Annotated in this window: 40 protein-coding genes (1 of these 40 running past the window's edge); 21 read left to right on the forward strand and 19 right to left on the reverse strand. The window is 69.4% G+C overall.

The window, feature by feature from the left end; translation table 11 throughout:
- From ACTIGN_RS18165 to ACTIGN_RS18180, 4 genes are all read right to left on the reverse strand, one after another.
- Nucleotides 1-765 carry the 5' portion of a WD40 repeat domain-containing protein gene (locus ACTIGN_RS18165; RefSeq protein ID WP_439626362.1) on the reverse strand. 249 nt of this gene lie to the left of the window's left edge, so only the first 765 of its 1,014 coding nucleotides appear in the window; its start codon is at nt 763-765; its stop codon lies off the left edge, out of view.
- A 17-nt stretch (nt 766-782) separates the two neighbouring features.
- Nucleotides 783-1,685 (reverse strand): WD40 repeat domain-containing protein, encoded by a 903-nt coding sequence (locus ACTIGN_RS18170; protein WP_439626364.1) that lies wholly within the window; start codon nt 1,683-1,685, stop codon nt 783-785.
- 17 nt (nt 1,686-1,702) lie between these two features.
- On the reverse strand, nt 1,703-2,593 hold the full coding sequence (locus ACTIGN_RS18175) for an alpha/beta hydrolase (protein ID WP_439626366.1): 891 nt from the start codon (nt 2,591-2,593) through the stop codon (nt 1,703-1,705).
- A gap of 166 nt (nt 2,594-2,759) precedes the next feature.
- Entirely contained in the window at nt 2,760-2,963 is a 204-nt protein-coding gene (locus tag ACTIGN_RS18180) for a hypothetical protein (protein ID WP_144944232.1), read from the reverse strand.
- Nucleotides 2,964-3,673: 710 nt separating this feature from the next.
- Between ACTIGN_RS18180 and ACTIGN_RS18185 the strand changes: the two genes are divergently transcribed.
- A complete protein-coding gene (locus ACTIGN_RS18185) occupies nt 3,674-8,617 on the forward strand; it encodes a hypothetical protein (RefSeq protein WP_439626368.1) in 4,944 nt (1,647 codons plus the stop codon).
- Between the two features lie 756 nt (nt 8,618-9,373).
- Here the strand turns inward: ACTIGN_RS18185 and ACTIGN_RS18190 are convergent.
- On the reverse strand, nt 9,374-10,396 hold the full coding sequence (locus ACTIGN_RS18190; protein ID WP_439626370.1) for a WD40 repeat domain-containing protein: 1,023 nt from the start codon (nt 10,394-10,396) through the stop codon (nt 9,374-9,376).
- A 343-nt stretch (nt 10,397-10,739) separates the two neighbouring features.
- Here ACTIGN_RS18190 and ACTIGN_RS18195 point away from each other — a divergent pair, with 343 nt between their 5' ends.
- From ACTIGN_RS18195 to ACTIGN_RS18225, 7 genes are all read left to right on the forward strand, one after another.
- Nucleotides 10,740-11,588 carry an alpha/beta fold hydrolase gene (locus ACTIGN_RS18195; RefSeq protein WP_439626372.1) on the forward strand — a complete coding sequence of 283 codons (849 nt, stop codon included), beginning with the start codon at nt 10,740-10,742 and terminating at the stop codon, nt 11,586-11,588.
- Nucleotides 11,585-12,274, forward strand: coding sequence for a class I SAM-dependent methyltransferase (locus ACTIGN_RS18200; protein ID WP_439626374.1), 690 nt, complete (start codon nt 11,585-11,587; stop codon nt 12,272-12,274). The genes ACTIGN_RS18195 and ACTIGN_RS18200 overlap by 4 nt, the downstream gene beginning before the upstream one ends.
- Before the next feature lie 155 nt (nt 12,275-12,429).
- Complete coding sequence (locus ACTIGN_RS18205) at nt 12,430-12,804, forward strand: hypothetical protein (protein WP_439626376.1); 375 nt, start codon at nt 12,430-12,432, stop codon at nt 12,802-12,804.
- Between the two features lie 157 nt (nt 12,805-12,961).
- Entirely contained in the window at nt 12,962-13,234 is a 273-nt protein-coding gene (locus ACTIGN_RS18210) for a type II toxin-antitoxin system HicB family antitoxin (RefSeq protein ID WP_439626377.1), read from the forward strand.
- Nucleotides 13,235-13,293: 59 nt separating this feature from the next.
- Entirely contained in the window at nt 13,294-13,530 is a 237-nt protein-coding gene (locus tag ACTIGN_RS18215) for an AbrB/MazE/SpoVT family DNA-binding domain-containing protein (RefSeq protein ID WP_439626379.1), read from the forward strand.
- On the forward strand, nt 13,527-13,910 hold the full coding sequence (gene mazF / locus ACTIGN_RS18220) for an endoribonuclease MazF (RefSeq protein WP_439626381.1): 384 nt from the start codon (nt 13,527-13,529) through the stop codon (nt 13,908-13,910). Before ACTIGN_RS18215 ends, mazF begins: the two co-directional genes overlap by 4 nt.
- Before the next feature lie 45 nt (nt 13,911-13,955).
- On the forward strand, nt 13,956-15,527 hold the full coding sequence (locus tag ACTIGN_RS18225) for a GH3 family domain-containing protein (RefSeq protein WP_439626383.1): 1,572 nt from the start codon (nt 13,956-13,958) through the stop codon (nt 15,525-15,527).
- Nucleotides 15,528-15,531: 4 nt separating this feature from the next.
- On the opposite strand, the gene ACTIGN_RS18230 is transcribed toward ACTIGN_RS18225, so the two are convergent.
- The 5 genes from ACTIGN_RS18230 to ACTIGN_RS18250 form a co-directional block, all read right to left on the reverse strand.
- Entirely contained in the window at nt 15,532-16,464 is a 933-nt protein-coding gene (locus ACTIGN_RS18230; protein WP_439626385.1) for a beta-ribofuranosylaminobenzene 5'-phosphate synthase family protein, read from the reverse strand.
- Nucleotides 16,464-17,012 (reverse strand): DUF447 domain-containing protein, encoded by a 549-nt coding sequence (locus tag ACTIGN_RS18235; protein ID WP_439626387.1) that lies wholly within the window; start codon nt 17,010-17,012, stop codon nt 16,464-16,466. The genes ACTIGN_RS18230 and ACTIGN_RS18235 overlap by 1 nt, the downstream gene beginning before the upstream one ends.
- A 43-nt stretch (nt 17,013-17,055) precedes the next feature.
- Nucleotides 17,056-18,534: an aminodeoxychorismate synthase component I gene (pabB, locus tag ACTIGN_RS18240; RefSeq protein ID WP_439626389.1), complete on the reverse strand. Its 1,479-nt coding sequence runs from the start codon at nt 18,532-18,534 to the stop codon at nt 17,056-17,058.
- Between the two features lie 155 nt (nt 18,535-18,689).
- Complete coding sequence (locus tag ACTIGN_RS18245) at nt 18,690-19,820, reverse strand: TlpA family protein disulfide reductase (protein ID WP_439626391.1); 1,131 nt, start codon at nt 19,818-19,820, stop codon at nt 18,690-18,692.
- A 77-nt stretch (nt 19,821-19,897) separates the two neighbouring features.
- On the reverse strand, nt 19,898-21,031 hold the full coding sequence (locus ACTIGN_RS18250) for a TlpA family protein disulfide reductase (RefSeq protein WP_439626393.1): 1,134 nt from the start codon (nt 21,029-21,031) through the stop codon (nt 19,898-19,900).
- A 218-nt stretch (nt 21,032-21,249) separates the two neighbouring features.
- Between ACTIGN_RS18250 and ACTIGN_RS18255 the strand changes: the two genes are divergently transcribed.
- The 4 genes from ACTIGN_RS18255 to ACTIGN_RS18270 all read left to right on the forward strand — a co-directional run bounded on the left by ACTIGN_RS18255 (nt 21,250) and on the right by ACTIGN_RS18270 (nt 24,749).
- Nucleotides 21,250-21,441 (forward strand): hypothetical protein, encoded by a 192-nt coding sequence (locus ACTIGN_RS18255; protein WP_439626395.1) that lies wholly within the window; start codon nt 21,250-21,252, stop codon nt 21,439-21,441.
- A gap of 163 nt (nt 21,442-21,604) precedes the next feature.
- Nucleotides 21,605-22,723: a CobW family GTP-binding protein gene (locus ACTIGN_RS18260; protein WP_439626397.1), complete on the forward strand. Its 1,119-nt coding sequence runs from the start codon at nt 21,605-21,607 to the stop codon at nt 22,721-22,723.
- 153 nt (nt 22,724-22,876) lie between these two features.
- Nucleotides 22,877-23,935 (forward strand): WD40 repeat domain-containing protein, encoded by a 1,059-nt coding sequence (locus ACTIGN_RS18265; protein WP_439626399.1) that lies wholly within the window; start codon nt 22,877-22,879, stop codon nt 23,933-23,935.
- A 34-nt stretch (nt 23,936-23,969) separates the two neighbouring features.
- A complete protein-coding gene (locus ACTIGN_RS18270) occupies nt 23,970-24,749 on the forward strand; it encodes a hypothetical protein (protein ID WP_439626401.1) in 780 nt (259 codons plus the stop codon).
- Nucleotides 24,750-24,767: 18 nt separating this feature from the next.
- Here ACTIGN_RS18270 and ACTIGN_RS18275 read toward each other — a convergent pair whose 3' ends face one another.
- A complete protein-coding gene (locus ACTIGN_RS18275; RefSeq protein WP_439626403.1) occupies nt 24,768-25,859 on the reverse strand; it encodes a tetratricopeptide repeat protein in 1,092 nt (363 codons plus the stop codon).
- Nucleotides 25,860-26,054: 195 nt separating this feature from the next.
- Between ACTIGN_RS18275 and ACTIGN_RS18280 the strand changes: the two genes are divergently transcribed.
- Both ACTIGN_RS18280 and ACTIGN_RS18285 read left to right on the forward strand, forming a co-directional pair.
- Complete coding sequence (locus tag ACTIGN_RS18280; RefSeq protein ID WP_439626405.1) at nt 26,055-27,386, forward strand: DUF1501 domain-containing protein; 1,332 nt, start codon at nt 26,055-26,057, stop codon at nt 27,384-27,386.
- Nucleotides 27,387-27,500: 114 nt separating this feature from the next.
- The gene (locus ACTIGN_RS18285; protein ID WP_439626406.1) at nt 27,501-28,304 is read left to right on the forward strand and encodes a TolB family protein; all 804 of its coding nucleotides are present in this window, start codon (nt 27,501-27,503) and stop codon (nt 28,302-28,304) included.
- 168 nt (nt 28,305-28,472) lie between these two features.
- Here ACTIGN_RS18285 and ACTIGN_RS18290 read toward each other — a convergent pair whose 3' ends face one another.
- Nucleotides 28,473-31,952 carry a WD40 repeat domain-containing serine/threonine protein kinase gene (locus ACTIGN_RS18290; protein ID WP_439626408.1) on the reverse strand — a complete coding sequence of 1,160 codons (3,480 nt, stop codon included), beginning with the start codon at nt 31,950-31,952 and terminating at the stop codon, nt 28,473-28,475.
- A gap of 197 nt (nt 31,953-32,149) precedes the next feature.
- On the opposite strand from ACTIGN_RS18290, the gene priA reads away from it, so the two are divergent.
- The 3 genes from priA to ACTIGN_RS18305 all read left to right on the forward strand — a co-directional run bounded on the left by priA (nt 32,150) and on the right by ACTIGN_RS18305 (nt 37,377).
- Nucleotides 32,150-34,495, forward strand: coding sequence for a replication restart helicase PriA (gene priA, locus ACTIGN_RS18295; protein WP_439626410.1), 2,346 nt, complete (start codon nt 32,150-32,152; stop codon nt 34,493-34,495).
- Between the two features lie 68 nt (nt 34,496-34,563).
- Nucleotides 34,564-35,235: a peroxiredoxin family protein gene (locus ACTIGN_RS18300; RefSeq protein WP_439626412.1), complete on the forward strand. Its 672-nt coding sequence runs from the start codon at nt 34,564-34,566 to the stop codon at nt 35,233-35,235.
- 105 nt (nt 35,236-35,340) lie between these two features.
- Nucleotides 35,341-37,377: a protein kinase domain-containing protein gene (locus ACTIGN_RS18305; protein WP_439626414.1), complete on the forward strand. Its 2,037-nt coding sequence runs from the start codon at nt 35,341-35,343 to the stop codon at nt 37,375-37,377.
- 958 nt (nt 37,378-38,335) lie between these two features.
- On the opposite strand, the gene ACTIGN_RS18310 is transcribed toward ACTIGN_RS18305, so the two are convergent.
- The 3 genes from ACTIGN_RS18310 to ACTIGN_RS18320 all read right to left on the reverse strand — a co-directional run bounded on the left by ACTIGN_RS18310 (nt 38,336) and on the right by ACTIGN_RS18320 (nt 45,533).
- Nucleotides 38,336-39,736, reverse strand: a complete 1,401-nt coding sequence (locus ACTIGN_RS18310) for a Calx-beta domain-containing protein (protein WP_439626416.1) — start codon at nt 39,734-39,736, stop codon at nt 38,336-38,338.
- 896 nt (nt 39,737-40,632) lie between these two features.
- Entirely contained in the window at nt 40,633-42,033 is a 1,401-nt protein-coding gene (locus ACTIGN_RS18315) for a DUF1501 domain-containing protein (RefSeq protein ID WP_439626418.1), read from the reverse strand.
- 833 nt (nt 42,034-42,866) lie between these two features.
- A complete protein-coding gene (locus ACTIGN_RS18320; protein ID WP_439626420.1) occupies nt 42,867-45,533 on the reverse strand; it encodes a putative Ig domain-containing protein in 2,667 nt (888 codons plus the stop codon).
- Between the two features lie 494 nt (nt 45,534-46,027).
- Here ACTIGN_RS18320 and pilM point away from each other — a divergent pair, with 494 nt between their 5' ends.
- The 4 genes from pilM (at nt 46,028) to cysK (ending at nt 54,133) form a co-directional block, all read left to right on the forward strand.
- Nucleotides 46,028-48,559 carry a type IV pilus assembly protein PilM gene (gene pilM, locus ACTIGN_RS18325; protein ID WP_439626422.1) on the forward strand — a complete coding sequence of 844 codons (2,532 nt, stop codon included), beginning with the start codon at nt 46,028-46,030 and terminating at the stop codon, nt 48,557-48,559.
- A gap of 93 nt (nt 48,560-48,652) precedes the next feature.
- Nucleotides 48,653-50,659 carry a hypothetical protein gene (locus tag ACTIGN_RS18330; protein WP_439626424.1) on the forward strand — a complete coding sequence of 669 codons (2,007 nt, stop codon included), beginning with the start codon at nt 48,653-48,655 and terminating at the stop codon, nt 50,657-50,659.
- Nucleotides 50,660-50,768: 109 nt separating this feature from the next.
- The gene (locus ACTIGN_RS18335; RefSeq protein ID WP_439626426.1) at nt 50,769-53,009 is read left to right on the forward strand and encodes a hypothetical protein; all 2,241 of its coding nucleotides are present in this window, start codon (nt 50,769-50,771) and stop codon (nt 53,007-53,009) included.
- Nucleotides 53,010-53,140: 131 nt separating this feature from the next.
- Nucleotides 53,141-54,133, forward strand: coding sequence for a cysteine synthase A (gene cysK / locus ACTIGN_RS18340; RefSeq protein ID WP_439626428.1), 993 nt, complete (start codon nt 53,141-53,143; stop codon nt 54,131-54,133).
- A gap of 86 nt (nt 54,134-54,219) precedes the next feature.
- On the opposite strand, the gene ACTIGN_RS18345 is transcribed toward cysK, so the two are convergent.
- The 4 genes from ACTIGN_RS18345 to trpC form a co-directional block, all read right to left on the reverse strand.
- On the reverse strand, nt 54,220-54,648 hold the full coding sequence (locus ACTIGN_RS18345) for a hypothetical protein (RefSeq protein ID WP_439626430.1): 429 nt from the start codon (nt 54,646-54,648) through the stop codon (nt 54,220-54,222).
- A gap of 81 nt (nt 54,649-54,729) precedes the next feature.
- Nucleotides 54,730-55,413 (reverse strand): endonuclease III domain-containing protein, encoded by a 684-nt coding sequence (locus ACTIGN_RS18350; RefSeq protein WP_439626431.1) that lies wholly within the window; start codon nt 55,411-55,413, stop codon nt 54,730-54,732.
- A gap of 4 nt (nt 55,414-55,417) precedes the next feature.
- A complete protein-coding gene (locus tag ACTIGN_RS18355; protein ID WP_439626433.1) occupies nt 55,418-56,113 on the reverse strand; it encodes a hypothetical protein in 696 nt (231 codons plus the stop codon).
- A gap of 146 nt (nt 56,114-56,259) precedes the next feature.
- Nucleotides 56,260-57,042: an indole-3-glycerol phosphate synthase TrpC gene (gene trpC / locus ACTIGN_RS18360; protein ID WP_439626435.1), complete on the reverse strand. Its 783-nt coding sequence runs from the start codon at nt 57,040-57,042 to the stop codon at nt 56,260-56,262.
- Nucleotides 57,043-57,183 lie beyond the last annotated feature (141 nt).

The raw sequence follows: 57,183 nt of genomic DNA on the forward strand, positions 1-57,183 counted from the left end.
CGCCTTCGTGGGGTCGGCCAGGCGGCGGAGGGACACGGAGAACAATGTCAGGGACGCGAACCACTCCCCGTCGGCGGAAATGTCGAGAGTACCGGCAGGTCCGTCGTCGCCCACGAAGCGGGTCTCGTCCAGCAGCTCGCCGTCGGCGACCGACCGCGTGCGGAGATAGGTCTCCTCCGGGCTGATGAGGCTGGTGTGGTTCGAGTCGGCGTACCGGGCCGACAGGTACTCGACCGTCGCGAACCGCTTCCCGCCGGGTAGGAACGCCAGCCCGCCGATTCCGCCCTGGCCCGAGTAGCTGGTTTTGCCGCTCCACGGCGTCTGCTCCCACCGCACAGGGCCGAGGCCCGTTGCCGTTAATTCGAGGGCGACCCGGCGACTCGGCGCGGTGGTGACGGTGGAGTCGTGAACCACCACGCAATCCCCGCCGGGTGCGACCGCGATCACGCCGATCACGCGGTTCTGGCCGAACGCCGTGGGCTCGGCCGCCGCCCCCGTTCGAGTGTCCACCGCGAGGAGCCCCCCGTACCCGCCGTTGACCAGCATCCAGCGGCCGCTTGGGTCGAACTGCACCTGCTTCGCGGTCGCGCCGGGCAGGGGCGGGCCGCAAGTGGCAAGGGCTCCCGTGGACACGTCGAGCAACTGCACGACCGAGTCCACCCGCTCGCGGGAAACTTTGACCGTCTTGACGAGCGCCAGCCGCGTGCCGTCGGGGGTGAACGTCAGCACCTCAACTGGCTTCTTCTGCGTGCTGAAGACTCGCACGGGCGGCCTCCGGTCCCTTACTCGTCCACGTCCCAGAGCACGACCTGACCCTTCTCGCCGCCGGCCGCGGCGACGTTCCCGTCCGGGCTGAACGCGACCGACTTCAGCCCGCGGACCTGCCAGTCGAAGGTCCTGGCGACCGCCCAGTTCGCGTCGCGGTCGTGGAACCGCACCGTGGTGTCGCCGCTCGCCACCGCGAGGAACCGGCCCGCCGGGTGGAACGCGATGCCGGTGACCGGCTTCTTGCTCGCGTTCGGAACCTTCACGAACCGCGTGACGTCGGCACCCTCGTGGACGATCACGAACTTCTCGGCCGCGTACGCGACCCACGCTCCGTCCGGCGAAACACTGGGTTGGTTCCCGACTTCGCCGGTGGACGGTGCCGAGTGCAACACGAGGCCGCTCTCGGCGGCCCGCACCCGCACCAGGACCTGCCACTCGTTCCGCGTCCCCCTCACAAAGTGTCGCTCGATCGTGACGAACCGCTTGCCGTCGGGGTAGAAGTCCAGTCCTTCGAGAATGTCGGGGCTCAGCGACTTCGTCCACTTCCGGGGGCCGAGTCCCTTCGCGGTGAGGTCGAACGCACCGATCCGGCCGCCGGCCGCCAGCACCAGCCCGGTCGGTGAGACGGCCACGAGATTGGAGTCGAACTTGGCGGTCTCCTGGAAGCCCCAGGTCCGGGCGTTGAAGACCCGAACGCCGCCGTTGTACCCGACGCCGAGCAGCAGGTGCCGCCCCTTTGGGTCGAACCGCAGGCTGCCTGGCAGGGCGGCCCAGTAGACCATCTCCGCCGAATCGACGGTGCCGGCGGCCACGTCCCACAGGTCGAGGCGGAGGTACGTGCCCGCTGCCAGCGTCCTGCCGTCGGGGCTGAACGCCAGTACCGTGACCCGCCCGCTCTTGCCCTTGAGAAGTCGCACGGCCGCTCTCCGGTGCGTTACTTCTTCGCGTCGAGCAGGCCGCGGGCCTTCATCCACTCGCCGAGGCGGTCGGGCCACGACGCGACCGACGTCTCGCCGCCGGTCCACATTGGGTCGCGGCCCAGGCCGACGCCGTGCTTGCCCTTCTCGTAGATGTGCATCTCGATCGGCACGCCGGCCTTCTTGCACGCCAGGTAGAACCGCACCGCGTTCTCGGGCACGACGGCGGTGTCGGCGCTCGTGTGGAAGATGAACGTCGGCGGCGTCTCCTTCGTCACCTGCTTCTCGTTCGAGTACAGCTCGACCTGCTTTTCGTCGGGCTTCTCGCCGAGCAGGTTCTTCCGCGAGCCGCCGTGGGTGACGCCCGGCTCCATCGTCACGACCGGGTACGCGAGGATCAAGAAGTCGGGCCGGCAGCTCGTCTTGTCGATCGCGTCGCCCTCGGCGAGTCCCGCGTCGAAGTGCGTGCCGGCCGTGCTCGCGAGGTGCCCGCCGGCCGAGAAGCCCCAGATGCCGACGCGCTTCGGGTCGACGCCGTAGTCCGCGGCCCTCGCCCGCACGGTGCGGATCGCCCGATGCGCGTCGGCGAGCGGGGCGGCCAGCAGCGGGCCGGGGCGGTCCTTGCCGGTGATGCGGTACTTCAGCACGAAGGCGTGGACGCCGAGCCCGTTGAGGAACTCCGCGACCTGCTTGCCTTCGTGGTCCATCGCCAGGAACCCGTACCCGCCGCCGGGACAGATCACGACCCCGGCCCCGGTCGCCTTGTCCTTCGGCACGAGGTACGGCGTCAGGGTCGGCTTGTCGGTCTCGGCGTCGCCGACGGCGTGCGGGGCCTTGCCGTCCCAGAGCGGGAACGGTTGCGGAGCGGCACCGGCGGCGGCGACCGCCAGGAGGAGGGAAACGAACATCGGTGGACCCACGGTGTGCGGGGGAGGGGAGGTGCTGTGCGGATAGGGTATGCGAAGGCGCGGGGAAGTGAACAGAGGCGGAAGTGCCGACGCGGGCGCTGGGCCGGCGGTCGGGTCGGGGGCACAGCACGAGAGCCGTGCCCGCGGAGGCAGGTGCGGTCGGAGGTCAGGCGCGGCCGGCGGAAGCGGGCTGGGCCGCGAGGAGCTCACCGATGAACCGGCGGAGCATCTGGCCGGTGGTCATCCCGCGGCGGCTGGCGGCCGCTTCGAGTTCCATCGCCTGCCAGCGGGGCAGCAGCAGGGGCAGCTCGACGACTTCCTGGTCGATGCGGGCCACGTCGGATGAGATGCCGTCGAATAGAGGTTGCACGATAACACCTGCCGTGGATTGCGGGAACGGCAACGATTGGGGCGTCGCCGAAGGTCGCGGGCCGACATTGTCCTGCGAGTCACCCTGCCGGGGGCAGGGTACGTCAGCCCCGTGCGCCCGGCATCCTACCCCGTTTCATAGCCGGCAACAAGCACCGGGGTACGGATCGGATAAAACTCGGAGCCGTCAAACGATCACAAGGCCGGGCACGGCTTGGTCGGCCTTTATTCCGCACCCGTGATCGAGCAGCCGTGCTCGGGGATCGGGAGGGGGACCGCACGGGAATCGCAAGACGGGAAAAGTGATTGCAACGCGAGTGCCGACCAAAATAATGCACGTTCTTTTGCGGTAAGTTGCTATGATCATGAGACTTGCGATGAGACGGCAGCAGACCGTGAGATTGTGACAGAAGAATCTTGCCCAAAGAGGAAGCACGTCCTGTTCCGGATCAAGCATTCGACCAGCCATTTAGCTCGTTCGGCCGCCCCCTGGGGCCGTCCCGGGTCGGGTCGGGACCGCCGTGCCGGTTGTCCGGAACGCCCGGGTTGAGCGGGCTGATTCCGTCGGTTCGACGCGCCCTTCAAGAAATGCACGAAAGATCTTGACGCGCCGTCGCGAAGGGGGGCAAAGGCGGTTACCATTTCTGAATATACGAGTCCTCACGCCCCACCCGTGAACGGTGCTTTCCCGCGACGCGCGGAGCGGACATCATGGCGAACAACCCGAACGAGAACGACCCGAAGCCGGTGGACCCGCGGGACGAGGCGGACCTCCCGCCGCTCCCGGAGGACGACCCCGCGGACGAGGTGCGGATCGAGAACCTGCCCGACCTCGGGCCCGTCGACCTGGCCGAGCTGTCCGGCGACCTCCCGCCCGACGAACTGGGCCAGGAGGGCGAGGTGTGGTCCGAGCGGGCCCCGCACCTCGACCCCACCCACGCTGCGCTGCCGGACTTCGACGCCGGCCCCGACCTCGCGCCGTCCCTCAAGGACCCGTCCTCGTTCACCGAGGCCGGGCTGGTGGACCTGCCGGAACTCCCGGACGCGGTCGAGAACGACTCCGCGAACCTGTTCCGGCCGCCGGCCAACCCCGTCCCCCCGCCCGTCGAGGTCGATGCGGCCCGCGGGCCGGACAGCGGGGCCGGCACGGCCCCGGTCGCCCCCGCGTCGGGGTGGTTCGACGCCAACGAGTTGAACCGGCTCCCGGACCCGAGGCTGAACGCGGACGCCGGCCTGAGCGACTCCGACCTGTTCGGGAGCCCGCCGGACAAGGCGAACAGGGCCGGCGAGTTGCTGAACTTCATCGAGGGGTCCGACATCTTCTCGGGCGGCCCGGTCCCCGACGCCGACCTCGCCGCGACGTCCGACGTGCTCCTCGGCGCGGCCCTCGACTACGCGGCCGACAACAACCTGCCCCTGCCCCCGGAACACGCGGCCCCCGCCGGGTCGCCCTCCGAACTGACCCTGGGCGTGATGCCCGCGCCGGAGTCGGAGCCCGTGCTCGAGGTCGTGCCGCCCGAGCTGCGCTCCGGGGATGAGCCGGTGTTCGAGGACGACAGCCTGTTCGACGGCCTGGACAGCGACGCGCCGGTCCCGACGGACCACTTCTCCAGCGGCGACGCGCTGGCCCCGCTCCCGCCCGACACTGGGTCGCCCGAGGCCGAGGCCCACTCCCCGACCCAGCCCCAGAGGATCAAGCCCCTCCGGCCCGACGACACGGACCTCCGCGAACTCGGCCTGACCCCCGACTTCGGGGCCACGCCGCGGGCTACCCCGGACGCCTCCAGCATCCTCGCCGACCTGTCGAGCATGGGGGGCGACCGGTACGACGGCGCGTCCGAGGTGCGGCTCGACGCCCCCGGGTTCGAGCGGACCGTGGGCGGCGAGAACGACGGCAGCGAGTTCGGCCTCGAACTGCCGCCCGAGATGCGCGACGGGCCGCAGGCCCCGGACTCGGCGTCGATCGTGTGGAGCGTCCACCCCGGGGACGTCGGGGCCGAGGGCGAGGTCTCGCACGACGCCGGGACCGTCCCCGAGGTCAGCCTGGAGGACGACGACGGCGACCTGATGGCCCCGCCCCCGAAGAAGCCGCTCGACCCGACCGAGCCGGTCCGCCCCCTGCCCGCCGCGGTCGACGAGGGCGACTCGTCGGTCGAGTTCTCCGACTTCCCGTCGGCCGAGGACGAGTCCACCGCGTCGCAGTTCTTCGGCAAGCTCGCGTCGGACCGGTCCAAGCTGCCGGTGACCGAGGAGCACGCGGTGCCGTCCGTGGACGACCTCATGCCCGCGGAGTGGACCACCTCGACCAGTTCCGCCGAGATCGACCTCCCGGAGTTGGACGACGTGCCCCCCGCCCGGGGCTCCAAGCCGACCATCGCCGGGCTCGCCGGCACCCAGATCCGGCGGCCCACGCCGGGGCCGGGCGAGTTGCCCCCGGTCGGGGGGACCGGCCCGATCCCGTCGCTCCCGAAGCCCGGCGCGAAGGCCCCGTCCAAGTCCGGCGAGCCGTCCACCGCGTCGGTCGAACTGGACTGGGTGTCCGGGTCGATGCCGCAGATGCCGGTGTCGGCGACCGGGTCGGCGGTCGGCCCCGTGGCGGTCGCGAACTGGGAGTCCGAGTCGATGGTGCAGCGGGGGCCGGCCGCGGCCCCGGCCGAACCCGAGCCCGAGGAGTACGCCGAGCCGGCCCGCGGCGACTCCGATGACGGCCTGTACACGAAGCGGACCAAGCCCGACTTGTCGGTGCGGCCCGAGCCGCGCCGCGGCGGCAAGGGCGGGTGGGTCGGCGGCACGCTAGTCGGGGCGGTGCTCGCGGGCGGCGGGTTCGCCGGTGCGTACTTCGGTGGCTTCCTCCCGCCGCCCGACAGGGGCGCGCAGGTGGCCCCCCCCGGAAAGAAGGGCGGCGACGCCGGCGACACGGACCCCGACCCGAAGGCGCCCGGCCACGCCGCCGTCGCGGCCGCGGTCCGCTCCGGCGACGCCGCGGCGGCGAAGAAACTCGCCGCCGCCATCAAGGACCCCTCGCCGGTCGCGAAGGCCGCGCAGGGCGAGGCCGAGCTGTTCGCGGTCGTCCAGGAAAATAAGGACTCGGCTGCGATGACGATCGCCCCGAACAGCCCCGGGATGCAGGCCGCCGCGAACAAGCTCCAGGCCGCCATCAGCGACCTCGAGAAGGTCAACACCCCCGAGGCCGAGCGGGCCGCGGTCAAGGCGACCCTCCACCTCGGCATCGTGTACCAGCTCGGCGGCGAAGAGAAGAAGGCCGAGCGGTTGTACCAGAACGCCAAGGGGAACTACCCGAGGTACGCCAGCACGTTCGACGCGGCCCTCGACCGGCTCGACGAGTCCCGGCCGCCCGCGCCCCCGGCGGTGCCCGACGGCAACTCCCGGCGCGTGCCCCCGACCGACGCCCGCGAACTGCTCCTCGCCGCGGTCGTGCTGCTCCAGGACGAGCCGCCCGCGAAGGAGAAGGAAGAGGACGTCGAGGCCGGCGTCTACTTCTGGAAGGCCGTGCGGCTCGCGCGGAACGAGAAGTACACCGAGGCGATCGAGGTGATCGCGAAGGCCCGGGCCACGCACATCAAGCAGGCGCGGGCCGCGGCCGGCCGCGGGCTCAACCCGCTGTCCGACCCGCTGGAGCAGATCTTCACCCGCAGTTGCGACGACCTGAAGGCGTTCTGGGAGTTGCAGGCCGCCATCGCCGAGAACGCGACCGTCGCCGAGGCGTTCAAGAAGGACGGTGCCCTCAAGGCGCTCGGCGAACTGGAGAAGAAGGCCGCCGGGGCGGTCAAGCTGATGACCGACCTCAAGGACGCGAGCGAGAAGCTCACCGTCGCCTCCAAGGAACTCAAGGACGCGGCCGAGAAGGTCGAGAAGCTCACCAAGGACGCGAAGGAGGCCGAGGAGGCGAAAGTCGCCGTCGAGAAGAAGCTGGAGGCCGAGGAGAAGGGCCGCAAGGGGGCCGAGGAAGTGGTAATGGGGGTCGTGAAGGAGCTCCAGGCCGCCAAGCTGCTCCCCGAAAAGTACGACACGGCCGAGTTGCTCGCGGCGCAGAAGCGGGCGCTCGACCGGGCCACCGGGCCGGCGCTCAGCAGCCTGCTCTCGTCCGAGATGATGGCCGTCGCCGGGTTCGGCCTCACGGCCGGGCAACTCGTGGACCTCGCCGACCGCCTCACGAGGGCCGAGCGGACCGCGAAGACCGCCACCGACAAGCTCGCGACCGAGGTGAAAAAGCTCACGGCCGAGCACGGCGAGGCGATGAAGAAGCTCGCCGACGAGCACGCGACCGCCGTCTCGAAGCTCAAGGACGACCAGACCGCGGACCTCAAGAAGGCCGCCGACACCTACGCGGCCGACGCGAAGAAGCTGACCGACGGGTTCGAGGCGAAGGTCAAGGCGCTCGACGCCGCGGTCGCCGCCGAGAAGAAGCGGACCGACGAGGTCGCCGCGAAGTTCAAGGCCGACCTGGGCAACGCGGTCACGCCGGCGCAGGCCATCGACCTGTGGCTCCCGCTGCTCGTCGAACTCCGCCGCCCGGCCGACTCCGAGGGCGCGCTGGCCGCGGCCGCGAAGTCGCTGACCACGTCGGCCCCGGACTCGGAGGACGTGGGCAAGGCCCGCACGGTCGCCGGCCTCGCGCTGCTGTTCCAGAACAAGCTCGCCGAGGCGAAGGCCCAGTTCCAGGCGGCGATCACGAACCCGAACTACGAGGCGGCGCTCGCGGCGAAGAAGCAGTGGGCGACCGCGGCCGAGGTCGGGCTGCAATCGGTGACCGACCCGCTGGCCGCGTACCGCCGGGCGCCCGTGCTGCCGGCCCGCAACCCGGCGGCCGCGGCCCGCTCGCTCGACGCCGGCATCGCGGCCTTCAAGACCGGCCGGCTCAAGGACGCGGTCGCTTCGCTAACCGACGCCACCAAGGCCGACGCGACCGACGCCGTATCGTGGTACTTCCTGGGCGCGGCGAAGCTGTCGCTGGGACAGCTCGACCAGGGGAAGGACGACATCCGCCAGGGGGCGGCCCGCGAGGCGGTGTCGAACGTGCCGACGCACCTGATCAACGCCGCCCTGTCCCCGATCCAGGGACCGGCCCGCGACGCGATCACCGCCTCCCGGCCGGAGCCCGCTGACTTGGCGCGCGGGGGGCGTGAGCCCCCCGAGTCTTTGGTTCCGACAACCACTCGGGGGGCTCACGCCCCCCGCTCGCCGTTCTATTCCAGGTCCCAGAGCATCAACTGCCCCTTCGCGCCGGCGGCCGCGGCCAGCAGGCCGTTCGCCGACACTGCCAGCGCCTGCACCCGCGGCAGCCCCCACTTCCACACGGTCAGCACCTCGCCGCTCGCCACGTCCCGCAGTTCGACGCGGCTCTTTTCGCCACGCACGAGCATCCGCCGGCCGCACGGCAGCAGGGCGAACGGCGGGGTCTCGGTGTCCGGTTGCGGGGTGGTCGGAATGACGATCGCCCACGGTTCGAGCATCGGTACGGGTCGCGGGGCGAGCGTCCCGGCCCCGCGAGCCTTCCGCGACCGCGGCTCGGTGCGGAACACCCTGCGAACGAACCGCCCGATCGCGTCCCGCTCCTGCTTGGGTGCGGCGGCCGGCACGGGGGCCGGTTCCTCGATCGCGGCCGGTGCCGGGATCGCGGTCGCAAGGTCGTAGACGCTGACGCCCCGCATGTCCGCGATCACGAGTTGACCCGCGGTGAACGTCGCGTGGAACGAGATCCCGAGCCCGCGAGCGTTCGGGAACCGGCCGACCGCGGCTTCGCTCGCGAGGTCGTAGAGGGCGATCCGCTCGTCGTGGTGCGACCAGGACCGCCCCACGGCGTACCGGTGATCGCCCGACAGGGCGCACGGCGATGCCAGGACCCAGTAGTTCGACCCGCGCGACGTGAGCGTCAGGGCCGACTGCGCCCCGACCGCGTCCACCGGGACCGGGGCCACCGCGTCCGGCGGGTGGTTCCGCCGCCACCCTTTGCGCCACCCCGGCTGGAAGTGGAACTCGGTCACGCCCGCGGCGGTCTCGGCGAACATCGCGTCCTGTTCTCTCACCACCAGCGCGTACCGGCCCGTCGGCGAGACGAGGGTTCGGTTGCGCACACGACTCGGCGCGTCGGTAAGGTGTCGCAACTCGCTCCCGCTCATCGCCTCGATGACGCGGACCCCGTGGCCGAGTTGCCCGACGGCGACGCGGGTGCCGTCCGGCGACAGCGCCAGTCGGGTGATCGCGTGCCGCGGCTTCAGTTGCAAGAGTCGCACGGCCGGTCCTCGTCTCTCATCCGCTGCGTTTGTGTTGGTCCGAGCCCGAGCGCCGAGCGAGGGGTGAGCGTGATCCCTCGCGGGGCGCTGGGGCTGGGACCGGACCGGACCGGACCGCAACTCGTCACACACAATCGCGGAGCAATCCGCCCTGCGATCACTCCAGGTCCCACACGACGACGCGCCCGTGGCGAGCGCCGGCAACGGCCGTGAGGCCGTCGGGGGCGATCGCCAGGCACGTCACGCTGTCGAGCCGCCAACTCCACTCGCCGAGCTGCGTGCCCGTCGCCACGTCCCATAGTTGGACGCGGTTCCGCGGGCGGCGAACGAGCAACCCGCGGCCGTCGGGCGTGAACGCGAGCGGCGGTCGCCAGAGATCCGTCGCGGCCACGCCCGACGGGCGGTTCAGCGTGAACACCGGCTCGACGATCGCCCGCGGTTTCGGGGCCGTCGCGGTCGCCGCCCGCTGGACAAGCGAGGGACCGGGTTCGTCGTCGGGTTCGGCATCGGGCTCGGGCGAGTTGTTGGGCGTGTCGAACACGGTCACGTTGATGCCGTCACAGATCGCGAACCGGTCGCCGGTCGTTGCGAACGTGACCCCGGGTGACCCGAAGCGCGAGCCCTCGGTGCGGTACGGGTGGTCGAGCGCCAGCACGACGCGGCGCGTCCCGATGTCGATGAGCGAGGGCTTCACGCGCTCGTAGACGCCGACTGCCCATCGGCCCCCTGGCGACACCGCGACGAGCGCCGCGCTGCTCTGGAGTGAGTGGGTTCTCTCCGTTAGCACCGGGTAGATGTGACCGCCGACACCGAGCACTGTTCCGAGGGACAAGGTCCGGAGGCCGCTGGGCGTCGCCGCGATCAGGCCGCCGGCGCGCTCGGCAAGGACCGCACCCGCGAGCGTGGCCTTGCCGCGCTGCACGAGGATCTCACCGGTGGCCGTGTCGCACACGGTGACGCCGCGGGCCGACGCCGCGACGAGCCGTGCGCCGTTCTCCGCAAAGATGATCGAGGAATACTCGGCGACCCGTGGAACAGGGACCGTGCCGACGACGCTGCCGGTCATCCGGTCCACGAGCGTGAAGCCGGAGTTCGGCTGCGTGACGGCGAACGTGAACCCGTCCGGGTGGAACAGGACGTGCGAGACGGGGTGCGGCGACGCGGTCGTCAGCGTGAACATGGCGTGGCCCCGGTGCAGAGATGGGCGCGGCACCCTCATGATGCCCGGTGCCGCGAGCGGACGCGAGTCCGCACGCGCCCGGTAACAGGGACCGGGGCGGGGCGGGCGGGGTTCGCGGCGCGGGTTCTGGCGGACATTCTCGCGTTCCACATCACCCCTTCACGGCGGGGTGGCAGGCTCGTGTGAAGGCGGGAAAGCTGTGCCGGCGGGTGCGTCGCGGGGCAGCGAATCCGAACGCTCGTAGCGATTTTTCCTGCACTCGCCGTCACGTCACGCTATCCTGACAGTGTCGTTGCCGGCCCCCTCCGACGCACGCACCGCCGGCACCGCGGAGTCTCCGGACATGGCTACCTCGATCAACGGCTTCATCGACCGCCTCCGGCCCAAGCAGTACAGCCGGAAGCAGCCCCTGGTCCTCATCAACGGGCTCGCGGAGCAGGCCGAGACCTGGTACCGCAACCGCAAGTACTGGGGGCGGTTCTTCGAGGTCCACGCGCCGAACATCCTCGCGTTCGAGGGCGAGGCGCTGCACCGCCGCGTCGCCGCGAAGGAGCCGGTCAGCGTCGAGTACCTGGTCCGGCAGTTGCACACGTACCTCGACCAGTTCGTGCAGACCCCGCCGTACCACATCGTGTCGAGCAGCCTGGGCGGGAAGGTGGCCGTCGAGTTCGCGGCCCAGTACCCGCAGCTCGTGTCGCGGCTGATCCTGATCTGCCCGTCGGGGATGGGCGACGAGGAGAAGCTGCCGATCATGGAGGGGGTCGTGGGCCGCGACGCGCTCGCGGTGGTCAAGAGCGTGTTCCAGAAGCCGCGGCTCGCGGACCGCGACATGCTCCGGTACTACAAGTCGAAGTTCGCCAGCCGCCGGTGGAAGACCGGGTTCCTCAAGACGGTCCGCGGGACGCTCGACCACACGGTCCGCGAGCGGCTCAAGGACGTGAAGTGCCCGGCCCTGCTGGTCACCGCCAGCCACGACAAGATCTGCTGCCCGCGGACCGCCGAGGAGGCGTCCAAGGACCTGCCCCACGGGCACTTTCTGAAGATCCAGAACTGCGGCCACGCCCCGCAGATCGAAAAGGCCTCGAAGATCAACCGACTGGTTGTACACTTTCTGAGTTCCCCGACCCCGACCGCCCGCCCGTCCTGGACGCAGTTACTCCTCGTCAAGCCCACGCAAAGGCCCACCGCATGACGACCCACGAGATGCCGGCCGTCGACCCCAAGACCAACCCCAACGTTCCCAGCCGCCTGCCCGACGCGCCGCCGCACCCCGGCGCGCGCGGCCCGGACTGGTGGCTGATGATGAAGGCGTTCCTCACGCAGGGCCGGAAGATCGCGTCGTGCGCGCCCAGCTCCGGGCCGATGGCCCGGAAGATGATCGACGGCATCGACTGGGACAAGGCGCGGTGCATCGTGGAACTCGGGGCCGGCACCGGCCCGGTCACCGCCCAGCTCGTGCAGCGGCTCCGCCCGCACACCCAGGCGCTGGTGATCGAACTCGACCCGATGCTGTGCGCCCGGCTCAAGGCCCGGTTCCACGGCGTCCCGAACCTGCACGTCGTCCAGGGCGACGCGACCAAGTTCGACCAGTACCTCGCCGAGCGGAACCTCCCGCCGGTCGACCACGTCCTGTCCGGCCTGCCGCTCCCGTCGTTCCCCGAGGCGCTCCGCAACGCCGTCCTGGAGACCTCGGCCCGCGCGCTCGGGCCGACCGGCACGTTCCGCCAGCTCACCGTGATGCCGCTCGTCTACTACAAGATGTACGCCCGGTACTTCGACGACGTGAAGTTCCGGTTCGTGCCGTGGAACCTGCCCCCCGGCGGCGTCTACCTCTGCCGCGGCTTCCGCACCATCGCGGCGACAACCCCGGCGAAGTGATCGAGACCAGTGAGTTGCACGCGGGCACCGAAAGGTGCCCGTTCTTGATTGCGTCCGACGAATGTTCGGTAGGGTTTTGAGTTGGCCTGCCGCGCCAAAAATCGGCCACTCGTACACGCCAATTCAGACGTAGGCAGCGAACGCGGAGGGTCGCAGTGGAGATGGAGCGGTGCCATCTGTGGCTTGCGTCGTTCGCCGACCGGGCCGAGGTAGATGATTATTTTGAGGAGGTGGTACCGTACCTCGAAGACCGGCCGATCAACCTATTCGCGGCCGATCAGGGCAAATCCTTCTACGACCACGACTGGGTGTTCACCGAGTTTCACGTAGGTGGCGATCTGGGGGCCATCCTCGATGCCATCCGAGCCCCGGCCACTACCCGCCAAGCGGTGCTCGTCGCCGCGACAAAGATCGAGTTTGAGTTCAACGCGGTTGTTGTTGCGGACGAGGGCGAGTTCCCCAGCCCGGTGAGTGTGGCCGGGCCGCCGCGGCTCGAGTACATCGGCTGTCATACCCTCAGGGGCGAATAGCTTAAACGCCGCACCCCCGGAGCAGACCGTGCCTGCGCTATTATTTCCTGCGGCCTTGTAATTCACTTGGCACCTGCTGAGTTGACTGTTCCTAGCGGCTGGGTTGGCCAGTTGGTCTGTGTGACATTTCAGCCTTTGTACCCTTCGGGGGCAAGCCGTGGCGCCGTACAAGTACGTCACGGGCGGGGTCCACGCGCAGGTGCTGGACTTCCCGGGGGCCATCAGTTGCGGGGCCGACCTGGACGACGCCCGCCGGATGCTCGGGTCGGCGCTAATCGACGCGGCCGAGACGCTGCTCGGTCTGGGCGAGCCGCTGCCGCGTCCGGACCCGTCGGCCGCCGACCCTGAGATGGACCTGGAAGAGCCGATCAATTTGCACCTCTCGGCCAGCTCTGCCGTTGTCGAGGAGCCGGCCGGTGTGGTGCCGTGAAGCGGAGCGGCTGGGCGTAGAAACGTAGACAGAGTTGCACGACCCAGACAGGAGATCCCATGCGAGCGAGCGTCGAGACGCATCCTGGCGGCGTGGCGATTGTGATTCCTGAGTCGATCGCCACCCGTGCCGGGCTGCGTGGTGGCGAGGCGGCCGAGTTGGAGGTCAGCGTGGGCAGGTTGGTTGTGCGGCCGGCCGGTCCGGCGACGTTGACGGAGCTGCTCTCCGGCATCACTCCCGAGAACCTCCACGGCGAGTGGGCTGCCGGGTCGCCCTCCGGGGCGGAACTTCTGTGAGCGATGCCGCGCCCACCTGCCCCGACCGCGGCCACCTGGTCTGGATCAGCCTCGACCCGCAGTCCGGCCACGAGCAAGCCGGGCGGCGGCCGGCGCTGGTGCTGTCGCCTGCCGCGTACAACGGCGCAGTCGGACTGGCACTGTTTTGTCCCGTGACATCGCACGCTAAGGGGTATCCGTTCGAGGTTCCGCTGCCGGCGGGGCTGCCGGTGTCGGGGGTGGTCCTCGCCGATCACGTCAAGTGTCTCGACTGGCGGTCGCGGCGGGCGGAATTCGCGGGCGAGGCACCGGATGCCGTGGTTGCGGAGGTGGTTCGGCGGCTGGGAATGCTGCTCGGAACGGGCGGGTCGGACGTTGCTCCTGATCGCGGCGGTGCGTAGCAATTCTGGTGGTCCTGGCGTTGCACTCGCTGAACAAGGATTGGGATGGCTAGCACTGCGTTCCTGGCCCCGCTGGTGGGGAGTCCGCTGGTCCGCAAGGTGGCGGACGCGGTCCTCGTGCGGTACGCTCACCACCGCACCGTCGCGCTCGACAACATGGACGCCGGCCGCGTCCAGCACGCGACGCTCCTGTCGCTCGTGCGACGGGCGCGGAACACCAGGTTCGGCCGCGACCACGACTTCGCGCGCATCTCCTCCGTCGCCGACTACCAGGCCCGCGTTCCGGTCCGCGAGTACGAGTTCTTCTGGAACTCGTACTGGAAGGACGCGTACCCGCGGCTCGACAACGTCACCTGGCCCGGCAAGGTGCCGTACTACGCGCTCTCGAGCGGCACCACGAGCGGCGCGACCAAGTACATCCCGGTGACGTGGGAGATGGTCGCGTCGAACAAGAAGTCGGCGTTCACCACGATCGCGCTGTTCCGGCACGCGCACCCCGAAGCGAAGCTGTTCAACGGCAAGTTCTTCTTCCTCGGCGGCAGCACCGAACTCCGCCCGCAGCCCGACGGCAGCCTCGCCGGCGACCTCAGCGGCATCTCCGCCCGCGAGCTGCTCGACGTGCTGCGGCCCTACGTCTTCCCGCCGTTCGAGGACACGAAGATCTCGGACTGGAAGGAGAAGATGGACCGGTTCGCGGAGTTGAGCGTCCGCGAGTCGATCACCGCGATCAGCGGCATCCCGGCGTGGATGCAGCGGCTCTTCGACCGCGTCAAGCAGGTCTCCGGCAAGAAGACGCTCAGCGAGGTGTGGCCCCACCTGCGATTGGTCGTCCACGGCGGCACGAAGTTCGACCCGTACCGCGACATGTTCAAGGCGGAGATGGGAAGCGACCTCGTGAAGTTCTGCGAGGTGTACCCGGCGTCTGAGGGGTTCGTCGCCACCGAGGACCCGCGGTACGGCCACATGCGCGTGGTGCCGGACCACGACGTGTTCTTCGAGTTCGTGCCGGTCGGGGACCTCGGTACGGACCGCCCGGCCCGGCACACGCTCGCGAACGTCGAGGTCGGCGTCGAGTACGCGGTGGTCGTAACGTCGTGCGCCGGGCTGTGGTCGTACCTGATCGGCGACACGGTCGCGTTCGAGCGCCGCTCGCCGCCGCTCATCCGGTTCACCGGCCGCACGAAGTACTTCCTGTCGGCGTTCGGCGAGCACCTCATCAGCGAGGAGGTCGAGAGGGCCGTCACGTTCGCGTGCCGCGAGACCGGCGTGTTCCCGCTCGACTTCCACGTCGGCCCGGTGTTCCCGACCGACCCGTCGAAGCCCGGGTTCCACCGCTACCTGATCGAGTTCGCCGACCGCGTTCCCGATCTCAACGTGTTCGCACAGCGGATCGACGAGGAGCTGTCGCGGATCAACGAGGACTACGCCCCGCACCGCGTCGGCGACCTGGCGATGCTGGTGCCCGAGGTGCGGGCGGTGAGGCGGGGCGGGTTCGACGAGTGGATGCGGGCCACGCGGCCGTCGCTCGACATCCAGGCCAAGGTGCCGCGGATGGACAACAGCGGCAAGATCACGCAGAGCCTGACTGCGTGGCTCACCGACCACGGGTACGCGTAGGGGGCTACACGAGCGCGTGTCCCGAGCTGATCCTCGCGACCATCGCGGGGACGCGGCGGCCGAAGCGCAGGACGAGTGACAGTGCGGTGTCGGTGTCGGGCACGATCGCGAACACGGTCGGCCCCCACGAACTCTGACCGACGCCGTGGACACGGGCGTCGCGCAGGTCGGCGATCAACTCCGCGACGGCCGGCGAGGCGTACGGCCCGCCCTGGGCCGCGGCGAACGGCTCGCCCGCCCGGCGGTTGAACTCGTGGACCGCGTCGCCGAACGCGGGGAAGTCGCCGGCCCGCACCGCGGGGATGACGGCGGTTTCCACGAGCCGGCGGAGCGCGTTCGGGTCGCCGCCGCGGGCCGCCGCGAACGCCGCACGCTCGACGTGCCCGTGCCAGCTCCCCGGCACCGGCGACGCGAACACCACCACCCGCCACTCCTTGGGCAGCGCGACGTGCGCCAGTAGCGGCGACACGTCCTCGCCCGGCAGCTTCCCCGCGTCGACCAGCAACCCCCCGTGGTCGAACCCGTGGACGCCGATCGCCGAGCGCTCGCCGCGGCCGACGCGCGCCGCGATGACCTGCGAGGTCACGTCGGTTTCGCCCAGCGCGACCGACAGCGCCTTCCCGACGGCGAGCCCGAGTTGCGTGCCGACGCCGAGGCCGGTGTGCTCCGGCGGGCACCGCTCGACGAGGACCTGGAACGGCCGCCGCTGCTCCTCGGGGATCGCCTGCATGAACCGCATCGCGAACCCCTGGGCGCGGCTCGCGAGCATCCCCTCGAACCGCCACGACCCGGCCGGCTCCGCGGCGACGGCGGTGCTGGGCGTGTCGATCATCAGCCCGACGCCGCCGAACGCCCGCTCGCCGGCGCGGTGGTCGCCCGCGGCGGGAACGTGGAACAGCCCGAAGTGCAACCGGCTCGGTGCGACCACGCGAACCATCAACTGCCCCCCGCGGCTCGGAGCCTGGCTTCGAGCAGGTCCATCGCTTCGTGTTCGGCCGGTCCGCCGGTCTTCCCGACAATCACCCGCAGCTTCGCGAACTCGGCCGCGACCTCACTGTGCGGGATGAGGTGCAATCGCGTGGCGAGGATCGCCGCCTCGACGACCGCGTGCTTGGCCCGGTTGAACCCGAAGAAGTCGCGCGTGCGGCCGGTGTGAACCACCGCGGCCTCGATCGTCACCCGCTCCCGGCTCGCGTCGATCGACTCCACGGTGAACTCGTAGTGCCGGCACGAGTCGGCGAGCACGAACCCGCGGACGCGCGCGGCCGGCGTCACCTGCGGGAACACCTCGACGGCCCCGATCGCGGCCCGCGCGAGCAGCACCGCGTCGTCGGTGACGTGTAGCACCCCCTCGGGGTGCCGGCACAGGTTGCGATAGGTGTTCGAGGTCGGGAACGGGCGCAGGGTGAAGCTCCGGAAGTCGGCCGCCACCCGCGGCCCCATCGGCGCGAGGTGCGGCGACCCGTCGGCGTCCACGGTCGTCACGAGCCCTTCGAGAATCAACGTCGTGTTACCTTCCAAAGTAGAACTAGTTCTTGTCTAAACTCCTGAGCAGGCCCGCGGCCTTGTGCAGCGTCTCCTCGTACTCGCGGGCCGGGTCGCTGTCGGCGACGATGCCGCCGCCCACGGGAAACTGCACCCACCCGCGGCCGGCGGTGAACGTGCGGATCAGGATATTCGTGTCCATCGCCCCGTCGAACCCGATCCACCCCAAGCACCCGCAGTACGGCCCGCGGGCGGTCGGCTCCAGCTCGGCAATGATCTCCATCGCACGCACCTTCGGCGCGCCCGTCACCGAGCCGCCCGGGAACGCGCCCGCGAGCAAATCGAGCGGCCCGACGCCGGGCTTCAACTTGCCGCGGACCTCCGAGACGAGGTGGTGAACGTACCGGAACGACTCCACCTCGCACACCCGCGGGACGCGCACCGAGCCGTACTCGCACGCCTTGCCGATGTCGTTGCGGAGCAGGTCCACGATCATCACGTTCTCGGCCCGGTCCTTCGGGTTCGTGACGAGGTCGCGGACCAGTGCGGCGTCCTCTTCCGGCGTGCGGCCGCGGGGGCGGGTGCCCTTGATCGGCCGCGTCTCGACCTCGCCGCCGGGGTGGACCCGCAGGAACCGTTCCGGCGACGCGCTGAGAATCTGGAAGTCGCCGAGGTCGAAGTACGCCGAGAACGGGGCCGGGTTGAGCGTTCGCAGCCGACTGTACAGTTCGAGCGGGTGCTCGGTGAGCGGCGCGAGCAACCGCTGCGACAGGTTCACCTGGAACGCATCGCCCGCGTGGATGTACTCCACAACGCGCCGCACCGCCGCCTCGTACCCGGCCCGGTCGAAGTTACTCGTGACACCGGGGAACCCGGGCAGGGGGAACTGCGACGCGAGGTCGAGTGGCGGACCACCCGGCGAGCGGGGGGCATCAGTCCTCCGAGTGCGAAGCAACTCGAGTGCGCTCCGAAGGCGTGTGTCTCGCCGTTGTCGGCGCGCTTCGCGGTTCTTCGCGGGTAAGCCCGTCGAAACGACCCAGACCCGTCCGCTGACGTGATCGAAGCTGACAACCCAGTCGTAGATCCCCGCCGAGTAACTCGGCGCACGAAACTCGTCCGCTCGAGGCAGAGCGATGCGTTCAAGCACACGGTTCAAGTCATACCCGAATAAGCCCGCGAGGCCGCCCTGGAATGGCGGAACATCCGGGTTTGTCGGTTGCTCCGTCTCATGAAGGATGCGCTCGAACCCCATCCAAGGGTGCCCGAACCCGTACCGCACCCCGTCGATCAATCGGCCGTCGGGCGAATTGATCCAGTCCACCGGATCAGCACTCACATACGAGTAGCGGCCGCGGTCGGGGTGCGTCTCGGACGAGTCGAGGAACAGCAGGTGCGGGAGGTGCGCGAGGCGGCGGGCGACGGCCCAGGGGTCCGGGGCCGGGATCAGCTCGACCGCCAGCGGGCCGCCGGGCGGCGTCGGCACCGGCACCGCGTCGAACTGGAGTGGCTCGCCCGAATCCATGATGAAAGTATAGGGGGGTGAAACGAAAGACCGCCGGGATAAACCCGGCGGCTCGACGGCATCGTATTTGGCGAGCGGGGGACGTTAGTCCCCCGGTAGAACGCGCAGACTTCAGAACCGGGGGACTAACGTCCCCCGCTCGCCCCTGAACGGGATCAGCCCTTCGGCTTGATCTCCTTGAGCAGCACGTCGATGGCCTCGTCCATCGCCTTCTCGCGGACGTGCTTGAACCGGATCACGCCCTTCTCGTCGAGGACGTACACGGTCGGGAAGAACTGCACCTTGTAGTCGGCGACCGGGCCGCCCTTCGCGCCGCCGTTCCACCAGTGGACCCAGGGCATCGGCTCCTTCTCGATGAACTTCACCAGCGTGTCCTTCTCGTCGTCGGCGCTCAGGCTGATGAACGCGAACGGCTTGTCCTTCAGGTTCTTCACGAGTTCGCGCTCGTGCGGGATCATGGCCCGGCACGGCCCGCACCACGTCGCCCAGATGTCGAGGACGACGACCTTGCCGCGGTAGTCGCTGATCTTCACCTTCTTGCCGTCGAGGTCCTCACAGGCCGAGTCCGGCAGCACCTTGCCGACGGTCAGGTTGTTGAGGAAGAACAGTTGGGCCTCGACGGCCTTGGCCAGCGGCTCTCGGTCGCCGCGGCGGCCGCCGATCTCGACGTCGCCGAACTCCTTCGCGGCCCGCCGGAGCAATCCCTCGGCCTCCTTGAACGCCGCGACCTGCTTGTCGCCCGGCTTGGCCGAGTCGCCCTCCTCCAGGATCCCGGCCCCGAGGTAGTACAGCGCGGCCCCCTGCACGTCCTTGTTCTTGGACTTCTCGGGCAGCACCTTGAGCAGGTTGCGGCCGGCCTCGCTCCCGCCGAGGCTCGGGAGCAGCGCCTTGAGCTTCGGGCTGTCGCCGTGGTGCTCGGCGAGCGCGGCGGCGACCTTGTCGGCCCCGGCCCCGGAGAGACCGAACCCGAACGCCATCTCGGCCGCGTCGGGCAGCGCCGGGTTCTTCGCGTCGTCGGTCGCGAGGGCCACGGCGGCGTCGAGCAGCTTCGGCCGCAGGGCGACGAACTTGGCGCGGAGGTCGGCCCGCTCGTCGTTCGTCTTTGCGGCGCGGAAGTCCTTCTCCAGCGTCTCGAACTCCTTGCGGAGGGCGGCGAACTTCTCGGCCGGGGTTTTCGGCTCGTCCTTCTTCTCTTCGGGCTTCTTGTCTTCGGGCTTCTTGTCGTCGAGCGCGCCGGCAAGGCCGCAGAGGCCGAGCGTTAGGGCGAGCGTGAGCAGCAAACGCATTGTGATCCTCAGGGGGTGCGGGGCGGAAAAACGAACGCGCCCGTCCGGCACGGGCCGGCCGGGCGGGCGTGGGGCACTCAGCCCTTGGCCTTGACGGCCTCTTTCACGAGGTCCTCGACGGCCTTGTCGATCTTGTCGTCACCGGGGTTGCTGACCCACTTCTCGCGGACGATGCCGGAGTGGTCGATCAGGAACAGGCTCGGGAACGCGCGGACCCGGTACTTCTTGAGCACCGGGCTCTCGCCGCCCTCGTCCCACCAGTGGACCCAGGGCATCGGCTCCTTCTCGAGGAACTTCTCGAGGGTTTCCTTCTTGTCGTCGGCGCTGACGCTCACCAGCACGAACGGCTTGCCCGTGTTGCCCTTCACCAGCTCGCGCTCGTGCGGGATCATGGCCCGGCACGGCCCGCACCACGTCGCCCAGATGTCGAGAAGCACGACCTTGCCCTTGTAGTCGGAGAGCTTCACCTTCTTGCCGTCGAGGGTGAGCGACTCGACCTCCGGGGCCGGCTTGCCGATCTCGATGAACACGATCTCCTTGAGCATCTGGGTCTGCTTCTTGGCGAGTTCGGCGATCGTGCTCCCGCTGCGGCCGACCTTGGTGTCCGGCGCCTCCTTGACGGCCCTCTCGAACAGGTCGATCGCCTTCGCGATGCCGGCGGTGAGTTCCTTGTCGTCCTCTTCCTCTTCGGCGTTGCGGGCGGCCTTGAACCCGCGGATGAACAGGGCGGTCCCCTTCGCCTCCTTGTCCGTGGCCTTCTCGCTCACGGCGACGAGGAGCTTGTCGCCGCCGGCCCCGAGCCGCATGGCGGGGGTGAGCAGGTCCTTGACCTTCGGGTTGGCGGCGTGGTGCTCGGCGAGCAGCGCGAGGGCCGCGTCGACCTCGGCGATCCCGTCGGCCCTGGCCTCGCCCGCGGCGGTGACGACGAACTCGGCCGCGGCGAACCCGGTGTCGCCCTTGGGGTCGTCCTTGGCGATCGCGAGCGCCTTGTCGGCGGTCAGCGCGACGAGTTCCCGCATCTCGACCTGGACGCCCCGCTTGTCGGCGGGGTCGCTCGCCTTCTTGAACCGGTCCTTGAGTTCGGCCAGTTCGGTGTCGAACTTCTTCTTGAGCGCGGTCAGCTTCTCGGCCCCCTCGGACTTGCCGTCGCCGGCGTAGACGAGGAGCAGGCCGAGGCCGAGGGACACCGCGGCGGCGCAGAGCAGTCGCATGGGGTGACGTCCTGGGTGGGTAGTGGGTGCGGGCCGATCTCACCAGGGTACGTCGGTAGACGGGCGGGGGGAAGCGGGTATTCGAACCCGCGTCCGCGGGGCCGGCGGGATTCGGCCGGTCCGGCACGCCGGTTGCGGGTTACACTCCCCGTAACCGGGGCCGAGCCGATAATCTCGGTGCAACAACAAACACCCCGACACCCTCACGGAGACCGGTCGTGGCAGACACCATCAAGAAGAAGGTCGAGAAGGCGGGGGCGTCCGTCGGTAAGGTCGTGAAGAAGGCGGGCCGGAAGATCAAGTCCGGGGCCGTGGCCGTTGCCGACGCCGTGTCCGACAAGGCGGGCGACGCCGCGAAGGCCGCGAAGAAGGCGGTCAAGACCACCGCCAAGAAGCTCAAGGGCAAGTGACCACCGGTCCGGCGACCACCGGTCCGACCCGCACGCGGCCCACCCGAAAGGGTGGGCCGCGTGCGTTTCCTCCGCGCCTTCACGCGCAACTCACCTGACCCCCCGGGCGGCTCGGGGTACAATCCCCACACCGCGCAGCCGCGCCACCCCCGGAGGAACTCGAATGCCCGCCACCGCACCCGACCGCGTCCCGGTCACCGTCCTCACCGGCTTCCTCGGCGCGGGGAAGACGACCCTCCTGAACCACATCCTCACCGCCAACCACGGCAAGAAGATCGCCGTCATCGAGAACGAGTTCGGCGAGATCGGCGTGGACCAGGACCTCGTCATCAACGCCGAGGAAGAGATCTTCGAGATGAACAACGGGTGCATCTGCTGCACCGTCCGCGGCGACCTGATCCGCATCCTCGGGAACCTGATGAAGCGGCGCGAGAAGTTCGACTACATCCTCATCGAAACCACCGGCATGGCCGACCCCGGCCCGGTCGCCCAGACGTTCTTCATGGACGACGAGGTCCAGAAGAAGACGATGATCGACGGCATCGTCACCCTCGTCGACGCCAAGCACGTCATGCTCCACTGGGACTCGCACGAGGTCAAGGAGCAGATCGCGTTCGCCGACGTCGTCCTGCTCAACAAGTGCGACCTCGTGACCCCGGGCGAACTCGATTCGCTGGAGCGCCGCATCAAGAAGATGAACGCCGTCGCCCGCGTCCACCGCACCACCAACGCGCAGGTGAACCTCGACCACGTGCTGAACGTGAAGGGGTTCGACCTGGACCGCATCCTCGTCCACGAGCCCGACTTCCTGAAGACCGGCGGCCACGATCACAAGCACGACCACGACCACAAGCACGACCACGACGGAAAGGACCACTCGCACTGCGACCACGAGCACGACCACTGCGAGCACGACCACGACCACAAGACGCACTCGCTCGAAGTTCACGACGCGCACGCGCACCCCGAGCCCGACCACGTCCACGACGAGTCGGTGTCGAGCGTCGGCCTGACGATCGAAGGAGACCTGGACGCGAAGCGGCTGAACAAGTGGATGAGCGAGTTGCTCCAGTCCAAGGGCGGCGACATCTTCCGCATGAAGGGCGTACTGTCGATCAAGGGCGACCCGAACCGGTTCGTGTTCCAGGGCGTTCACATGCTGTTCGACGGCCGCGTCGACAAGCCCTGGGGCAAGACCCCGCGGTCGAACAAGCTGATCTTCATCGGTCGGAACCTCGACCGCGACGAGCTGACCGCGGGGTTCAAGAAGTGCCTCGCTTAGCGGCCCGTTGAAGGTTGGCTGCCGAGCGGCAGGGCGAACCCTGAGCGCCAGCGAGGGGGTGACGCTTACCCCCCTCGCTGGCGCTCAGGGTTCGCCCACGACCAACCACGAACCACTCACCACCAACATCCCACAACCAACCTCCACCCTGCCATGCCCCGCCTGAACCTGTTCGGTAAGTCCGAGAACAAGCTCCGCCCCGCGTGGCAGGCGGCGGTCCCCGACCACACCAACTCGCTGTCGTGGTCGCCGGACGGCAAGCTCCTGGCCGCCGCCGCGGTGAGCGGGCCGGTCACGGTCTTCGACGCGAACACCGGCAAGCCGGTCCACCAGTTGAAGGGCCACGGGTTCGGCACGGCCGCGGTCGCGTGGCAGCCGGGCGGCACGCTGCTCGCGTCGGTCGGCCAGGACAACAGTGTCCGCTTGTGGGACACTTTGAGTGGCCAGGAGGCGAAGACGCTCGAGGCCGGCGGCTCGTGGTCCGAGAAGGCGGTGTGGCACCCGTCGGGGCAGTGGCTCGCGACCGCGGCGGCGAAGAAGGTCCGCGTGTGGACCGCGGGCGGCGAGTTGGTCCGCGAGCTCCCGCCGCAGGCCGGCACGGTGATGGACCTCGCGTGGCGGCCGGGCACGAACCACCTCACGCTGCTCGCCTACGGGGCCGCCTCGACCTACGACCCGCTCGCCGGCACCGAGCCGGTGAAGCTGCTCGCGTGGAAGGGGTCGCCGCTCGCGCTCGCGTGGAGCCCGGACGGCCGCATCTTCGCGCACGGGAACCAGGACTCGACGGTCCACTTCTGGTACTACGACGAGTCGCACGACCTCCAGATGTGGGGCTACCGCACGAAGGTCCGCGAGCTGGCCTGGGACCACACGTCGCGGTACCTCGCGACCGGCGGCGGGCCGGTGGTGTGCATCTGGGACACGAGGGCGAGTTCGAAGGGGCCGGAGGGGTCGAAGCCGCAGATGCTCGACGCCCACGACGCCGAGTCGAGCCTCACGGCGCTCGCGTACCAGGCCCGCGGGTTCCTGCTGGCGTCGGCCTCGACCGACGGGCAGGTGGTGCTGTGGCAGCCGACGAACGCCCGCGGCCCGCAGGTCGGCGGCTTCAAGTTCGCCGAGGGCGAGGCGTCGGTGTTGGCGTGGAGCCCGGACGACAAGTCGCTGGCCGCCGGCAGCGGCACCGGTGCGGTCGCCGTGCTCCGTGCGGGGTGAGCGCGAACCCGCCGCGTGGCCGCGTGTCTGTCGCATGACTCACATCGGAGGCGTCATGCGGGCGGACATGGGGAAGGTGCTGGTCGAGCGGCCGCGGCTCAAGCGCCGCTCCGGCGACAGTCGGCCGGCGAAGGGTTACCGCAAGGAGACCGAGCGGGCGCTGGCCGCCGGCGACCCGCCCAACCGGGAGCGGCTAACGAAGCGGTACGGGCACATACGCAAGTTCTTCAACGAGAACCTCGCCCCGCTCCGTCGGTTCCTCGACGCGAACGTCGGCCGCCCGTGGAACAAGGTCTACTCCGAAATCTGCCAGCACGTTGACCGCAGCAACGTCGTCCAGAAGCACGTCCTCACCCACCTCTTCGACTACGTCGTCAGGGACACAGTCCTCGTCAACGGCGAGCCCTGCCGTGCGGACGGGCGGCGCAGTTGGTATCGCGACGGGCCGTCGCTCCGCACGAGTTCCATCCGCCACCAGTGGTACGTCTGCCCGAAGTCGGGGCTGCTCCGCCGCAGCCGGTACGTCCCGTACCAGCACAAGGCGCCCACTCCGCCCCGGCAGGTGGTGCTCAACAAGGCGCAGCGGTGCGTGCTGCTCAACGGGCAGTGGGAGTTGGTCACGGTCGTGCCGATGGCCGACGCCCAGAATGCGGGCGGGTACGACGTGGTGCGGAAGCGGCACGCCTCGGGCTGGCAGCACGACCGCGCCCTTGCCGCCGCGTTCTACGGCGAGCCGGTCTACGCGGTTTCACGGCGAGTCCTCGCACGGTCTGAACTGCGCAACCTCCCGATCCCGATCGAGTGGTTGCGGTGACGGCGTGAACGTGGTCCGTCACCGCTTCTTCTCGGCGACGGCCCGGGTCGCGGCGGCGACGAGCGCGTCGAGGATGCCCGCGTCGCCCGGCAGGAGCTTGCGGAACGCGGCGAAGTCGAGGTTCGCGTCGGCCGCCCGGCCCTGGAAGAGTCGCGTCAGCCCGCGGCGCGCCAGCGAGATCCCGTCGCTCCGGTCCTTCGCCCGGAACGCCTGGCACTCGGCCAGCACCTGGGTCAGCTTGTGCCGCTGCTGGTCGCGGACCAGCCGCAGGAGCACCCGCGTCGCGGACGGCGGGTCGATCTTGAACGCCTCGCGGTAGTCGGCGGCCGCGGTCGCGTCGCCCAGGTGGTACTTCGCGTTCCCCCGGGCCGCCCACCCCGCGGCGAGTTGCGGGGCCTTCTTCACCACCTCGTTCAGGTCCGCGAGCGCCTCGGCGTACTGCTCCAGTCCGATGCGGACGATGCCGCGGAGGTACAGGATCTCGGGCGAGGTCGGCTCGGCCTCGAGGAGCGCCGTCACGTCCGCGAGCGCCTCGGGGAACTGCTGCTGCATCATCCGGGCGGTGACGCGGTTGATGAGTGCGTCGCGGTTCCGGGGCTCGGCCCGTAGGGCGTCGGCGCAGTCGGCCAGCGCGCCGTCGAAGTCGAGCAGGTGCAGCCGGGCGGTGGCCCGGGCGACGCGGGTGGGGACGTGGCCGGGGTTCCCGTCCAGCACGCGGGAGAAGTCGGCGGCGGCCCCGGCCGCGTCCCCGGTGCGGAGCCGCTCGGCCCCGCGGCTGTTGAGCACCGCGAGGTTGTCCGGGGCCATCTCGAGCGCCTTCGCGAGGTCGGCGTCGGCCCCCGCGTGGTCGCCGAGGGCCCGCCGGGCGACCGAGCGGTTCAGGTACACGTCGACGTTGGTCTGGTCGAGGGCGATGACCGAGTCGAAGTCGGTGATGGCGGCCGGGAAGTTCTTCGCCAGGAAGTGCGCCGACCCGCGGTTGAGCCTGGCCATGAGCCACGTCGGCTCGCGGTTCACGGCCTCGGTGAACGCCCCCGCCGCGGCCGCCGGGTCGCCGGCCCGGGCCAGGTTCATGCCGTTGTCGAAGGCCTGTTTCGCCGCCGGGTCCATCGCTCACTCCTCGCACGCGAACTCATCGGAGAACGGAAATTCTATCCCGCCGGGCGGCCCCCGGCGGATTTTGCGCCTCCCGCGTTTTCGGGTGGCGGGGCGCCGCCGGGTGTGGTGTATAATCACCCTCGTCCGACCGCCCACCCACCCCGGCACGCCCCTCTCGCGCCGCACCCTCCCACGCGGGGACTCGAAATGTTCGAGGTCGGCTCCTTCCGCTCGTCGCTGCACGGCGGCCTCTCGCGCCGGGCGTTCCTCACGGCCGCCGCGTCGGCCCCGCTCGCGTTCGGGCTGGGCACCCGCACGCTCTCCGCGCCGCCGCCGCACGCGAAGGCCAAGAGCGTCATCGTGCTGTGGCTCTGGGGCGCGCCGAGCCACCTCGACACGTTCGACCCGAAGCCGAACGCCCCCGCCGAGATCCGCGGCCCCTTCGGCACGATCCAGACCCGCACCTCCGGCGTCCGCTTCACCGAGCTGTTCCCGAAGACCGCGGCCCGGTCGGACCGGTTCGCCCTCGTGCGCTCGATGGTGAACTTCGACGGCGACCACCTCAAGGCGGGGTCGATCGGGCTGACCGGGATGCTCGAGGGGAAGGACGCGGAGGCGCCGAACTACGGCTCGATCCTGGCCCGGCACCGCGGCGGGAGCGACCTGCCGGCGTTCATGGCCATCGGCCGCGGGAACCCGCGGGACGTGGTCGGCCCGATGAAGGGGTACGGGGGCGGCGTGTGGGGCCGGAACTACGACCCGTTCCTCGTCGGGTGCTCGGAGCAGGGCGAGACCGACATCCCGGCGTTGAAGCTCCTCGACGGGCTCTCGCCCGCGGCGCTCGACGACCGCCGCACGCTCCTCGGAGACCTCGACCGCCTGAACCGCGCCGCCGACAAGGCCGCGTTCGAGAAGTGGGACGTGACGCAGAAGCGGGCGTACGGCCTGCTCACCAACCCGGACGCCCGCAAGGCGCTCGACCTGACGCAGGAGAAGCAGGCGGTCCGCGACGCCTACGGGCAGACGTCGTTCGGGCAGTCCTGCCTGCTGGCCCGGCGGCTCGCGCAGGCCGGGGTGCCGTACGTCCAGGTGAACTGGAGCCAGTACGTCGAGGCGATCACCCCGAACTGCGACTTCGGGTGGGACACGCACGTGTTCAACTTCGACCTGCTCCCCGACCGGCACGGCCCGGTCTTCGACCGCGTGTACAGCACGCTGCTGGACGACCTCCGCGACCGCGGGATGCTCGACAGCACGCTCGTGGTAGCGATGGGCGAGTTCGGCCGCACGCCGAAGATCAACGCCCAGGCGAGCCGGGACCACTGGCCGCAGTGCTACTTCTCGCTGTGGGCCGGGGCGGGGGTCCGCGGGGGCACCGCGGTCGGGGACAGCGACGCGACCGGCAGCGCCCCGCTCACCGAACCGTTCACCCCGGGGATGGTCGGCGCGACGATCCTCGAACTCGCCGGCATGGACACCCAGGCCCGTGCGGAACTCCGCGTCCTCCCCGGGATGCGGGCGATCCACGAACTCTTTTGACGCGAGCATGATGCGTTTTGGCGAGCGGGGGGCGTCAGCCCCCCGAGTTCTTTGGTTCGCGGTTCACTTGGGGGCTGACGCCCCCCGCTCGCCAAGTTTGCCGAGGAGCCTCCCGTGCCCGACCCCACGCGCCTCACCACCGACGGCACCCTCAAGCAGGACCCGCTGTTCCTCAAGGGCGGCGACCTCGTCTACACGCTCCTCGAATCGCCCGTGCTCATGCGGCTCATGCGGCTCAAGCCCGGCGAGAAGACGCCGGCCAAGCTCCACCCGGACGCGACCACCAACGAGTTCGAGGCGACGTTCACCGCCGACGCGGGCACCTACGCCTTCGTGCAGAGCCGCGGGAACCTGAACATGCGGCTGGTGATCCGCGACGCGGCCACGGGGAAGGACGCGACCTTCGAGCCCGGCGGCGGGTTCGCCGGCATCCGCCGGCCCGCGATCCACCCGAAGGGGGACCGGGTGTGCTTCGCGTTCCCGACCGCGAACGGCCAGGAGATCGTGTCGGTCGGCCGCGACGGCAAGGACCGCAAGACGCTCGCCAGCGGCGGCATCAACAACTGGCCCGCGTACTCGCCCGACGGCTCCCGGGTCGCGTTCTGCTCCAGCCGCGACGGCGAGTTCGACCTGTACACGATGGCGGCCGACGGGTCCGACGTGAAGCGCGTCGCGAAGCTGGACGGCATGCAGATGCGGCCGTGCTGGTCCCCCGACGGCACCCGTCTCGCGTTCACCTGGAACCGCGACGGCAACTACGACGTGTACGCGGTCAACCTCGACGGCACGAACCTCGTGCGGCTCACCGACCACGCCGAGCGCGACGACTACGCCACCTGGCACCCGGACGGCAAGTCGGTCGCGTTCGTCGGCGAGCGGGCCGGCAAGTTCGACCTGTACAGCGTGCCCGTGAGGTGACGGTGAGATGCTTGGTCAGAACCTTTCGCCTCACGCGGGCCGCCACGGAGGGCGGCCCCTACAAACCAAACACGAGCCTTCTGGGAGGGGCCGCCCTCCGTGGCGGCTCGCCAACCGCTTCCGGCGTATCCTCTCAGATTTCGCGTGAACAACCCCGGGCGGCGCGGCTCACCAGCCGATGCCCATTTCCGTCAGCCGCGAGCGGAGCCGCTCGACGTCCCACGCATGGACGCCGGACTCGCCCTCGCGGAGGACCAGCAGGCGGCCGCCCAGCGCGAAGGCGACCTGCTGAACGCCTGACGAGCCGACCGGAACCAGGTTCACGAGCAGTTCGAACCCGTCCCCGGTGCGCCGCCACAGCCGCAACCGCTTGTCCCGGCTCCCCGTCGCGAGGAGCCGGCCGTCGCCGCTGAACGCGATCGACGTGACCCGGTCGGTGTGGGCGCTCAACTCCGCGACGACTGCCCCGTCGGGCACCCGGCGCACCACGACGCGCCCCAGGTGGCTCCCGGCCGCGACGAGCGACTCGTCGCCGCTCAGCGCGACGGCGGTCGCGGCCCCGGCGGGCCCCGTCCACGTCCCGTCGATCACGATCCGCCCCGTCGCGCCGCTCGGCTCGAAGCGCACGAGTCGAACGGTGCCGTCGCGCCCGCCCACGGCCGCGTACCGCTCGCCCGCGTCGACGCACACGAGGCCGCTCAAGCCCGAGGTGAAGTCCGCGAAGTCGTTCCGCCACTCGGCGAGCGGCGTGCGGGCGGGGGCGTCGAACACCGTGAGCCGGTTCTGCCGGGTCATCCACATCCGCCGACCCGTGCGGTCGGGCCGGAAGGCGTACTCGTCGCCCCCCGGGAGCCCGACGCGGATTCCCGGGGTCTGGATCGCCCCGCCGCACTCGAAGTCGACCCATCCGCTCCCGTCGGTGAGGGCCACGCCCCCGGCGAACGGAGCGGCGGCGAACGTCGGCGACACCGGCGGTGAGGTGCGGGTCCAGAGCGTGCGGGGGGCGGTGCCGACTGCGGGCCATTCGAGCGCGATGGTTCCCACCGACCCGTCGGCATTGGCGCGTGGTGCGGCGGCGATCGTGACCACCCGGCCGTCGGGCCGCACGGCGAACGCGCGGACCGGCGACGCCTGGGTGAGCGTGCGGGACTCGGCGCCGCGGCGGACCTCGTAGATGACGGTCCTCCGGTCGGCGGCGACCGCCAGCCGGTGCCCGTCCGGGCTGAACGCCGCGGCGAGCGTCTCCCCGAGGACCACCCGCAGCGCGAGCCGCCCGCGGGGCAGGTCCCACAGCCGCAGCGTGCCGTCGGTGCTCCCCGCGTACGTCGCCGCCAGCGCGCCGCACGGCGTGACGGCCCCGCCCCGCCCGTACCCGCGCTGCGCGCTCTCGCCCAGTTCCGGGTCCGCGAGGTTGCGGCCGCACTGCCGCACCGCTCGGTCCCAGACCGCCAGGCCCGTGGGGCCGTCGGTGAGGAACAGGCTCCCCGTCGGCGTCGCGGCCCGCCACCCGCCCGCCCCGGCGATCCGCTCGTCCGCGAACAGGGCGAGCGATTCGGGCGCGGCCGATTCGAGCCCGTTCCGCTCGAACACCACCCGGCGCGGCTCGCCCGGGAGGACGATCAACCCGCCGGCGGACGGTGTGCCGGTGGGGGCGGGCGGTGCGGCGGCCGCCGGTTCCTTCCCGGTGCCGGTCGTCGCCCACCGCTTCACCGTTCCGTCGGTCGCCGTCGTGTAGAAGAACGCACCGTCGGGATCGAACGCCACGCCGGTGACCTCCTTCCGGTGGCCGGCCCACACCACCGCGGCCGGCTTCTCCTGCGCCAGGTCCCAGCGGCACACCTGCCCGCTGCGGCACCCGACGACGAGCCATCGGCCGTCGGGGCTGAACGCGACCGCCCGCGCGCCGTCCTGGGCGAACCCGCCGCCCGACGCGGCGACCGGGGGGCCGCTGAACGTGAGGGTCCGCAGGGTGTTTCCCGTTGTGGGGTCCACCAGCAGCACGCGGCACCCGAGCCACGCCTTCCCCTCGGCGACGGCCAGCACCTTGCCGTCGGGCCGGAACGCGAGGGCGCGGACGTGGACCCCCCGGGCGGCGACGGCGGCCTCGCGGACGTCCGCTCCGGCGAGGCACATCGCCGCCGCCGAGCGCAGTTCGACGACGTTCCCGCCGGCCCGCTCCGCGTACCCGCCGGCCCGCGCCAGGTCGCGGAGCCCGTCCCACGTCCACCCGGGCTGCGGGTCGGTCGCGGCGTGCTGCACCCGGCCGAGCAGGTTGTGGTACTCCTTGACGGTCGCGGCGGTCCGGGCCTCGGCCTCGGCGCGGCGCGCTTCCGCCTCGGCCCGGGCGCGGGCCTCGGTCAGCTCCTCCGCGGCCGCGAGGCGGGACCGGTAGAGCAGGGCGGCCGGGGGAACGACGAGGAGCGTCGCGGCGGCGAACGCGCCGAGCGCCGCGACCACCGGGTTCCGCCGCACCCACCGGGCCGCACGGGCGACGCGGCCCAGGGGCCGCACGCTGATCGGCCGGCCGACCAGGAACCGCTCCAGGTCGTCGGCCAGTTCGTCCGCGGTGCCGTACCGGCGGGCGGGCTCCTTCTCGAGGCACTTCTGGCAGATGAGTTCGAGTTCCGGGGCCAGCTCGCGGGCGACGCGGCGCACCGGCGTCGGGTCCGAGGTCAGGATCCGCGCGAGCACCTCGCTGGCGGCCGGGGCCGCGAACGGCCGCACCCCGACGAGGCACTCGTACAGGATGACGCCCAGGCTCCACACGTCCGCGGGCGGCCCGACGAACTTGGTCCGCCCGTCGGCCTGCTCGGGGGCCATGTACGCCGGGGTGCCCATGACCGCTTGCGTCTCGGTCAGGTCGGACGCGGCCCACTTGGCGAGCCCGAAGTCGGAGATCTTCGGGAGCCCGTCCGCGTCGAACAGGACGTTCCCCGGCTTCAGGTCGCGGTGGACGACGCCCGCGGCGTGGACCGCGGCCGCGGCGCGGGCGAGCTGCGCGATGAGCCGCGCCGCGGTCATCGGGGCGATCCGCCCGCCGGCCAGCCGCTCGGACAGCGACCCGCCGGACAGGTGCTCGAGCACCAGGAACGGGCTCCCGTCGCACTCGCCGAACTCGAACACCTGGACGACGTGCGGGTGCCGGACCGAGGCCATCGCCTCGGCCTCGATCAGGAACCGGCCGGTCGCGATCGGGTTGGACGCCCGGGACCGGAGCACCATCTTGATGGCGACGGTCCGGTTCAGCCGCACGTGCCGGGCCTCGTAGACGAATCCCATCCCGCCGCGGCCCAGCTCCCCGACGACCTCGTACCCCGGGACGGTGGGGAACCCACTGCGTCCGGCGGGTTCGGGCGGGGGACCGGTGCGGGGCGGGGCGGCGCAGGTGCTGTCCGAGTTGGGCTCGGCGTTGAAGCCCATCTCGGCGAGCAGCGCCTCGACGTCCGGCGTCACGGTCGCCGCGGGGGGCTCGGGGTCCGTCGGCGTCTTGATCAGCGTGACCGTCTCGGTCGCGGCGACCCCGGCCCCGCTCAGTGCGGCCGCCCCGCCGTGCCCGAGGCTCGTGGCGGACCCGTCGCGCGAAACGGCGGCCCCGGACACGGCTTCGGTGCCCTCGGGCGGTCCGGCGATCGGGTCGTCCTTTGACATGGCGTCTCGGCGTGGGCGGTCGACCGGAGGCCCGATCTTACCCGATCCGCCCCGCCTGTCCAAGCTGCGACGGCTCACGTTCGGGGCCGGTTCTGCCGATACTCCGGGGCGGGCTACCGTCATTGTGGCCGCGGCGCGCCCGGTGCTAAACTGGCCGCATGAACACGATCGCGCCGCTCTCAATGGGACCCACGGCGATGACGGCCCCTTCGCTCTTCAACACCGGCACCCGCCGCAGGGCCGAGCCGCCCGCCGCGACCGGCCCGCACTCGGGCCTGTTCGCCAACGTCGTCTTCGACCGGCCCCTCGACACCGAGTACACCTACGCCGTCCCGACCGACCTCGTCGAGACGGTCGGCGTCGGCAAGCGGGTCGAGGCGCCGTTCGGCCGGGGCGGGAAGGTGACCATCGGGTTCTGCGTCCGCGTCACCGACCAGCCGCCGTCGGCCGCGTTCGAGACCAAGGCGCTGCTCCGCGTCCTCGACGGCGACGCCATCATCGACGACCACCTGATGAAGCTCACCCGGTGGATCGCCGACTACTACCTGTGCGGGTGGGGGCAGGTGCTGCACGCGGTCGTGCCCGCGGGGGTCCGGGAGAACGCCGGCACCCGCGTCGCCGCGTTCGTTGAGCCGGTCCCCCGGGAGAGCCTCCCGAACCCGCTGCCGTCGGTCACCCCGCAACAAAAGGCCGCGCTCGACAAGCTCAAGAAGGAGGGCCGGCCGCTCGAAATCACGCAACTCGCCCGCATCGCGAAGTGTACCACCGGGGTCGTCGCGGGGCTGGTCAAGAAGGGGCTGCTGCGGAAGTTCAGCGAGCGGATCGAGACCGAAGCGGGCGGGGCGCGTGGGCTCCCCGGCGAGGGCGAGGAGCTGGCGGCCCCGACCCCGCTCGCCCCTCTTGAGTTGAACGCCGACCAGAAGCGCGTCTGGGAGCAGGTGCGGGCGGCGCTGCACTCCGACGGCGGGTACAAGCCGTTCCTGCTCCACGGCGTCACCGGTAGCGGCAAGACCGAGGTGTACCTGCGGGCCATCGAGGAGGTCGTGAAGCAGGGGAAGGAGGCGATCGTCCTCGTCCCCGAAATCTCGCTCACCCCGCAGACGATCTCGCGGTTCTCGGGCCGGTGCGGGAACGTCGCCGTGCTGCACAGTCACCTCACCGACGCCGAGCGGGGCGGGTACTGGCGGCGGGTCGCGACCGGGCACGTCCAGGTCGTCGTCGGGGCGCGCAGCGCGGTGTTCGCGCCGACCCGCAAGCTCGGCCTCATCGTCATCGACGAGGAGCACGAGAACAGCTTCAAACAGGAGTCCACGCCGCGGTACCACGCGCGCGACGTGGCGGTGATGCGCGCAAGGCTGGAGGGCATCCCGCTGCTGATGGGGTCGGCGACGCCGAGCCTCGAGAGCTGGTCGAACGCGGCCCGCGGGAACTACACCCTCCTGAGCATGCCGAACCGCGTCGAGAGCCGCCCGATGCCGGCCGTGAAGGTCATCGACCTGCGGCACGAGCCGAAGCCGAGCGGGAAGCACTTCGCGATCGGCGCGACGCTCGAAAAGGCGATGCGCGACACCCTGAAATCGAAGGGGCAGATCATCCTGCTCCTGAACCGCCGCGGGTTCAGCACGCACGTCCACTGCCAGGCGTGCGGGCACGTCGCGCAGTGCCAGAACTGCGACCTCGCGCTCACGTTCCACCGCACCAAGGCGGCGCTGGTGTGCCACTTCTGCGGGTACGAGACCGCCCCGTTCCAGAACTGCCCGAGCTGCTCGCAGCCGGGGATGCGGTATCAGGGGCTCGGCACCGAGAAGCTGCACGCCGAAATCGAGGAGAAGTTCCCGGGCAGCGTGTGCCAGCGGATGGACTCGGACACGATGGCCAAGCCCGGGAGCCACCAGCGGGTGCTCGACGCGTTCCGCGACGGGCTCATCCACATCCTGGTCGGCACGCAGATGATCGCGAAGGGGCTCGACTTCCCGAACGTCACGCTCGTCGGCGTGGTGAACGCCGACGTCGGCCTGCACCTGCCGGACTTCCGGAGCGCCGAGCGGACGTTCCAGATCCTCGCGCAGGTGGCGGGCCGGGCCGGCCGCGGGGACAAGGGCGGGCAGGTGCTGGTGCAGACGTTCACTCCCGAGCACCCGTGCATCACGCTCGCCTCGAACCACGACTTCGTGACGTTCGCGGGGCAGGAACTGGCGCACCGCAAGGAGCACCAGTACCCGCCGTTCCACCGCATGGCCCGGCTCATCGTGCGGAGCGAGAAGGAGGAGGCGGCCGGCGCGTTCGCCGACACCCTCGCGGCCGCGTTCGCCGAGGCCACGAAGCGGGCGCAGGCGGGCGGGGCCGCGGTCGCGCAGGTCCGCATCCTCGGCCCGGCCGAGTGCCCGGTGTTCCGGCTGAACAACTACTACCGGTTCCACTTCCAGGTGCAGTCGGCCGACAGCGGGGTGCTGCACACCGTGCTCCGCGACGTCCTCGCGATCGCCAAGCCCCCGAGTGGGGTCGAGTTCCAGGTCGACATCGACCCGTTCAGCATGTTGTGACCCGGCGGCGGGGCGTATGATGAGCGGGTCGGCCTCCGACCCGCTCATTTACGTTCGAGGGTGTCGCCATGACCCGCCCGGCTGCCTGCCTCTGTGCGCTGTTCGGTGCCGCCCTCCTCGCCGGGTGCTCCGAGGACGCCAAGCCCAAGGGGTACCCGAAGGTCGACTACGGGTACGCCTTCGACACGTCCAACCTCCCGTCGATCGCCAAGCAGTTCCTCGACGCCCCGCCCGCTGCGAAGACCCGCACCGTCGCCGCGGACAAGATGCCGCTCACGTTCATCGACCTCGACGGCAAGACGGTCGACCTCGCCGCCTACAGGGGGAGGGCGAACGTCGTTCTCGTCATGACCAAGGGGATGCCGCAGTCGCCCGGCGGGGTGTTCTGCCCGGGGTGCCTGGCGCAGATGAACGCGCTGGTCGCCAACGCCGCGGAGTTCAAGAAGCGCGGGGCCGAGGTGCTGGTGGTGTTCCCGGGGCCGTCCGAGAAGGCCGGCGAGTTCCTCACCACCGCGAAGGCCCGCGAGGGCGACAAGGCCTCGCCGATCCCTCTGCTGCTCGACATGGACATGGCCGCGGTGACGGTGCTGGGCATCACCGGCGACCGGGCCAAGCCCTCGACGTACGTCCTCGACCGCAAGGGGAACGTCGTGTACGCTTACGTGGGCGAGCACACCACCGACCGGCCGTCGATCAAGGCGCTCCTCGGGCAACTCGACAAGCTGGACGAGAAGAAGTGACGGCGGTGGAGATTGGGTGTGGGTGGTGGGGGATCGGAACCTGGGCCGCTCGTCTTCCCTAGCTTCCCATCTCACATCTCCAACCACCCGCCACAAGAGGCACACATGGCCCAGATGTGGTACATCGAGACGGGCGGCCGACCGGAGGGGCCGCTGACGTCCAAGGAGCTGCGGGACCGCGCCGCGAGCGGCAGGTTGCGGCCGACCGACCGCGTCAGCCCCGACGGGACCAAGTGGGCACCGGCCGCGAAGATCAAGGGGCTCGTGTTCGTCGACACCGTCGAGCAGCGACCGAACGCCACCGTCGAGGTGTCGGTCTCGGCGTCGGGGTCGGTGCGGCCCGTCGCGGTGGCCCCGCCCCCCGCTCCCTCCGTTAAGCCGGCAGCCTCGCCGCCGCAGAGGCAACTCCCCGGGTCGCAGGCCGCGGTCGAGACCAGCGAGGGGAAGCTGGATCGCATCCCGGGGTACGAGATCGCCGGCGTGCTGGGCAAGGGGGCGTGCGGGGTCGTGTACCGCGCCCGGCAGGTCAAGCTCGACCGCACCGTCGCGCTGAAGATGGTGCTGTCCGACCGCCGGCCGTCGCAGGCGGCGCTGGCCCGGTTCGAGAAGGAGGCGGTGTCGCTCGCCAAGCTCCGGCACCCGAACATCGTCGGCGTCTACGACTGCGGGCACCACGACGGGCAGGCGTTCTTCGCGATGGAGTTGCTGGAGGGCGAGGACCTCGGCGCGCGGCTCGACCGCACCGGCCGGCTGGACGAGTTCACCGCCTGGCACATCGCCCGGCAGACCGCCGCGGCCCTCGCGCACGCGGCCGAACTCGGCGTGTACCACCGCGACATCAAGCCCGCGAACCTGTTCCTCACCCCGCCGCCGACGGGGTACCCGCTCCCGCCCGGCGTGCCGCTCGTGAAGGTCACCGACTTCGGCCTCGCTCTCACCCGCCAGACCGACGACGCGACCGACCAGCGGCTCACGGCCGCGGGGGTCGTGCTCGGCACCCCGGCGTACATGCCCCCGGAGCAGTTCGCCGGGTCCGACATCGACCACCGGGCCGACATCTACGCGCTCGGCGCGACCGTCTACCACCTGCTCGCCGGCGACGCGCCGTTCGACGGGGCGACCGTGTGGGAGGTGATGATCAACAAGTCCGGCCCGACGCCGCGGCTCGGCGCGGCGGTTTCGCAGGAAACGGACGACCTCGTCGCCGCGATGATGGCCCCGAAGCCCGGGGACCGGATCGGCAACTACCGCGAACTGCTCGACCGCATCGACACCCTTGCGCTGATGCAGGGCACGGCCGGGTCGCTCCCGTCGGTGCGGATGCCGGCGCTGTCGCCGTCGAGGATCTCCAAGGCGGTGCCGCTCCCCCCGGACCCCGACGACGAGGAGCCGGCCGAGGGGGGCGACGAGTACGACGACGCGCCGCGGTCCCGGCGCTTCGCGAAGCCGCGGCCGAAGAGCAAGGCGAAGCTGTACGCCCTCGCGGTCCTGGGCGGGCTCGGCATCGCCGCGGCCGTGGCGATCGGGGCGAAGTTCCTCGGCGGCAAGCCGGACGAGGCGAACAAGCCCCCCGCGAAGGCCGGCGTGTTCGCGACCGGCGACCGCGAGGAGTTGTTCAACCGCGAGACGCTGCTGGGCTGGTCGGGCAAGGGCTGGAGCATCGCCAAGGACGAGGAGGGGACGGCGGTTCTGGCGGGGAAGGGGAGTGCGGTCCGACCGTTCAAGTCGTCGAAGGACTACCGCGTCGTGCTCGGCATCGACCCGCACGAGGCGAGCGTGGTGGAGGTCGTGGTGGCGACCGCCGAGGGGCCGCCCGCGACCGCGAAGCAGTGGTTGGTCCGCATCGACCGCCAGAAGGGCGCGGTGTTCGGCGTCCGCGAGGGCGAGACCGGTGCGTTCCAGCCGCTCGGTGCGTCGGTCCCAGTGCCCACCAAGGCCGAGGTCGACGCGGGGGAGAAGGGGAAGTACAGCGAGGTGCGGTACGAGCGGGCCGGCGGCCGGGTGCGGGCGTACTTCCTGGGCAAGCCGCTCGGCGAGATCGAGTACACCGGCCTCACCAGGGCGACCGAAATCCGCCTCACCGCCGAGGGCGGCACCGTCCACATCGACACCGCCGCCGCCGAGGAGCTCATCGAGAAGTGACGCGGTTGCGTCGCAACCGCGCGTCGCGAACAATCCAAGCCCAGGAGCGTTGATGGAGCCACTTGCGGCAGGTTAGCGGTTTACCTCACGCGGCATAGGGGCGAGGCCAATGATGTGGTCAATAGGGTTGCGGGGGAGTGCGTACTTTTTAGGTAACGGAACTCCTCTCTCTTCAGCATCTTGATAGGCCTGGGCACGCTCGTGAGGTGGGTATTCTAAGTCTGCGGGATAGTGCCCAGGTGGAATTATTCCTCCCGGGCGGCGTCGGATTCCAACTGCAGTGCAGACATCTACCCCAGCAATTCGATCGAAATCAATCCCTATGTAGTCCCCCGGCAGCAAATCTGTGATTTTGTACATACAGGCTGTGGTTCGGTCGCGGGGAAAGCCACCCGATGCAAGAGTTGGCGAAAGTGCAAATCGTCTGGGTTGCCCATTTCGATCTGGCCGAACGATGACTGAATCCTTCGTCACTTCGACAACTGTGCCTGTGCAGTATTGATCCACCGCTTCAGCCTTTTGAGGTGCAGGTAGAGCTTGGATCTCGAAAGGGGTGAATGGTTGAAGATGCGATAAGTATAAAATTATGAACGCACTAAACACAGTTCAAAACTCCGTCAAGGGTGACTAAGGTTGACGCACGGAACTCAACGTTCGGGAGAGAATCGGCGAATCCGAATCGAGCAATACGAGTGCATGTTGCAGATGAGGATTCGCCGTGTTTTTGGGTTGTTGTGATATCAAGTGGTCAGATTAATTGCATTCGCTGGGCTCCCGGCAGTGTTCAAGGTAAATGACTTCGCCGGTGGGCCAGCGGCGTACTGAAGATTCGTCGTCGTGAAAGTTCCAGTATAGGTGTTATTCCTCGACTTGATAATATTCCAGACGCTGTTGGCGACTGTGCCAGCTCCAGCTGGATTGGTCGGAGAGAGAGTCGCAGTTCCTCCTGGAAAAACGTTCACACCAAATTCCCCACCAGACTCCCAGTGGTCACACTTCCCCGCGGTGGTTCCGTCAATTCCGGGTTCGTAGGTGCCACCATCAATATAGCAGTACCCTCAACGTAGAACGTGCCGTAGTGCTTCCCACCCACACCAGGATTGTAGCAGATTGACACCGTGCCTCCGCGAATCGCTAGCGCTCCAGTTAAAGTGGCAGTCTGAGCAGCGACGGTATCCGCAAGATTTGGATTGTACAACGTTCTTAATGTTCCCCCGGCGATCCGGGTTTCCTTGGCGACACGCAGCTCTGATCCTGCTTCAAGTTGTAAGTAGGAGGTGCCGTCTTGGTAATACGATATGCTTGTCTGGATGCCTAAATTTGGAATGGTTACTGATCCACCCAGCTTGACTGTGGTGGAGCCCAGAAATGTGACGACGCCGCTCGAATTATACATCGGGACTCCGCTCGCGTCAAAGGTTCCTGGTCCGCTAACTTGAAATGTGGCGGCTTCTACGTTGATTTGCTTGACACCAATATACTTGACCGTTGTGGTGACCGTAAGCGGCTTTGCCTCCATTTTGGTCCCAGGTTTAACCGTCACTTCGGGAAGATTTTTGAAGTCATAATCTCCTTCAAAGATGACAGCAGTGGCGCTGTTTGTTAGCGTGAGGTTGCTCCCAATGCTCACAGTTCCACCCCCCACGGGTGCAAATGTAGCACTAGCTCCACTAAGTGTCAGTGTCGCGAGGTTGGTGGTATTATTGAGCGTTCCGCCAGTCCACAGCATTGCCACAGTGACGGTGAGGTCGGACCCGAAGGATGTGGCGGGCTTGTTGAGGGTGCCGCTGGTCAGTTCCAGGTTCCGCACGGTTACGTTGTTCGACAGGGTGACGGTCCCGGTGTACCCGCCGACGAGGTGCAGTTCGGCGAATTGGGTTGTGCCCGACCCGCCGCTCGGGATCGTCACGCTCGCGTTTGATTGCGACCCATCGAAGTACAGCGCTGAGGTCGCGGTCGGCACGCCGAGGGACCAGTTCGCCGCGGTGTTCCAATCGCCGGTGCCCCCGAGCCAGTAGTTCGGGGCGGCCTCGTCGTCGAGAATGGTCACCGTCGCCGAGGCCGGGCTGGTGACCCCGTACCCGGTGCCGACCGCCACCGTCACGGACACGGTCTCTCCGGCGTCGGCCGCCACATCGTCGATCGCCCCGACGGATACATCGACGGTCGCGGCCCCGGCCGGGAACGTCACCGTGCCACTCAGGGCGGTGTAGTCGGCCCCGGCGGTGGCCGTGCCGCCGACGGTGTACGCTACGGTCAGCGCCGCACTGGTGATACCGGTGCGGGAGAATCGGAACGTGCCGGCCGCCCCGCCCTCGGCCGCGTCCGCGACCTTCGCCACCGTCACCAGGGGCGACACGGCCTCGACCCGAATGGCGTCGAGCGCCCACGCCCCGACGGGGGCTGTACCCGCCTGCCGTCCCGGGGTACGTCGTCCCGTTGAACGCGGACACGATCCGCACCCGCAGGTTCGGGTTGTCCGCTACCCCCGCGACCGCCGACAAGTACACCGGCCGTCCGTTCAGCCAGCCGTTGGTACCGGGCACGGTTAGCGTCGCAACGTCGATCCACGGACCCACGCCACTTAGGGATACCTGCACCACCTCGCGGCCGGACCCCTGGGGCGTGTTCTTCTGGTCGAAACGCAGCACCACACCCGCGTACCCGGCGGTGCTCACGGCGAGCTGAACCCCGGCCGTCTTGTTCGCCGTGCCCTGGGCGGGGAACCCGGTCAGGTTGAGGGCCGAGTCGTCGGCGGTCGCCGGGTCGGACGACCCGATCCCGGATACGAACGACGTGCTCACGCCGCCGATGGCTGTGAGGGTGCCGGTCCCGAATGATGGGGTGACGCGGCCCGTGGTCACGTTCCCGTCGGGCGGGGCCGAGTTGAAGTCCCACGCCGCGAGTACCGTGGGCATGACGCGGTCCCCGAGCGGTTCCATCTGTGGGCGGAACGGCACCGGGGCCGCCCCGGAGCGCCGCCGCGAGCAACGATCAGACGGGGGGGGGCGAACATCTTGGCGAGCCAGCGGGACACGAGCGGACGAAACATCCGTAACCCCTGAAACGGGCGAGCGAGATGCGAACAACCAAAGTGTTCGCGGATGAGAGGTGTGGCGGATCGGAGTTGGAGAACCCCGAAGAGGAGAGAGGATTGGGTGCGGGGCAGGCACCCGAAGAAACTGTAACGCTGGCCGTTCGGTTCGTCAAGCAAATTCGCGACAAAGAGAACCACGATGTGCGTTGTTCGTGCCGTCACAGCAGTTGCGGGATCGGGTCGGCGTCGTGGCCGAGGAACACGGGGCGGTTGTTCGAGGTGTACAGCGGCTTCGCCCGGTCGATGCCGAGCTTCTCGTAGATGGTCGCGGCGTACGCCTCGGGGGTGAACGGGTCGCTCGCGACGTGCCCGCCGTCCCGGTCCGTCGCGCCGATCACCTGCCCGCCGCGGACCCCGGCCCCCGCGAACGCGATCGAGTAGGCGTTCGTCCAGTGGTCGCGGCCGTGGAACTTGTTCAGCTTCGGGGTGCGGCCGAACTCGGTGACGAAGCACACGAGCGTCTCGGCCAGCAGGCCGCGCTGGTCCATGTCGGCGATGAGCGCCGCGAACGCCCGGTCCGTCGAGCCCATCATCACCCAGTGCCCGATCCCGTACCGCCCCTCGCCGCCGGCCTTGTCGCGGACCGTGCCGCACGACCCCTTCGCGTAGATCTCGTCGTGGTGGTCCCAGTTCAGGTTGAACCCGCCGGGCACCTCGGGGGTGAGCGGCCACCGGGCGTCGACGGTCACGAACCGGACCCCGGCCTCGATCAGCTTGCGGCCCACGAGGTAGCACGCGCCGCGGTGCCCGACGCCGTACCGCTCGCGGACCGACAGCGGCTCGCCCTGGTAGTCGAACGCCTTCGCCACCTTCGGGCTGGTGAGCGTGTCGAACGCCTGCTCGTAGAACCGGTCCATGCCGCCGAACGCCGCCGTGCTGCCCTGCCCGAACCGTGCGTTCATGCCCCCGAGGAGCTGCTCGCGGGCGGCGAGCCGCTCGGCGCTCGTCTCGGGCCGCGGCTCCAGCCCGCCGACCTTCCACTTCGGGTCGGCGAGGTTGGCGCCGCCCGTCTTGTACACCTTGGTGCCGGCCGAGAGGAACCCGGTGCTCGTCTGGCTGGCCTGCTCGTGGTTCCCGGGCACCATGATGTACGGCGGGAGGTACGGGCAAGCGGTCCCGAGCACCTGCGACACGACCGAGCCGATGTCCGGCATGCGGAGCGCGCTGCCGGGGTGCGACCCGGAGAGGGCGTACTGGGTGCCGTCCGGGTGCCCGCTGGCCCCGGCCTTGGTGTGGCACATCGACCGCACCACCGCGAGCTTGTCGGCGACCTTCGCGGTCTCGGGCATCAGGTCGGTGAAGTGGATGCCGGGCACCCGCGTGCGGATCGGCGAATGCGGGCTGCGGTGCTCGGCGACCGCGTCCGGCTTCGGGTCCCAGGTGTCCATGTGCGACAGCCCGCCCTGTTCGAGCACGACGAGGACGTACCTGGCGGCGGCCTTCGAGCCGGACTTCTCGGCGGCGGCGAGGGCGAGGCACTGGGGGAGCGACCAGCCGAGGACGCCGGCGGCCCCGAGGCGGAGCGCGTCGCGGCGGGACGGGAAACGCACGGGCGTCATAACCGGCACTCTCGGAAGGGATTGCGGGCGGGTTCGGCGGGCGGTGCGGGCGGGCTTCACTCAGCAGACACCATCATCCCACACGACCACCCCAAACCGGACAGCGATTCCGAGAGAATTGGGGTGCTAATGGGGCGAGCCGCGTATGCGAAGGGGAACTGCCCTCACCGCCGCGGGTGGCACCGTCCACATCGACACCACAGCCGCCGAGAGACTCATCGAGAAGTGACGGCTGGGTTCAGTCGGTAATCTGGCACTTTTGACCGACGGGCGCACAGAGTAGTTGAAAACTGCGAGGAGCGAAACACGGGGTCTGGCATCATGGTGGCCGGGCCGGCGATCGCTGCTCTTGGGCCACACTACAACTTATCGAAACCCGAATAACCAGTGAACGATTCTGTCCCATACGCTGACGCGAAGAGCTGGAGCAGCACCCCAATAACTTAGGGCGCCGCTGTCTGAATTGTAATACGCGCAAATGATGGCGTGGTCATCTCGCCATTCGTGATAGTGTCCGGGCGGGGGCCACTCCCCCGAAGTCTTGAAAAAGCCATAGGTTTGCTTCCGGGTCGAGTAGTCGCCAGGCGGCCCGTACATAATGAGAATATCATCGAGCGTCCGAAAGCGAGCGTCGCTGAGGTTTGCGCTCTTGTACCCTTTGTCGACCAGCGGCGAACCTCCACGAAACCCGACTACGATGCCGAGGGTGGCAACCACGAGCACCAGGATGGTGCAACGAAGCCCTCGCCGCATTTTACGCTCCTCTAGATTTAATCCGACGCCGCGATCCACCGCGCTAACCAGAGGCTCCGCCCTGGGAATGCGCTCAACACTCACGGTGCGTAGTACCTCACGACGCTGAATGGATTGACCGTGCCGGCCGGATTCCACTCTCCGCTGTCCAGGATGTGTGAGGGATAAGCTCTGTCCCACTCCGCCACCTTGGGCAGCAGTGACCGGAACACAACGAATGAGGCCACCGGAACGCTGGCGGGCAGAACACCTCCGACCGCGACTAGGCGAAGCTGTCGAATGTTCGCTTCCGAAATATTGTAATATGAATTCTTGATAATGTACCTTTTATTGAACGGGAGGTTCTCGATCTTGCGGATTGTGGGCGCGCCGGGGTCATTTACCGTCGCCCCAGTCGAAAAGTCTACCGGCGTCAGAGCCGTGTTGATGTACGTAAACATCTGCACGCTCCTGGTATTGTATGCGACCGACCGGGGGGTCACTGGGCCGGAATGATTCTCGGCAAACATAGAGAGGGTCGCGGCGGCCCCATTGCGGCCAGCCAGCGTATTGAGCCACTCGGCGGGCGAGGCCCCTCCGTTCGTGTCATCCATCAATTGGGGGCCGGGCAGGTTCGCCTGTAACTTCTCGGCGGTGGTGCGCTGCTGGAATAGAACCCGATTCGTCGTGCCCCTCAATTCCAACAGGTCGCCTTCGGGAATCGTTCCCTCGGTCGTCAGCCGTGCGAGCCACTCGCCCGTGTAGTTCGAGTTGAAGACTTCTGCCTCGCCGTCGTACACGATGCCAAGGTAGGTCTTCACGCCGAACGACCACGACCCGAGTTGTTCGCCCTGAGCGTTCATTGCACCAGGCACCGCCCCCCATGTACCGGGGTTGGGATCGATCCGTTCTACCCGAACTGCGATTGGGATCGTCGCTACCGCGAATCGGCTGCTCGCTGGCCCGTCGATCTGGAACTGCCCCGGGTTTGTGACTGAGGGGATGAGCCAGAGCCCGTCCACGTTGCTGGCCTTATAGTCCTGCTTCCCCTGCGCGTCGACGCCCGGCAGCGTCGGGGACGATCCGAACACGCTGACGCGAATCGTCCCCGTGCCCGCACCCGCGAAGTTTGCATCGACCCGTTGAATCCGCACGTCGCCGTACTTCGGGTCCGCTTGGTTGCGGCCGAACACCACCGTGCCCTGGGGAAGGCCGGGGGTGGTAATGAAGTGGGTGCTGAATCCGTTGCCCCCGAGCGGAATCCGGGCGGCCATGGGAACGGGGAACTGCGGGGTGTTCGCCGCGTTGATGGGGTTGGCCCACTTTCCCGTCACGTTCGTGATCTGGATTTGGGCGGTGATCGTCTGGACCTGCGTGACCGGAATCACCGTCGCAAGCGTTACGCGGATGTCGTTGTAGACCTCGCTGACCGATGCCGGGGTGTACGTCACCGTGGCAGTTTCGCCGTCGTGCAGGGATAGTATCGGCTGATCCACCGTGCCCCGCCCGCTCGCGTGGACGACCACCTCGAACTCTTGGTCCGGGTCGCCGCCCGGGTTGGCGAAGACCACGTCGAGGGTGAGTGGCGTGCCGGGGTCCACGAACGTTGCCAGCGGCCCCTCGGTCGTGAAGTACGCATACGGGGCCGACGCGGTCAGCAGCGGGAACGTCTCCGACGCCACCCCGCCGTGCCCGTCGTCGGCGATGACGGTAACTGATACCGTGCCCGCCTCGGCAATCGTGCCCGAAACCGTCCCACTGTCTGGGTCAAAGGTTAACCAGCTCGGGAGATCCGGCACCGTGATCGTGAGCGGGTCGCCGTCCGGGTCCGTGGCGGTGAAGAAATTCAACCCGGTGAGCGTCTGCCCCACGGTGAACGGAGTCGTCGGGGCCGCCTCGATGATGTACGGAGCGTGGTTGTGGTCCGTCACCGTCCAATCGAATGTCACGGACGTCTCAGCGCCGCGGTAGTCCGTCACTGATACCATCGGGTGGTACGACCCGGCCGAGGTGGGGCTCAGCCGCCCGGAAATCATCCCCGTCGCCGGATCCATCAGAACCCCGTCGGGCAGTCCGGCTGCCGAGAACGTGATACTATCCCCGTCTGGGTCGGAGGCTTGCACCGTGAACCCGATCTCGTCATCCTCGCGGTCTGTCCGACCGGCCGTAACTACGACCACAGGCGGGTGGTTTACAAACTCTTCTTCGTACAGATCAACGGTCAGGGTGCCGGAGTTGTCGCCGTAGTAACCGGGGATGTCGCTGTACCACCCGGTGACTTGCGTTCCCTGGCCCACGACATCGCGGACGTACTGGTGGTCGGTCTGGTACTCGCCCCAGAAGTTACCGGTGGTGTCGCCGCCGTCCACGCCCGCAATCCGCACGCCGTGGTTGTTCCACGCGTACCCGGGGCTGGAGCCGTCCTGCGGACCGGTGCTCTTGTTGTACCGGATGTACTCGGCGTCCGCGAACCCGGTCGAATCGGTCGCGATGCGAGCCGTGCCCGAGGCCACCGCGAGGTAGTTCACGCCAGCGTCGAGGACCACGTTCGAGGTTACGCCGGCTGCCACGTTCTGGTTGGTGCGGGTGGCGACGGTGAGGGTGTCGACCTTCACCCACGCCCCGCCGTTCGGGCCGGTCAGCGGGATCGCCGCGGGCACGGTGCGGTCCTCCAGCGGCGTCACGCCCAGCACGGTGCGGAGGCGGCGGCGATCAGACGGGGGGGCGAACAACTTGCCGAGCCAGCGGGTCCAGGTCGGGCGAAGCATTCGGCGTCCTGTTGGGGATGTTCAGCGGCCACGGGAAAGTTCAGTCGTGTGGAAAGTAACTTGCGCCGTTCGGTTGGTCAAGCACATTCGCGACGGACATGATCGTTTCGCGGCTGGTGCGGGTCGGGAGGGTGGTGTGGGAGCGGGGAAGGGAGCGGGGGGAGGCGGGGCGGTTTCGCGAGGCGGCCCGCCAACATTCTCCCGCGGCGGGTGTTGTGTTCGTTGACAGCCGTAGTTCCGGGATGATACCGTGAATCCATCGGCACCGTTCGCCGCTCGAACTTGAGTCACCGACTCGTCTCCCGGGGGTCCGTAGTCCCGGCCCGGGTCGGCCGTTCGCACATGTCGTCCGTGAGAACGAGACGAGGGACCGAGGCAGCCCCAGGCAACGTTCGACGCCCCGAGTCGGCCCGCCGCACCCGGGACGGGGCGGCGACCCCGCCCCCGCTCGGGTCCGCGACCCCGCACACGCACCCGCTCCGGAGACACCCGATATGGCAGTACCGCAGAAAGGCGTTTGGGGCATCGACATCGGTCAGTGCGCCCTGAAGGCCATCCGCCTCGAACTGATCGACGGCCGGCCCACCGCCACGGCGTTCGACTACGTCGAGCACACCAAGATCCTGTCCCAGCCCGACGCCGACCCGGACGCGCTGATCCGCGAGGCGCTCGAGAAGTTCCTGTCCCGGAACACCCTCAAGTTCGACGACGTCGCCATCGGCATCGCCGGCCAGTCCGGTCTCGCCCGGTTCGTCAAGCTCCCGCCGGTCGAAGAGAAGAAGATCGCCGAGATCGTCAAGTTCGAGGCCAAGCAGCAGATCCCGTTCCCGCTCGACGAGGTCGTCTGGGACTTCCAGAAGATCGCCGGGGGCGAGTCGGTCGACGGGTTCGCGCTCGAAACGGAGATCGGCCTGTTCGCCATGAAGCGGGACGTCATCGCCCGCTACCTCGGGTACTTCGCCGGGTCGAAGGTCGAGGTCCACATGGTCCAGATGTCGCCGCTGGCGCTGGTCAACTTCGCGACCTACGAGATCCTCAAGAAGGGCGGGAGCATCCCGGTCCCCGAGGACGCGCCGGACGCCAACGACGACACGCCCAAGGGCAAGAAGCGGTGCGCCGTCGTCATGGACATCGGCACCGACGCCTCGAACCTCATCATCACCGACGGCGGGAAGATCATCTGGCAGCGGCCGATCCCGCTCGGCGGCAACAACTTCACCCGGGCGCTGACGAAGGAGCTGAAGCTCACGTTCGCCAAGGCCGAGCACCTGAAGCGGAACGCCGCCAAGAGCCCGGAGATGGCGAACATCCTCAAGGCGATCAAGCCCGTCCTCACCGACTTCGTCGGCGAGGTGCAGCGGTCGCTGGGGTACTTCACCAACACGCACCGCGACGCGCACGTCGCGTACCTGGTCGGCCTGGGCAGCGCGTTCAAGCTCCCCGGGCTGCAGAAGTACCTCGGCGACAAGCTGTCGCTGGAGGTCCGCAAGCCGTCGAAGTTCGCCCGGCTGGCCGGCGAGGGGGTCCTGGCCGACCCGCTGTTCCAGGAGAACCTGCTGACGTTCCCGATCGCCTACGGCCTGGCCCTCCAGGGGCTCGGCGAGGCCCGGCTGGCGACCAACCTGCTCCCGCCGGAGATCCGGTTCGACCGCATCATCCGCGGGAAGAAGCCGTACGCGGTCGCGGCCGCCGCCATGCTCCTGGTCGGCACCACCGGCCTGGCCCTCGGGTTCTCCGCCGACCTGAAGTCGGTCTCGGACGCGAAGATCAAGACGGCCCAGGACCACATCAAGGCGGCCATCGGCCAACACGATTCGCAGTTGACCAAGTTCAACGACTCGAAGAACAAGTCGCTCGAGGAACAGGCCCGCGGCAAGACCGTCATCGCCGGGCAGGAGGAGCGGCTCAACTGGCCCCGGCTGATCGAGGTCCAGACGGCCGTCATGCCCCGGGCCGGCGACAAGGCCGACGGCGGGAACATCCCCGGTGATTTCAAGTGGCAGGGGTCGGAGAACGTCGGCGTCGCGGCGCTGGACTGGTTCAAGCAGCGGATGGCCCGCGGGGTGCCGATCGAGCAGGCCCTGGCCGACGACGCCTCGGACCACCCGAAGAACCTGGCGATGGTCAACGTCGAGGCGATCCACACCCGGTGGGTCACCAACCCGGCCGAGTTCCTGGCGGCCGCCGACGACGCGGTCTACGGCGACGGGAAGACCCGCGGGTACGGCAAGTTCATCGCCGAGAAGATGCTCGACGCGGAGAAGGAGCCGTCGCCCGAGCGGGGCGAGGGGAAGTTCAAGCCCGCGTGGAAGCCGGTCCTCGGCCCCAACGAGAAGCCCCCCGAGGGCGTGTGGGTCGTCGAGGTCCGCGGGTACACCGACCACCACGAGGGGCCGGCGTTCCTCGAGCGGGCGCTCCTGCGGAACCTCCAGAAGTTCGACACGTTCGCCGCCCAGGGCGAGGTCAAGGTCCGCAACGAGAAGGGCGAGGTCACGGTCCGCAACGACAACAAGGTCGGCCAGTTCATCGTCGGGGTCCAGGACCCGGTGAAGGGCAAGGTGTCGCACCCGTTCATCTACAACATCTGGATGGTCGAGGACGCGCCGCAGAACACGTTCAAGTACATCTCGGCGTCGTACCTCGACAAGCTGTTCGCCGACCGGGGCGGCCGCGGCGGCGCGGGCGGGTTCCCGGGCGGGCCGCCGGTGCCCCCGCCCCCCGGTCCGGAGGGCGGCGCGCCGGCGGCCGCGGCCCCGCTCGGCCCGGACTGGAAGGAGCGGCTCACGGCCACCGCCGCCGCCGCCCAGCCCGGCGGCCCCGCCCCGTTCACCCCGCCCCCGCCGGTCGGCGCCCCGGGTGTCGGCGAGAAGAAGGACGGCGCCCCGACCCGCCGCCGGTACGAGTTCGTCGTCATGTTCATCTGGCGCGAGCCGGTCCCGTCGGGCAGCGGCACCGTGGACCCGAACGCGGCCGCGGGCGGCGCCCCCGGCCAGCCCGGCACCTTGCCCGGCCGCGGCGGCGAGTGACCCGCCCGGACGCCGTCGCACGAACCGCCCCGCTGAGCCCACCGGGTTCGCGGGGCTCCCCCCATACACACTACCACCCCGCGGGCTACCGTCATGGCAAAGAAGGACACCAAGGAACTGCTCAAGAAGCACCACTTCTGGGTGCTCGCCGGCCTCGTCCCCCTGTTCGTGCTGATCGCCGTGTTCACGATCAGCTCGAGCGTCGGCGAGGCCATCGAGAACCGCGAGAAGGAGTACAAGACCAGTGCGCAGTCCATCGAGCCGAAGCTGAACCCGAAGTCGGACAAGCTCATCGAGGCGATCCAGTCGCAGGTGAGCAGGGTCCAGGACAAGAAGAACGAGCTGTGGAAGCAGAACTGGGAGCGGCAGAAGGGCCTGTACGTGTGGCCCAAGACCTCGGCCCGGCTCAAGGAGGTCGAGCGGCTGGGCCTGAAGTTCGGCGACCCGATCCCGTCCGGGGACTCGCAGTACGCCGAGTTCCAGAAGCCCGAGGTGTACCTCGCCGAGTTCTCCAGGGACCTGCCCAACAAGAAGGCCAGCCTGCCGAACCCCGGCATGGCCGACCTCATCGCCCCGACCCAGTTCAAGGCCGGGTGGCAGTCGGTGCTCCGGCACGTCAACGCCTGGGACGAGCGGCAGCTCACGTCCGAGCAGATCTGGCTCATGATGGAGGACGTGTGGGTCCAGCGGTCCATGCTCGACGCGATCCGCCAGGTGAACGCGCAGATGGCCGAGTTCCAGCGGGTCAAGTACGTCAAGGGCGACCAGGTCATCGACGACCCGGTGAGCAAGCAGCCCAGCGACCCGCTCCGCCGCAAGTTCCGCAGCCGGATCTGGGAGCTGGAGCTGGAGGTCGCCAACAAGGACAACAAGCGGGTGCTCGGCGGCCGCCTCATCAACCACACGGACCGGCTCCAGCTCATGGGGCTGAACAACACCATGGTGGTGAAGGTGTGGCTCCAGCCCGGTAGGGACGTGGCCCCGTTCGAGTTCAAGATCGGGGGCGAGTTCCTCCCCGGCCGCGGCGCGACCAAGCCCGACGGCACCCCGGCGAACGTGGTGACCATCGTCCCGACCGACGAGCACATCATCACCGGCGACGTGGTCGAGATCGTCAAGGTCGAGCAGGTGTTCGACACCCGCACCGTCCCGGTCCGCCGGATCGAGAACCTGGCCCTCGGCCTGCCCGACAGCCGGTTCGCCGACAAGCAGATGAAGGTGCCGAACTTCAAGGCGTTCGTCGAGGAGGAGCAGCGCGCGGCCGCGGCCGCCGCGGCGTCCGCCGGCCCCGCGACCCCGGGCGCCCCGAAGGGGCCGGCGTTCCCGCCGCCCGGCGGGATCTTCCCGGGCGGCCCCGGGGCCACCGGGGCCGGGCTCCGGTTCGGCGGCGGCACCGTCGACCAGGTGGTGAACGCCAACAAGAAGCGGTACGTCGAGGTGACCGGCGAGGTCCGCCGGATGCCCGTGGGCATCGCCGTGGTTGTGGACCAGGCGTACATGCAGGACGTGCTCCTGGCCTACGCCAACTCCCCGCTCAAGTTCCAGATCACCCAGGTGACCTGGACCCGGTTCCGGGACGCGCTCAACAACGGGCTCAACAACCCGAACAACCCGCTGGACCCCAGCGGGGGCGTCATCATGTCGGGCAGCGGGAACCTGAGCGGCGAGTTCCTCCCCTCCGGCCCGCGGCCCCCGCTGCCCGGCCCCGGTCCGTTCCCCGGGCCCGGCCAATTCCCCGGGCCGGGCGGGACCGGCCCCGGCGGCCCCGGCACGGGGACCCCGTACGGGTTCCCGGGCAGCGGCGGGCTCTCGACCGTTTCCGAGTCGCAACTCACCTCGGGGCTGATCGAACTCGACGTGTACGGCGTCGTCTCGCTGTACGAGAAGTACGCCGCGGGCGAGGGGACCGACCCGAAGGCCAAGGACGTGCCGGTGCGGGTCGAGCCGCGGGTCGAGCCGAAGCCGAAGGCCACCGAGCCCACGCCCCCCGCCGGGAAGGGCGGCGACGCCCCGGACCCGAAGGCCCCCGGCGACAAGACCCCCAGGGACGCGGCCGTCCCCGACCCGAAGACGCCGAAGACGCGCCGCCGCGGCCGCTGACGCCGCGGGACCCGCCAACGCCGCCGCCCGCCCCGTGTTGTGATGACGGGCCCCGGGCGGCCCGACCCGAACCCGAACTCACCGCACGCCCCGCTGGAGGTGCCGCGCCATGGCCAAGGGAAAGTCGAAAGCTGACATCGCGCAGATGCTGGTGGCCAAGGGCGAGGTCCTCGCCGTGGCCGTCGCCGGCCTGTTCCTGTTCGTGTTCCTGATCTGGGGCGCGACCCGCTGGTCCGGAGCCAAGAACCCGACCGATCTGGCCCAGAAGCTCGACAGCCGGGCCGACGAGGTCCAGCGGAAGATCCGCGCGACCGAGGTGTCCGGCGACGACATGAAGGAGGCCGAACTGCCCAAGTGGATCCTCGAGCAGCACCGGCAGCAGCCGGTGTCGGTCGAGTGGTTCTCCACCACCGGCCCGCAGTTCGACCCGATCGCCAAGCCCGATACGAAGCGCGAGAACCCGCTCGTGCTCCCGATCGGCGCGTACCAGGTGGACCTCGTCCGCGCCCCGATGAAGGGGTACGACATCCTGTTCGACAACCAGGGCCAGGCCCGGATCGGCGTCATCACCACCAAGGCGGTCAACGAGAAGGACAAGGCGAAGCAGAAGGAAGCGATCGAGGCGTTCCGGCGGAAGTTGCCCGGGGCGCGCCCCGTCGTGCAGCCCCAACCGCAGCCCCAGCCCCAGCCGCAACCCGGCGGCGGCTTCGGCCCCGGCCCCGGCGTGGGGCCGGGCGGCCGCCCGATCGCGGGCTTCAACCCGTACGGCCAGTCCGGCGAGGCGTTCAACGCCAACGCCCAGCGGATCGAGAAGGCGCTCAAGTACGTCCCGCTCGACGAGCTGGACAAGGCGGTCGAGGCCGGCGAGCTCCCGGCCATGACCGTGATCCCGCTCCGCATGGTCATCATCAACGCCGAGGTGCCGTACAAGAAGCAGGTGGACGAGATCAAGCGGGCGCTGCGGCTCCCGAGCTTCGAGGTGGCCCAGCGGTGGGGGCCGCTGTACGACGGGTACGAGGTCCAGCGCCGCGTCTCCCGGGTGCTCCCGGGGGGCAAGACGGAACTGTTCCAGGACTGGTCCGACTACAACTACGAGGACAAGTACGTCGAGTTGATCAACGCCCGCAAGCTGGCCGACCACTTCGAGGACGGCTACCTGTCGCACTTCATCCGGTACGACATGGCGCTGGCGCTGCCCCTGCCGAAGCTGGTCGAGGAGCTGGGCGCGTACCCGAACGTGCGGCTCGACGCGATCAACGCGACCATCAAGAAGATGAAGGACGCGACCACCAAGCCGCAGTCCCCGTCGGACCTGATGATGCGGCTCACCAGTCGCCCGCCCCGCCAGAGCCTGTACGCGCCGCAGGACGGGGGGACGGCCGCGGGCATCTTCTCGCAAGAACTGGTGGGCGGGCCGGTGATCACCCCGGTCAAGGCGGCGGCCCCGAAGGGGCTGTTCACCCCCGGCACCGGCCCCGGCGGCTACCCGAAGCCGGGCGAGGCGTCGAACCAGGAGGCGGCCCCGCCGGTCCAGATCGAGCAACTGCTCCTGCGGTTCATCGACGTGGACGTGAAGCCCGGGTACACGTACGAGTACCGGGTCCGGCTGCGGATGATGAACCCGAACTTCGAGATGGTCAAGGAGGTCGCGATCCCGGCCTACGCCAAGGTCAAGGAGGTGTTCAGCCCGTGGGCGCAGATCGCCGACGCGATCACCGTGCCGAGCGAGTCGTTCCTCTACGCCATCGACCCGGCCGCGTTCCGCAAGAAGGTCGACGAGGAGTACGGCAAGGAAAAGGAGCTCCAGAAGCAGCTCCAGGCCAAGGACAACCAGGTGGTCGTCGAGATGGCGAGCTGGCTCGAACAGGTCCGCACCGACGCGGGCGGGAACCGCGAGCCGGTCGGCGCGTGGGTCGTCGCCGACATGCCGGTCGGCCGCGGCGAGTACGTGGGCCGCAAGCAGTACATCAAGCTCCCGCTCTGGTCCAGCAAGGACAATATGTACGTCCTCCGCGAGGTGGCCGACCGGTCCATCGTCGGCAAGAAGGACGTGGCCCTGCCGCGGGGCTGGCTCGTGGACTTCACCACCAAGTCGGTCCTCGTGGACTTCGAGGGCGGCAAGGTCGTGACGAAGTCGGCGGTCACGGGCAAGACGGTCACCGAGGACGCGGCGGCCGAGATGCTCATCGTCCGCCCGGACGGCAAGCTGTTCGTCAAGAACAGCCTGACCGACGAGGCCGACGAGGGCCGCCGCAAGATCGTCGGCGACTGGGACAAGTGGATCTCGGTCGTGCAGCAGCGGCGGGCGACCGCCACCACCGGGCCCGAGAACCCGTTCGAGAAGAAGTGACGGCGGTTGACCGATCGCACACCGCGGGGGGCTCCGGCCCCCCGCGGTCGTTTCCCGGCCCGCCTTGCCCGGTCCGGCCGCGGGCGGTACAGTGCCAGTAACTTTCCCAAGATACTGACGGAGCGACCGACATGGCGACCGAGACGACCTTCCGCGGGCACGTGTACGACGACATCACGCAGTGCATCGGCCACACCCCGCTGATCCGCCTCCACCGCATCGTCGGGCCCGACTGCAAGGCGACGGTCATCGCCAAGCTGGAGAACTTCAACCCGCTGTGGTCGGTGAAGGACCGGATCGGCGTGGCGATGATCGACGCGGCCGAGAAGGCCGGGAAGATCACCCGCGACACGATGATCGTCGAGCCGACCAGCGGCAACACCGGCATCGGCCTCGCGTTCACCTGTGCGGCCCGCGGGTACAAGCTCACCGTCACGATGCCCGACAGCATGTCGCTGGAGCGGCAGCGGCTCCTCAAGGCGTTCGGCGCGACCCTCGTGCTGACCCCGCGGGAGTTCGGCATGAAGGGGGCGGTCGCCGAGGCGACGAAGATCGTCACCCAGCTCGGCGGCGAGCCCAAGGCGTACATGCCGCAGCAGTTCAAGAACCCGGCCAACCCCGAGGTCCACCGCAAGACGACCGCCGAGGAGATCTGGCGGGCGACCGGCGGGAACATCGACATCCTGGTGTCGGGCGTCGGCACGGGCGGCACCATCACCGGGTGCGGCGAGGTGCTCAAGGCGCGCAAGCCGGGGGTGAAGTGCATCGCGGTCGAGCCGGCGGCGAGCCCGGTGCTGACGCAGCACCTCACCCAGGGGGTGCCGAAGGACCAAGTGAAGCCCGGCCCGCACAAGATCCAGGGGATCGGGGCGGGGTTCATCCCGGACGTGCTGAACACCGCCGTGATCGACGAGGTGGTGACGGTGACCGACGACGAGTCGTTCGAGATGGGCCGGCGGCTGGCGAAGGAGGAGGGGATGCTGTGCGGCATCTCGTGCGGCGCGGCGGCGGCGGCGGCCGTGAAGGTCGCGAGGAGGCCCGAGAACGCCGGCAAGGTGATCGTGGTCGTGCTCCCGGACCTCGGCGAGCGCTACCTCAGCACCGCCCTCTACCCGCAGGACTGACGCCCAGTGTCGGCGAGCGGGGGGCGTGAGCCCCCCGAGTTCTTCGCCTTCGCACATCACTCGGGGGGCTCACGCCCCTCGCTCGCCTAGACGCGAGACACCGCCGGTACACTCCCAGCGTCGGCTCGCTTCTCGCGCTCGTTCTTGAGGTACAACATGTACCCCATCACGCACATGATCGTGACGAGGATCGCCAGGATCGCGTAGCGGATCCACGAGTTCCGGTACGACCACTCCTTGTCGGCCTTCTTCTTCTTTTTCTTCTTCTTGGGCCGCTCGTCTTCGTCCTCGTCGTCCGCGTCGTCGTCGTCGCGGGCCGCGGCGGCCGACTTCTTCTGCGGGCCGGACGCGGGCTTCTTCTTGGGCCGCTCGTCCTCGTCGTCGTCCTCTTCGGGTTCCTCGGCCTCGAAGCCGCACTCGCACTTCGGGCAGATGACGGTCGAACCGGGCTTGAAGCCGGCGGCGGACTTCAGACCCGCCCCGCACTCGGGACAGGTCAGGCGGTTGATGGGCACGGGACGCTCCGGGAATGACGTGTACGAGTCGCGGTACAGTGTACCCGCCGCGCGCCGGGGTGCAAACGGACCCCCGCAACTTCACCGGTGACTGGTGACGCCGACCTGCTGGCACATGGCGAGGAGCGGGCACGTCGAGCACTTCGGCGCGGTGCCGGTGCAGACGTGCTTCCCGAACGGCACGAGGAGCGCGTTGATCTCGACCCAGTTCGCCTGCGGCAACGCCCCCTGGAGCGCCGCCATCGTCTTCTCGGGCGTCTTCGCGGCCACCAGCCCCCAGCGGTTCGTGACGCGGTGGACGTGGACGTCGACGCCGATGAGCGGCAGGTTGCACGCGATGCCGAGGGCGAGGTTCGCGCACTTCGGGCCGACGCCGTGGAAGTCGAGCAGCACGTCGGGGTCACAGGGCAGGGTGCCGCCGTGCTCCTCCACCGTGCGGCGGGCGATGTCGCGGATCGTCTTCGCCTTCGGCTCGTGGAACGTGCTCTGCCCGATGAGGTGGTCGATCTGCTTCTCGGACAGTGCCGCGACCCCGGCGGGCGTACGCGCCGCGGCGAACAGCGCGCGGGCGACCGGCAGCGTGACCTCGTCGCGGGTGCGAATGCTGATGATGCACGCGACGAGGATCTCGAAGACGGACGCGTGCCCCTCGTCGAACAGCTCGAACAGCGCCGCCCTGGGGTACGGTGCGGTGGCCGTGCGGAGCAGCGGCAGCGCGACCGTCACGTCGAAGGGCTTCTTCCGGGGTCGTTTGGGAGCCGGCATCCCGCTACTCCTTGCCCAGAATCAGATCGACGACCCAGCACCCGCGGCAGTGCGGGCCGTTACTGCGGCAGTGGTTCAGCACGTCGTCGCTGTCGCACCCGGCGTCTTGCAGCGCATCGGCGAGGATCGGCATGCGGTCGAACGCGCGCTCGGCGTAGATCCCCTCCGCGAGCGCGACAACCGTTGACGTGCGCCACGCCGGATCGATCGCGACCGAGCGGAACGGGTTGCCGAAGATGTCGCGGAGCAACAACGATTGAGTCCGCCACTCGTCGGCTTCTCGCCTCGCCATCAGTGCCCCAAACTTCGCCTCGTCCTCGCAAACAGCGAGTAGTTCTTCATCACCAATCAGGGTGATCGACGAAAAGACATTCGGCATTACAGAACCGAGATCGAGGTTGATTCCGAGCCCACAAACAGCGGTCGACGTGTACTGATTGCCGCCTTTGAGGTAAATGTTGTCGTCTGCTGCTTTCGCCTGGACCGATGCCACTTGCAACTCGTCCGCAGTTGCCAATCCGTCAGCGAATCGCTCGGCAACAAGGACCATCGACCGACTGCCTTCCTCCGACATGCTCTCCCAAACACGCCGACAGCATGCCACGCCGAACAGCCGCAGCTTGCGGTTGCTCGCCTTCGCCCGCAGGAACTCCAGCATCGGCGCCGGGTCGGTGCAAGTCAGCCACTCGTGTTCGGTCACGGCGTCGGCTCCGGTCGTGGCGCATCAATCTTTCGAGCCACGGGGCTTGCCCCCGTGGTGTTCCGCTCTCCCAAGCACCACGGGGGCAAGCCCCGTGGCTCGAAAGCAACATGGGGATGAACCCCGTGGCTCGAAAGCGCCAAACATCACTCCCCGCGGAGGGCGTCGAGGGCCGCGCCGATGTCGGGGGAGCGCATCAGCGACTCGCCCACCAGCACCGCACGCGCGCCGGCCGTGCCGAGCCGCACGAGGTCCGCGTGCGACGTGATGCCGCTCTCGCTCACCACCGTGCGGTCGGCGGGGATCTTCGGCAGCAGGTCGAGCGTGTGCTCCACCCGCGTCGTGAACGAGCGGAGGTCGCGGTTGTTGATGCCGACGACCGGCCCGCCGGCGGCGAGCACCCGCGGCAACTGGTCGGCGTCGTGCAGTTCGATGAGCGTGTGCAGCCCGAGCGCCGCCGCCTGCCGCTGGAGCGTGGCGAGTTCGTCGCTTGGGAGGCACTCGGCAATGAGCAGGACGGCGTCGGCCCCCGCAACACGCGCTTCGAGGAGTTGGTAGCGGTCGATGACGAAGTCCTTCCGCAGCACCGGGCACCCGACCGCCGCGCGAACGGCGGTGAGGTACGCGAGGCTGCCCTGGAAGTAGTCCGCGTCGGTGAGCACGCTGATCGCGGCCGCACCGTGCGCCTCGTAGGTCTTCGCGATGACGACCGGGTCGAAGCCGGCGCGGATCACCCCGGCCGACGGCGACGCCTTCTTCACCTCGGCGATGACCGTGATCTGCCCGTCCCGGCGAAGTGCGGCTGTGAAGTCGCGGGTCGGCGGCAGCGCCGCGACGCGGCGTTCGAGTTCGGCGTCGGGTGCGGCCGCGCGCGCAGTCGCGACCTCGCGCCGCTTCGTCTCCATGATCTTGTCGAGAATCGTTGGCATGAACGCGGGTCGCTCGTTTGGGTGCGGTGCATAGCTCCGAAGCGTGGCGGTATGGGATGACGTGTCGGGTGAACGTCGCGGGTGGAACCCCCTCACCCGCCGCGAAGCGCGGCGACCTCTCCCCCGAGACCGGGGGCGAGG

This window comes from Gemmata sp. (assembly GCF_051859125.1).
Classification (GTDB): domain Bacteria; phylum Planctomycetota; class Planctomycetia; order Gemmatales; family Gemmataceae; genus Gemmata.

Excerpts from the sequence above, each read along its gene's own strand:
- ACTIGN_RS18175 (WP_439626366.1), bottom strand. The coding sequence starts at position 2,593 with ATGTTCGTTTCCCTCCTCCTGGCGGTCGCCGCCGCCGGTGCCGCTCCG.
- ACTIGN_RS18185 (WP_439626368.1), top strand. The coding sequence starts at position 3,674 with ATGGCGAACAACCCGAACGAGAACGACCCGAAGCCGGTGGACCCGCGG.
- ACTIGN_RS18190 (WP_439626370.1), bottom strand. The coding sequence starts at position 10,396 with ATGTTCACGCTGACGACCGCGTCGCCGCACCCCGTCTCGCACGTCCTG.
- ACTIGN_RS18195 (WP_439626372.1), top strand. The coding sequence starts at position 10,740 with ATGGCTACCTCGATCAACGGCTTCATCGACCGCCTCCGGCCCAAGCAG.
- ACTIGN_RS18200 (WP_439626374.1), top strand. The coding sequence starts at position 11,585 with ATGACGACCCACGAGATGCCGGCCGTCGACCCCAAGACCAACCCCAAC.
- ACTIGN_RS18215 (WP_439626379.1), top strand. The coding sequence starts at position 13,294 with ATGCGAGCGAGCGTCGAGACGCATCCTGGCGGCGTGGCGATTGTGATT.
- ACTIGN_RS18225 (WP_439626383.1), top strand. The coding sequence starts at position 13,956 with ATGGCTAGCACTGCGTTCCTGGCCCCGCTGGTGGGGAGTCCGCTGGTC.
- ACTIGN_RS18230 (WP_439626385.1), bottom strand. The coding sequence starts at position 16,464 with ATGGTTCGCGTGGTCGCACCGAGCCGGTTGCACTTCGGGCTGTTCCAC.
- pabB (WP_439626389.1), bottom strand. The coding sequence starts at position 18,534 with ATGGATTCGGGCGAGCCACTCCAGTTCGACGCGGTGCCGGTGCCGACG.
- ACTIGN_RS18245 (WP_439626391.1), bottom strand. The coding sequence starts at position 19,820 with ATGCGTTTGCTGCTCACGCTCGCCCTAACGCTCGGCCTCTGCGGCCTT.
- ACTIGN_RS18250 (WP_439626393.1), bottom strand. The coding sequence starts at position 21,031 with ATGCGACTGCTCTGCGCCGCCGCGGTGTCCCTCGGCCTCGGCCTGCTC.
- ACTIGN_RS18260 (WP_439626397.1), top strand. The coding sequence starts at position 21,605 with ATGCCCGCCACCGCACCCGACCGCGTCCCGGTCACCGTCCTCACCGGC.
- ACTIGN_RS18265 (WP_439626399.1), top strand. The coding sequence starts at position 22,877 with ATGCCCCGCCTGAACCTGTTCGGTAAGTCCGAGAACAAGCTCCGCCCC.
- ACTIGN_RS18270 (WP_439626401.1), top strand. The coding sequence starts at position 23,970 with ATGACTCACATCGGAGGCGTCATGCGGGCGGACATGGGGAAGGTGCTG.
- ACTIGN_RS18275 (WP_439626403.1), bottom strand. The coding sequence starts at position 25,859 with ATGGACCCGGCGGCGAAACAGGCCTTCGACAACGGCATGAACCTGGCC.
- ACTIGN_RS18280 (WP_439626405.1), top strand. The coding sequence starts at position 26,055 with ATGTTCGAGGTCGGCTCCTTCCGCTCGTCGCTGCACGGCGGCCTCTCG.
- ACTIGN_RS18290 (WP_439626408.1), bottom strand. The coding sequence starts at position 31,952 with ATGTCAAAGGACGACCCGATCGCCGGACCGCCCGAGGGCACCGAAGCC.
- priA (WP_439626410.1), top strand. The coding sequence starts at position 32,150 with ATGACGGCCCCTTCGCTCTTCAACACCGGCACCCGCCGCAGGGCCGAG.
- ACTIGN_RS18300 (WP_439626412.1), top strand. The coding sequence starts at position 34,564 with ATGACCCGCCCGGCTGCCTGCCTCTGTGCGCTGTTCGGTGCCGCCCTC.
- ACTIGN_RS18305 (WP_439626414.1), top strand. The coding sequence starts at position 35,341 with ATGGCCCAGATGTGGTACATCGAGACGGGCGGCCGACCGGAGGGGCCG.
- ACTIGN_RS18315 (WP_439626418.1), bottom strand. The coding sequence starts at position 42,033 with ATGACGCCCGTGCGTTTCCCGTCCCGCCGCGACGCGCTCCGCCTCGGG.
- ACTIGN_RS18320 (WP_439626420.1), bottom strand. The coding sequence starts at position 45,533 with ATGCTTCGCCCGACCTGGACCCGCTGGCTCGGCAAGTTGTTCGCCCCC.
- pilM (WP_439626422.1), top strand. The coding sequence starts at position 46,028 with ATGGCAGTACCGCAGAAAGGCGTTTGGGGCATCGACATCGGTCAGTGC.
- ACTIGN_RS18330 (WP_439626424.1), top strand. The coding sequence starts at position 48,653 with ATGGCAAAGAAGGACACCAAGGAACTGCTCAAGAAGCACCACTTCTGG.
- ACTIGN_RS18335 (WP_439626426.1), top strand. The coding sequence starts at position 50,769 with ATGGCCAAGGGAAAGTCGAAAGCTGACATCGCGCAGATGCTGGTGGCC.
- cysK (WP_439626428.1), top strand. The coding sequence starts at position 53,141 with ATGGCGACCGAGACGACCTTCCGCGGGCACGTGTACGACGACATCACG.
- ACTIGN_RS18350 (WP_439626431.1), bottom strand. The coding sequence starts at position 55,413 with ATGCCGGCTCCCAAACGACCCCGGAAGAAGCCCTTCGACGTGACGGTC.
- trpC (WP_439626435.1), bottom strand. The coding sequence starts at position 57,042 with ATGCCAACGATTCTCGACAAGATCATGGAGACGAAGCGGCGCGAGGTC.